This is a genomic window from Aromatoleum toluolicum, from assembly GCF_012911005.2.
GTDB lineage: Bacteria > Pseudomonadota > Gammaproteobacteria > Burkholderiales > Rhodocyclaceae > Aromatoleum > Aromatoleum toluolicum.
This window is the reverse complement of the sequence record NZ_WTVS01000049.1, coordinates 1-43,775: the sequence shown is the minus strand read 5'-3', so window position 1 is coordinate 43,775 and position 43,775 is coordinate 1. Positions and strand designations below refer to the sequence as shown.

General features: G+C 66.8%; 45 protein-coding genes and 1 riboswitch. Of the genes, 25 read left to right on the top strand and 20 right to left on the bottom strand.

From position 1 onward, the window contains the following. Positions 1–85: 85 nt before the first annotated feature. From GPA27_RS20025 to GPA27_RS20015, 3 genes are all read right to left on the bottom strand, one after another. Positions 86–1,471, bottom strand: coding sequence for a dicarboxylate/amino acid:cation symporter (locus GPA27_RS20025; RefSeq protein ID WP_211165128.1), 1,386 nt, complete (start codon positions 1,469–1,471; stop codon positions 86–88). 217 nt (positions 1,472–1,688) lie between these two features. Continuing rightward, positions 1,689–3,044 carry an IS1182 family transposase gene (locus GPA27_RS20020; RefSeq protein WP_169142248.1) on the bottom strand — a complete coding sequence of 452 codons (1,356 nt, stop codon included), beginning with the start codon at positions 3,042–3,044 and terminating at the stop codon, positions 1,689–1,691. Between the two features lie 119 nt (positions 3,045–3,163). Next, entirely contained in the window at positions 3,164–4,045 is an 882-nt protein-coding gene (locus GPA27_RS20015) for a DMT family transporter (RefSeq protein ID WP_169142247.1), read from the bottom strand. Positions 4,046–4,368: 323 nt separating this feature from the next. Here GPA27_RS20015 and frdA point away from each other — a divergent pair, with 323 nt between their 5' ends. From frdA to GPA27_RS19985, 6 genes are all read left to right on the top strand, one after another. After that, positions 4,369–6,189 carry a fumarate reductase (quinol) flavoprotein subunit gene (frdA, locus tag GPA27_RS20010; RefSeq protein WP_169142246.1) on the top strand — a complete coding sequence of 607 codons (1,821 nt, stop codon included), beginning with the start codon at positions 4,369–4,371 and terminating at the stop codon, positions 6,187–6,189. Beyond that, entirely contained in the window at positions 6,182–6,946 is a 765-nt protein-coding gene (locus GPA27_RS20005) for a succinate dehydrogenase/fumarate reductase iron-sulfur subunit (protein WP_373322789.1), read from the top strand. The genes frdA and GPA27_RS20005 overlap by 8 nt, the downstream gene beginning before the upstream one ends. After that, positions 6,943–7,350 carry a fumarate reductase subunit C gene (locus GPA27_RS20000; RefSeq protein WP_169142245.1) on the top strand — a complete coding sequence of 136 codons (408 nt, stop codon included), beginning with the start codon at positions 6,943–6,945 and terminating at the stop codon, positions 7,348–7,350. The genes GPA27_RS20005 and GPA27_RS20000 overlap by 4 nt, the downstream gene beginning before the upstream one ends. Beyond that, entirely contained in the window at positions 7,347–7,715 is a 369-nt protein-coding gene (gene frdD, locus GPA27_RS19995; protein WP_169142244.1) for a fumarate reductase subunit FrdD, read from the top strand. The genes GPA27_RS20000 and frdD overlap by 4 nt, the downstream gene beginning before the upstream one ends. A 119-nt stretch (positions 7,716–7,834) precedes the next feature. Further along, positions 7,835–9,136, top strand: coding sequence for an ethylbenzene dehydrogenase-related protein (locus tag GPA27_RS19990; protein ID WP_169142243.1), 1,302 nt, complete (start codon positions 7,835–7,837; stop codon positions 9,134–9,136). A gap of 103 nt (positions 9,137–9,239) precedes the next feature. Continuing rightward, positions 9,240–11,291 (top strand): cytochrome C, encoded by a 2,052-nt coding sequence (locus GPA27_RS19985; protein ID WP_246261285.1) that lies wholly within the window; start codon positions 9,240–9,242, stop codon positions 11,289–11,291. 102 nt (positions 11,292–11,393) lie between these two features. Here GPA27_RS19985 and GPA27_RS19980 read toward each other — a convergent pair whose 3' ends face one another. After that, positions 11,394–12,122, bottom strand: coding sequence for a YebC/PmpR family DNA-binding transcriptional regulator (locus GPA27_RS19980; RefSeq protein ID WP_169142242.1), 729 nt, complete (start codon positions 12,120–12,122; stop codon positions 11,394–11,396). 180 nt (positions 12,123–12,302) lie between these two features. Here GPA27_RS19980 and GPA27_RS19975 point away from each other — a divergent pair, with 180 nt between their 5' ends. From GPA27_RS19975 to GPA27_RS19960, 4 genes are all read left to right on the top strand, one after another. After that, positions 12,303–12,938 carry a hypothetical protein gene (locus GPA27_RS19975; RefSeq protein WP_169142241.1) on the top strand — a complete coding sequence of 212 codons (636 nt, stop codon included), beginning with the start codon at positions 12,303–12,305 and terminating at the stop codon, positions 12,936–12,938. Between the two features lie 64 nt (positions 12,939–13,002). After that, positions 13,003–14,538, top strand: a complete 1,536-nt coding sequence (locus GPA27_RS19970) for a helicase HerA-like domain-containing protein (protein WP_169142240.1) — start codon at positions 13,003–13,005, stop codon at positions 14,536–14,538. An 18-nt stretch (positions 14,539–14,556) separates the two neighbouring features. Then, on the top strand, positions 14,557–15,447 hold the full coding sequence (locus GPA27_RS19965; protein ID WP_169142239.1) for a DMT family transporter: 891 nt from the start codon (positions 14,557–14,559) through the stop codon (positions 15,445–15,447). Between the two features lie 73 nt (positions 15,448–15,520). Next, positions 15,521–15,817 carry a hypothetical protein gene (locus tag GPA27_RS19960; RefSeq protein WP_169142238.1) on the top strand — a complete coding sequence of 99 codons (297 nt, stop codon included), beginning with the start codon at positions 15,521–15,523 and terminating at the stop codon, positions 15,815–15,817. Positions 15,818–15,832: 15 nt separating this feature from the next. Here the strand turns inward: GPA27_RS19960 and GPA27_RS19955 are convergent, their stop codons facing one another. The 5 genes from GPA27_RS19955 to GPA27_RS19935 all read right to left on the bottom strand — a co-directional run bounded on the left by GPA27_RS19955 (position 15,833) and on the right by GPA27_RS19935 (position 20,660). After that, positions 15,833–16,630 carry a DUF2182 domain-containing protein gene (locus GPA27_RS19955; protein WP_211165127.1) on the bottom strand — a complete coding sequence of 266 codons (798 nt, stop codon included), beginning with the start codon at positions 16,628–16,630 and terminating at the stop codon, positions 15,833–15,835. 33 nt (positions 16,631–16,663) lie between these two features. Next, positions 16,664–17,266 (bottom strand): DUF1326 domain-containing protein, encoded by a 603-nt coding sequence (locus GPA27_RS19950; protein ID WP_169142237.1) that lies wholly within the window; start codon positions 17,264–17,266, stop codon positions 16,664–16,666. A 412-nt stretch (positions 17,267–17,678) separates the two neighbouring features. Beyond that, complete coding sequence (gene metF, locus GPA27_RS19945; RefSeq protein WP_169142236.1) at positions 17,679–18,512, bottom strand: methylenetetrahydrofolate reductase [NAD(P)H]; 834 nt, start codon at positions 18,510–18,512, stop codon at positions 17,679–17,681. 12 nt (positions 18,513–18,524) lie between these two features. Further along, positions 18,525–19,949 carry an adenosylhomocysteinase gene (gene ahcY, locus GPA27_RS19940; protein ID WP_169142235.1) on the bottom strand — a complete coding sequence of 475 codons (1,425 nt, stop codon included), beginning with the start codon at positions 19,947–19,949 and terminating at the stop codon, positions 18,525–18,527. 74 nt (positions 19,950–20,023) lie between these two features. Continuing rightward, positions 20,024–20,088, bottom strand: a riboswitch (S-adenosyl-L-homocysteine riboswitch). A gap of 56 nt (positions 20,089–20,144) precedes the next feature. After that, on the bottom strand, positions 20,145–20,660 hold the full coding sequence (locus GPA27_RS19935; RefSeq protein ID WP_169142234.1) for a DUF2242 domain-containing protein: 516 nt from the start codon (positions 20,658–20,660) through the stop codon (positions 20,145–20,147). Positions 20,661–21,023: 363 nt separating this feature from the next. On the opposite strand from GPA27_RS19935, the gene GPA27_RS19930 reads away from it, so the two are divergent. The 3 genes from GPA27_RS19930 to GPA27_RS19920 all read left to right on the top strand — a co-directional run bounded on the left by GPA27_RS19930 (position 21,024) and on the right by GPA27_RS19920 (position 22,225). Then, positions 21,024–21,230, top strand: a complete 207-nt coding sequence (locus GPA27_RS19930) for a cold-shock protein (RefSeq protein WP_076603485.1) — start codon at positions 21,024–21,026, stop codon at positions 21,228–21,230. A gap of 140 nt (positions 21,231–21,370) precedes the next feature. Further along, a complete protein-coding gene (infA, locus tag GPA27_RS19925) occupies positions 21,371–21,631 on the top strand; it encodes a translation initiation factor IF-1 (protein WP_050414410.1) in 261 nt (86 codons plus the stop codon). A 99-nt stretch (positions 21,632–21,730) separates the two neighbouring features. Further along, positions 21,731–22,225 carry a cytochrome P460 family protein gene (locus GPA27_RS19920; RefSeq protein ID WP_169142233.1) on the top strand — a complete coding sequence of 165 codons (495 nt, stop codon included), beginning with the start codon at positions 21,731–21,733 and terminating at the stop codon, positions 22,223–22,225. A 141-nt stretch (positions 22,226–22,366) separates the two neighbouring features. Here GPA27_RS19920 and GPA27_RS19915 read toward each other — a convergent pair whose 3' ends face one another. After that, positions 22,367–23,014 (bottom strand): response regulator transcription factor, encoded by a 648-nt coding sequence (locus GPA27_RS19915; RefSeq protein ID WP_169142252.1) that lies wholly within the window; start codon positions 23,012–23,014, stop codon positions 22,367–22,369. A 186-nt stretch (positions 23,015–23,200) separates the two neighbouring features. Here GPA27_RS19915 and GPA27_RS19910 point away from each other — a divergent pair, with 186 nt between their 5' ends. Continuing rightward, on the top strand, positions 23,201–23,488 hold the full coding sequence (locus GPA27_RS19910; RefSeq protein WP_169142232.1) for a PilZ domain-containing protein: 288 nt from the start codon (positions 23,201–23,203) through the stop codon (positions 23,486–23,488). 19 nt (positions 23,489–23,507) lie between these two features. Beyond that, positions 23,508–26,885 carry a beta strand repeat-containing protein gene (locus tag GPA27_RS19905; RefSeq protein WP_169142231.1) on the top strand — a complete coding sequence of 1,126 codons (3,378 nt, stop codon included), beginning with the start codon at positions 23,508–23,510 and terminating at the stop codon, positions 26,883–26,885. Between the two features lie 186 nt (positions 26,886–27,071). On the opposite strand, the gene metK is transcribed toward GPA27_RS19905, so the two are convergent. Beyond that, on the bottom strand, positions 27,072–28,238 hold the full coding sequence (gene metK, locus GPA27_RS19900) for a methionine adenosyltransferase (RefSeq protein WP_169142230.1): 1,167 nt from the start codon (positions 28,236–28,238) through the stop codon (positions 27,072–27,074). Between the two features lie 228 nt (positions 28,239–28,466). On the opposite strand from metK, the gene GPA27_RS19895 reads away from it, so the two are divergent. From GPA27_RS19895 to GPA27_RS19865, 7 genes are all read left to right on the top strand, one after another. Continuing rightward, on the top strand, positions 28,467–29,327 hold the full coding sequence (locus tag GPA27_RS19895; protein WP_169142229.1) for a lysophospholipid acyltransferase family protein: 861 nt from the start codon (positions 28,467–28,469) through the stop codon (positions 29,325–29,327). Next, positions 29,327–30,211, top strand: a complete 885-nt coding sequence (locus tag GPA27_RS19890) for a lysophospholipid acyltransferase family protein (protein WP_169142251.1) — start codon at positions 29,327–29,329, stop codon at positions 30,209–30,211. The genes GPA27_RS19895 and GPA27_RS19890 overlap by 1 nt, the downstream gene beginning before the upstream one ends. A gap of 196 nt (positions 30,212–30,407) precedes the next feature. Then, on the top strand, positions 30,408–31,241 hold the full coding sequence (gene dapF / locus GPA27_RS19885; protein WP_169142228.1) for a diaminopimelate epimerase: 834 nt from the start codon (positions 30,408–30,410) through the stop codon (positions 31,239–31,241). A gap of 91 nt (positions 31,242–31,332) precedes the next feature. Beyond that, the gene (locus GPA27_RS19880; protein WP_169142227.1) at positions 31,333–31,983 is read left to right on the top strand and encodes a DUF484 family protein; all 651 of its coding nucleotides are present in this window, start codon (positions 31,333–31,335) and stop codon (positions 31,981–31,983) included. Between the two features lie 2 nt (positions 31,984–31,985). Continuing rightward, complete coding sequence (locus GPA27_RS19875) at positions 31,986–32,909, top strand: tyrosine-type recombinase/integrase (protein WP_169142226.1); 924 nt, start codon at positions 31,986–31,988, stop codon at positions 32,907–32,909. Between the two features lie 194 nt (positions 32,910–33,103). Next, positions 33,104–33,610 (top strand): IclR family transcriptional regulator, encoded by a 507-nt coding sequence (locus GPA27_RS19870; protein ID WP_211165124.1) that lies wholly within the window; start codon positions 33,104–33,106, stop codon positions 33,608–33,610. Positions 33,611–33,705: 95 nt separating this feature from the next. After that, complete coding sequence (locus GPA27_RS19865; RefSeq protein WP_169142225.1) at positions 33,706–34,896, top strand: class I SAM-dependent rRNA methyltransferase; 1,191 nt, start codon at positions 33,706–33,708, stop codon at positions 34,894–34,896. A 119-nt stretch (positions 34,897–35,015) separates the two neighbouring features. On the opposite strand, the gene GPA27_RS19860 is transcribed toward GPA27_RS19865, so the two are convergent. From GPA27_RS19860 to GPA27_RS19840, 5 genes are all read right to left on the bottom strand, one after another. Then, the gene (locus GPA27_RS19860; RefSeq protein ID WP_169142224.1) at positions 35,016–35,369 is read right to left on the bottom strand and encodes a hypothetical protein; all 354 of its coding nucleotides are present in this window, start codon (positions 35,367–35,369) and stop codon (positions 35,016–35,018) included. A 9-nt stretch (positions 35,370–35,378) separates the two neighbouring features. Further along, the gene (ruvB, locus tag GPA27_RS19855; protein WP_169142223.1) at positions 35,379–36,425 is read right to left on the bottom strand and encodes a Holliday junction branch migration DNA helicase RuvB; all 1,047 of its coding nucleotides are present in this window, start codon (positions 36,423–36,425) and stop codon (positions 35,379–35,381) included. Between the two features lie 32 nt (positions 36,426–36,457). Continuing rightward, positions 36,458–37,057: a Holliday junction branch migration protein RuvA gene (gene ruvA, locus GPA27_RS19850; protein WP_169142222.1), complete on the bottom strand. Its 600-nt coding sequence runs from the start codon at positions 37,055–37,057 to the stop codon at positions 36,458–36,460. Between the two features lie 21 nt (positions 37,058–37,078). Next, the gene (gene rng, locus GPA27_RS19845; RefSeq protein ID WP_169142221.1) at positions 37,079–38,533 is read right to left on the bottom strand and encodes a ribonuclease G; all 1,455 of its coding nucleotides are present in this window, start codon (positions 38,531–38,533) and stop codon (positions 37,079–37,081) included. Between the two features lie 106 nt (positions 38,534–38,639). Continuing rightward, entirely contained in the window at positions 38,640–39,260 is a 621-nt protein-coding gene (locus GPA27_RS19840) for a Maf family protein (RefSeq protein WP_169142220.1), read from the bottom strand. A 288-nt stretch (positions 39,261–39,548) separates the two neighbouring features. On the opposite strand from GPA27_RS19840, the gene GPA27_RS19835 reads away from it, so the two are divergent. Genes GPA27_RS19835 through GPA27_RS19825 form a run of 3 tightly spaced genes read left to right on the top strand, consistent with a single transcriptional unit; the run spans position 39,549 to position 41,420 of the window. After that, positions 39,549–40,013, top strand: a complete 465-nt coding sequence (locus GPA27_RS19835) for a cupredoxin domain-containing protein (RefSeq protein WP_169142219.1) — start codon at positions 39,549–39,551, stop codon at positions 40,011–40,013. A 31-nt stretch (positions 40,014–40,044) separates the two neighbouring features. After that, positions 40,045–40,938 (top strand): ethylbenzene dehydrogenase-related protein, encoded by an 894-nt coding sequence (locus GPA27_RS19830; RefSeq protein WP_169142218.1) that lies wholly within the window; start codon positions 40,045–40,047, stop codon positions 40,936–40,938. Then, positions 40,935–41,420, top strand: a complete 486-nt coding sequence (locus tag GPA27_RS19825) for a cupredoxin domain-containing protein (RefSeq protein WP_169142217.1) — start codon at positions 40,935–40,937, stop codon at positions 41,418–41,420. Before GPA27_RS19830 ends, GPA27_RS19825 begins: the two co-directional genes overlap by 4 nt. An 8-nt stretch (positions 41,421–41,428) precedes the next feature. Here GPA27_RS19825 and rlmH read toward each other — a convergent pair whose 3' ends face one another. From rlmH to GPA27_RS19805, 4 genes are read right to left on the bottom strand one after another with little or no spacing between them, the layout of a single operon-like run. Continuing rightward, on the bottom strand, positions 41,429–41,899 hold the full coding sequence (rlmH, locus tag GPA27_RS19820) for a 23S rRNA (pseudouridine(1915)-N(3))-methyltransferase RlmH (protein ID WP_169142216.1): 471 nt from the start codon (positions 41,897–41,899) through the stop codon (positions 41,429–41,431). A 52-nt stretch (positions 41,900–41,951) separates the two neighbouring features. Next, a complete protein-coding gene (gene rsfS / locus GPA27_RS19815) occupies positions 41,952–42,320 on the bottom strand; it encodes a ribosome silencing factor (protein ID WP_169142215.1) in 369 nt (122 codons plus the stop codon). Then, positions 42,320–43,003 carry a nicotinate-nucleotide adenylyltransferase gene (gene nadD / locus GPA27_RS19810; RefSeq protein WP_169142214.1) on the bottom strand — a complete coding sequence of 228 codons (684 nt, stop codon included), beginning with the start codon at positions 43,001–43,003 and terminating at the stop codon, positions 42,320–42,322. The genes rsfS and nadD overlap by 1 nt, the downstream gene beginning before the upstream one ends. Then, positions 42,984–43,757, bottom strand: a complete 774-nt coding sequence (locus tag GPA27_RS19805) for a BPSS1780 family membrane protein (protein ID WP_169142213.1) — start codon at positions 43,755–43,757, stop codon at positions 42,984–42,986. Before GPA27_RS19805 ends, nadD begins: the two co-directional genes overlap by 20 nt. Positions 43,758–43,775: the final 18 nt, after the last annotated feature.

The following is a 43,775-nucleotide window of genomic DNA, read 5'->3' as shown; positions in this document are numbered from 1 at the left end:
GGGGCCGCCCCCGCGCGACAAAAAAATCGGCCCGCCAGCATCTGCTGGCGGGCCGATTTGCTTCCTGCTGCCTTAGGCGGCGTGCTTACGCGCGCGCGGGCACCGCGTGTTGCGGCATCTCGTCAGCCTCTTCCACCTGCGCGACCGCCGGGCGCACGTCCATGTGTGCGTCCTGTTGGTCGAGCACGGCCTCGGGGTCGTTGGCCTCCTCGAGGGTCTCGTTGTTGAGGTGGCTGTTGAGCACCTTCATGTCGACGTCCTTGCACCACTTCGCGACGACCACGGTCGCCACGCTGTTGCCGATCAGGTTGGTCAGCGCACGCGCTTCCGACATGAAGCGGTCGATGCCGAGGATCAGCGCGAGGCCCGCCACCGGCACGCCACCGACGGCCGACAGCGTCGCCGCGAGCACGATGAAGCCGCTGCCGGTGATGCCTGCGGCGCCCTTCGAGGTCAGCAGCAGCACCGCGAGCAGGGTCAGCTGCTGCGTGAGGTCGAGCGGGGTGTTGGTCGCCTGGGCGATGAACACGGCCGCCATGGTCAGGTAGATCGAGGTACCGTCGAGGTTGAACGAGTAGCCCGTCGGGACCACCAGGCCGACCGTCGACTTCTTGCAGCCGAGGTTCTCCATCTTCGCCATCAGGCGCGGCAGGGCCGATTCCGACGACGAGGTGCCCAGCACGATCAGCAGCTCTTCCTTGATGTAGCGGATCAGCTTGACCACCGAGAAGCCATGCGCTTTCGCGATCGTCCCCAGCACGCCGAAGATGAACACGATGCAGGTCAGGTAGAAGGTCGCCATCAGCATGCCCAGCTGCGCCAGCGCGCCGACGCCGTGCTTGCCGATCGTGAAGGCCATCGCACCGAAGGCGCCGATCGGGGCGACCTTCATGATGTAGCCGACGATGCCGAACAGCACGTGCGAGAACTTCTCGATGAAGTCGAACACCAGCGTGCCGCGGCCGCCGAACTTGTGCAGTGCGAAGCCGAACAGCACCGAGAACAGCAGCACCTGCAGGATCTCGCCCTTGGCGAAGGCGTCGACGACGGTCGTCGGGATCACGTGCAGCAGGAAGTCCGTCGTGCTCTGCATCTTCGACGGGTCGGTATAGGCGGCGATCGCTTTCGTATCCAGCGTCGTCACGTCGATGTTCATGCCGGCGCCCGGCTTGACGACGTTGACGATCACAAGGCCGACGATCAGCGCGATCGTGCTGACGATCTCGAAATACAGCAGCGCGAAGCCGCCGGTCTTGCCGACCTTCTTCATGTCCTCCATGCCGGCGATGCCGACGACGACGGTACAGAAGATGATCGGGGCGATGATCATCTTGATCAGCTTGATGAAGCCGTCACCCAGCGGTTTCATCGCGGCGCCGGTCTGCGGGTAGAAATGCCCCAGCAGCACGCCGATCACGATCGCGACGATGACCTGGAAGTACAGCGACGTATAAAACGGTTTCTTGGCCAAACCCATCTCCTCGGTTATTTACTGCGTGGCCGCGATTATTTCGATCGAGGACGATCATGTGCAGTGTGAACTTCCGCATTGTGGATATCACCTAGCAGTCCGTCGGACTACGCCACCCACGGTGGCGTAGTGTTCGCGATGCGAAATGTGAATTGGGCTTGAAGGCTGTTTTCAGCGAGATTTCTGCGAGAGAGCGCACGATTCCCCGCCAGTTTCCTTACTGCGGACGCAATACGGCCATGCGCTTCAGATTCCAGGCGAGGCAAACGAGGGTCCATTCGTTCGTCACGTTTTCGAGGCCGCGCAGCAGAAACTGCCGGAAGCCCATCACCGACTTGATGATGCCGAACACCGGCTCGACGGTTTGTTTGCGCAGCGCATAAGCCGCGCGTCCGGCACGTGTCTTCAAGCGGTGCTTCATCGTCTCAACCGCCGAGGCACCCTCGGCCAGCGGTTCGGGTTCGCTGAAACGTTCCCGCCAATCCGGGTGATGCGCATCGCGCCTGACTGCGATCAGCGGTTCGATCTTCGCGGCGATGCACGCAGTGACGTTCTTCTCGCTGTAGTAGCCGGTGTCCGCGAGCCAGGTCGCCGGCTGGTTCAATCCCTCAGGATTGGACTGGACCTTCGCCAGCATCGGCTCGATCTGTTCCTTGTCGTTGGTTGCCTGGGTTACGTGAGTGGCGAGGATCAGCATCGATTCGGTATCGACCACCGCCTGCGCGTTGTAGCTTTGCTCGAATCCGCCGCCCGGCACCGGCATGATTCGTGACTCTTCGTCGGTCAGGTTGATCTGCTCGCCGGCGCACGGCCCGGCTGGCGGCGGTTTCGGCCCTTTGCCCTTGGGCTTCTTGCCCGTTTCGGCTTCCTTCTTTGCGCGCGCGGCGAGCTTCGCCTGGTGCTCGGCCTGTTCGCGCGCGAAGCGCTCGGCCGCTCGAGCCTCGATCTTGGCCTTCGCGGCCGCGATCGCCGCCAGCCGGTCCTCACGACGACGAATCTCGTCGGGCAGCTTCACCCCGTCCGGCAGCGAGGATTGATCGGCCGCCTCGGCCAGCTTCATGAGTTCCTGCACTTCGGCCTTGAGCTGCGCCTCGATCTTCTCGGCGTGACCATAGGACAGCGCACTGTGCCGGCTCGCATTGGCGTGGATCTTGGTCCCGTCCAGACTCACCGTGCCAAAGCGCGAGAGCTGGTTCTCGCGCGCCACCTGCAGGACCTGGACAAAGGCGGCTTCGAACTCCCCGCCGAAACGTTTCCTGAAGGACGCCAGCGTGTCGTGATCGGGATGCCGGTTGCAGGCGATGTAACGGAACGCCAGCGAGTCATACGTCGCCCGCTCGATCTTGCGGCTCGAGAAGGTCCCGGTGGCGTAGCCGTAGATCAGCAGCGCAAGCAGCGTTGCCGGATGATAGGCGTCGCTGCCTCGTCCGGCGTAGGCCCGCTCGATCGCCGTCAGATCCAGCTGCTCGACGACCTCCACCACGTAACGCGCCAGATGCGCTTCTGGCAACCACTCCTGCACCGACGGTGGCAGCAGAAAATCAGTGTCCCGGTCTATCGGCTGGAAAGCCATTTCCGAAAATCCCGTCAGTTCGCCCCGCTAGGATTATCGCCTATCCCGCTCAAAGTCCGACGGACTGCTAGACGGCGCAGGGGCATGCGGCCGAAGGCGAATGCGGGAGGAAGGAGGCGTCAGGCCTTGCGCGCGAGCCACACGCCCAGCACGGCGACGGCCATGCCGGCGAGCGCGAGGCCGGAGAGGGTCTCGCCGAACAGCAGCCAGGCCATCAGCGCCGTCGTCGGCGGCGTCAGGTAGAACAGGCTGGCGACGTTCACGGCGCTGCCGCTGCGGATCAGCAGGTTGAGCAGGCTGATCGCGCCGAGCGAGAGCACCAGCACGAGCCACAGCAGGGCGAAGACGAATTGCCCGCTCCAGTCGACGTGCATCGTCTCGGTGCGGCTGGCAATGAAGGCGGTGACGATCAGGCTGGGGATGAACTGCACGACCGAACCGGTGCGCAGGTCGAAGCTCGGGCAGAAGCGCTTCTGGTACAGCGTGCCGACGGTGATGCCGGCCAGCGCCGCAAGGGCCGGCGCCAGCTTCCAGCCCAGCTCCGCCGCCGACACGCCGACCGCGACCTTGTTGCTCACCACCAGCGTGACGCCGACGAAGCCCAGCACGAGCCCGCCCCATTGGCGTCGCGTGACCCGCTCGCCCAGCAGCCAGCCGGCGCCGAGCGCGGTCAGCAGCGGTTGCATGCCGACCACCAGGGCGGAGACCCCGGCGGGCAGGCCGCGGTCGATCGACATGAACACCCCGCCGAGATAAGTCGCCTGCACCAGCAGGCCGGCCACCGCGATGTGCATCACCTGACGCCAGTCGCGCGGCCAGGGCGCGCGCATGGCGAACGCCAGGGCGCCCATCAGCGTGATGACCAGTACGTAGCGGGTGCTCAGGAAGGTCAGGGGCTCGGCGAAGGGCAGGCCGAATTTCGCGCCGATGAAGCCGGTGCTCCACAGCAGGACGAAGAGGAGCGGGGCTGCGGAGGTCAGGCGGGGGTGGAGGATGGCCATGGCGTGTCGGGAACGTGCGTGTGCGGGCCCGGCAGGGCGGAAGCAGCCCATCTTACCTGCACGTTGATGCGTGCGTGTCGTCGCCGAATCGTCGTCCGATGAATTTTCTCGCAGGTCTGGCGATTCGAGACCTCGTCCGCATTGTGGGCGTGCGGGCCGAGAGTTACACTGGATTGCAACAACGTCATAGTCCGGTTGGTGACGTTGGTATATAAGAAGAATATTGTCGTCTCCACGCCCGAAAGGCGGATAGCTTTCCCTTCGGACGCAGGAGTCTTCCGGGGCTCGCGCATTGCCGGGCCCGCCGAAAGGGGGAAAGCGTCATGGATGTCTGGAAGGCAGACGTCGCCATCGTCGGTGCAGGCGGAGCCGGCCTGCGCGCCGCGATCGCGGCCGCCGAGTCCGACCCGTCGCTGAAGATCGCGCTGGTCTCCAAGGTCTACCCGATGCGCAGCCACACGGTGGCCGCAGAGGGCGGCTCCGCCGGCGTCGTGCAGGCCCACGACAGCCTCGAGCACCACTTCCACGACACGGTCGCCGGCGGCGACTGGCTGTGCGAGCAGGACGTGGTCGAGGACTTCGTCGCGCGCAGCACCGAGGAGATGGTGCAGCTCGAGCACTGGGGCTGTCCGTGGAGCCGCAAGGCGGACGGCCACATCAACGTGCGCGCCTTCGGCGGCATGAAGATCGAGCGCACGTGGTTCGCCGCCGACAAGACCGGCTTCCACATGCTGCACACCCTGTTCCAGACCTCGATCAAGTACCCGTCGATCCGGCGCTTCGACGAGCATTTCTGCCTCGACCTGGTCGTCGAGGACGGTCGCGTGCAGGGCGTCGTGGTCGTCGACATCGCCTCGCGCCGCTTCACGCTGATCCAGGCCAACGCAGTGATCCTCGCCACCGGCGGCGCCGGGCGCGTGTTCCGCGAGAACACCAACGGCGGCATCGTCACTGGCGACGGCATGGCGCTCGCCTACCGCCACGGCGTGCCGCTGCGCGACATGGAGTTCGTCCAGTACCACCCCACCTGCATGCCCGGCACCGGCCTGCTGTTCACCGAGGCCTGCCGCGGCGAGGGCGGCTTCCTGCTGAACCGCGACGGCTACCGCTACCTGCAGGACTACGGCCTCGGGCCGGCCGAACCGACACCGCGCAACAAGGCGATGGAGCTCGGGCCGCGCGACCGCCTCAGTCAGGCCTTCTGGTACGAGCAGCAGAAGGGGCGCACGATAGACGGTCCGCACGGGGCGGTCGTGCATCTGGATCTGCGCCACCTCGGCGAAGCCAAGCTGCGCGAGCGCTTGCCGCAGATCTACGAGCTCGCCGAGGAATTCCTCGGCGTCGATCCGGCGAAGACACCGATCCCGGTGCGGCCCGCGGTGCATTACACGATGGGCGGCATCCTCGTCGATGGGCGCTGTGCCGCGCCGCTGCCCGGCTTGTACGCCGCCGGCGAATGTTCCAGCGTCGGCATCCACGGTGCCAACCGCCTCGGCTCCAACTCGCTCGCCGAACTGTGCGTGTTCGGCAAGACGGCCGGCGTCGAGGCCGCCGCCTTCGCGAAATCGGTGGCGCACGGTCGCGCAGACGTGCTGCTGAAACAGGCCGGGGCGTCGCAGCAGCGCGCGCTCGCGCTCGTGACCGACACGTCCGGCACGGAGCGCATCGCCACCCTGCGCAAGGAGATGGCGCAGAGCATGGAGGACGGTTGCGGCATCTACCGGCAGGCCGACACCATGCAGGCGACTTGCGACAAGCTCGCCGAACTGCGCGAGCGCTATCGCCGGGTCAGGGTCGAGGACACGTCGAGCGTGTGGAACACCGAATGGCTGCTCGCGATCGAGCTCGGCTACCAGCTCGAAGTCGCGCAGGCGATGGCGTGGTCCGCGCTCGAGCGTCGCGAGTCGCGTGGCGCGCACCAGCGCCTCGATGGCTACGGCGAGCGCGACGACGTCAATTTCCTCAGGCATTCGCTGGCGTATCACGCCGGCGCCGACGCGCCGCGCATCGGTTACGGCGACGTGAAGATTACCCGCTCTGCGCCGGGCACGCGTGCCTACGGCGCCGCCGGCGAGCAGGCCGAGAAGGCGGAACAGGAGCGGGCCGCACAGCCCGGTCCGGCAGGGGAGGCGCACCGTGGCTGATACGAGTGATACCGGCAAGCGCATGCGCATCGAGGTCCTGCGCTATCGCCCCGAACAGGACGCGGAGCCCTTCCTGCAAGGCTACGACGTGCCCTACAGCGACGACATGTCGGTGCTGCAGGGGCTGCAGTACATCAAGGACTGGCTCGACGGCACGCTGAGCTTCCGCTGGTCGTGCCGCATGGCGATCTGCGGCAGTTGCGGGATGATGATAGACGGCGAGCCGCGCCTCGCGTGCAAGACCTTCCTGCGCGATTTTCCTGCCGGCAGCGTGCGCGTCGAGGCGCTCGCGCACTTCCCGATCGAGCGCGATCTCGTGATCCGCATGGACGACTTCCTCGCCAAGCTCGAAAGCATCAAGCCCTACATCATCCCGAAGGAAGCACGCAGCCTCGCGCAGGGCGAGTACCTGCAGACGCCCGCCGAACTCGACGTATACGAGCAGTTCAGTTCCTGCATCAACTGCCTGCTGTGCTACGCCGCGTGCCCCCAGTACGGTCTCAATCCCGACTTCGTCGGACCGGGCATCATGGCGCTCCTGCACCGCTACAACGCCGATTCGCGCGACGGCGGCGCGTCAGCGCGCATGGAGGTCGCCGGGTCGGAAGCGGGGGTGTTCAACTGCACCGCGGTCGGCTACTGCTCCGAGGTGTGTCCGAAGCACGTCGATCCCGCCAACGCGGTCAACCAGAACAAGACGCGCGCGGCCGGGGACTATTTCCTGCGACTCGTCACCGGAAAGGGAGGCGCCAAGTGAATACGCCCGATCCGCGTCGCCCCTACGTGCGCCCGATGGCCGGCTGGTGGCGCCGCAATCCCTTCTTCGTCGAATACATGGTGCATGAGGCGACCGCACTCTTCGTCGCCGCCTATGCCCTCGTGCTGCTGGTCGGGCTGCTGCGGCTCGCGCAAGGCGAAGCGGCATGGAACGGGTGGCTGGACGCGCTGCGCAGCCCCGTGGCGCTGGTATTCCACGTCGTGCTGCTGGCCGCCTTTGTTTACCACTGCTGGACCTGGTTCCGCATCATGCCCAAGACCATGCCGCCCCTCGTCATCCGCGGCAAGCGCGTCGCTCCGGGCGTGATCACGGCCTGCGGCGTGGCTGCGACGGTGGTCTGCAGTCTCGTGGTGCTGGTTGTGGCGTGGGGGGCGACGCGATGAAACCGATTCCCAGACGCTCCAATGCGCCCGTCTTCTGGGGGCTGTTCGGTGCCGGCGGCATGCTTGCCGCGCTCTTCGGCCCGGTGCTCGTGTTCATGACCGGCATCGCGGTGCCGCTGGGCTTCATCCTTCCCTCCGATGCGATGAGCTGGGCGCACATGCAGGCCTTCGCGCAGCATTGGGCGGGCAAGGGGCTGCTGTTCGTCGTCGTCGCATTGTTCATGTGGCACGCCATGCACCGCATCCTCCACAGCCTGCACGACCTCGGCGTGCACGCGGGCGCCGCGCTGAAGATCGCGTGCTATGGCCTTGCCCTGCTGGTATCGATCGTCGCGGCGTGGGTGTTGCTGGCGCTCGGATTCTGAAAGGAACCTCCGCAGAGAGGGCGGTGCATGTCTTCGCACTGCGCGGGCCTCGGCTCGCAATCGCGATGGACCCGATCTGTCGGGCCGTCTTGTCATCTCGGAAAACAGGGGAACGCAAAATGAAAAAAACGGCATTGCTCGTGAGTCTGGCGGTTCTGGGCATCGGTGCGGCGCACGCCGCCGATCCGGCAAAAATCAACTGGGGTAAGATCCCTGCGGTGACCGTGCCGCTGTTCTTCCCCGGCCAGTCGTCCTACGAATGGCTGCGCAGCGAGGCGCACGAAGGGGCCGTCAAGGAGGTCGTGCGCGGCGATTCCTGTACCTCGTGTCACGACGAGGAAGACGCCGAGAAGGACATCGGCGAGGAGATCGTCAAGGGCGGCCGGCTCGAGCCCCGCCCGGTGAAGGGCAAGTCCGGCTACAAGGCCCTGAAGGTGCAGGCCGCGTACGACGCGAAGAATGCCTACCTGCGATTCCAGTGGAAGACCGACAACGCCTATCCGGGCAGCGAGCACCAGTACCTGCGCTTCGACGGCAAGGAGTGGAAGGTGTTCGGCTATCCGAAGCTCGACAAGCCGGTGCAGGACGGACAGGAAATGGGCATCTACGAAGACCGCATGTCGATCATGATCGACGACGGCAAGGTGCTGGGCTTCGCGAACCAGGGCTGCTGGCTCACCTGCCACGACGGCCAGCGCGACATGGCCAAGCAATTCACCAAGGACGAGGTCGCCGGCAACGCGCTGCTGCAGGCGATCAAGAAGCGCGACGTGCGCAAGTACCTGCCCGACACCCGTACCGACCCGTCCGACTGGAAGACCGGCAAGAGCGTCGAGGACATCGCCAAGATCAAGGCGGCGGGCGGCTTCGTGGACCTGATCCAGTGGCGCGCGCACCGCAGCAACCCGGTCGGCATGACCGACGACGGCTACGTGCTGGAATTCCGCCTCAGCGATTCCGGCAAGGACATGTTCGGCGGCAATGCGGATGCGAAGACGCATCAGCCGAAGTTCATGTGGGACGCCAGCAAGGTCGGCTACAAGTCGATCACCGTCGACCAGCTGCGCAAGGGCGACCACTATCTCATCCGCGAGCAGAACGCCGTGCCCTTCGATCCGAACGCCGGCTGGAAGGAAGGCGACATGATCCCCGACTACATCGTCAGTCGCGCCGACGCCAAGGGGTCGGCCGCCGACAACAACGCCATCGCGAGCTGGAAGGACGGCATGTGGGCGGTCGTCATGGTCCGTCCGCTCGGTCTCGCCAATGACGACGATAAAGCCCTGAAGGCCGGAGGTGTATACAATGTCGGCTTCGCTGTGCATGATGACAACATCACTACGCGCGGCCACCAGGTGTCGTTCGTCAAGACGATCGGGTTCGGCTCCAAGGCCGACATCAAGGCGGTGAAGTTGCCGTAACGCAGCCTCTGCGGCCGACGCCCCCTGCAAGCCGGGGGGCCGTGCAGCTAATCGGCGCCGCGCACGTCGCGGCGTTTTCATGGACCCTTGCGGAAGCTCGCCCATGCGCCTGAAACGATTCGCTTTCCGTGTCCCTTTCAGTGTCCCGTTCCGTGTCGCATGCCGTCTCGATTTGCGTGCGGCGACGACCGCCGTCCTGGCCCTCCTGCTCGTCGGTCTCGGCGGGCCCGCCGTCGCCGCCGCCCCCGGGCTGGACAACGCGAAGTGCCTGAGTTGTCACGGCGCCGGCAGGGCCGCGATAGCGGTGCCCGGCGCAGACGGCGAATCCCGCGAACTCCATGCCGTGCCGGCCGATGCATTCGCGAGCGGCGCGCACGCGAAGATGGACTGTGTCGCGTGTCACACCGAGATCAGCGACAACGCCGAGACCGACAACGCCCACCGCAGGGATCCGGCGCAGAAGGTGAAGGATTGCGCGTCCTGTCACGAAGAACTGTGGGAGCGTGCCAAGCAGCAGGGGGCCGCAAAGGACAAGCCGCGCCTCGGCGTGGTCGTCGACAACATCGCCGCGTACAAGGAGTCCTTCCACGCACGCAAGAACGCCGACGACCCCACACGGCCGAACGCGAGCTGTGACGAATGTCACAGCAGCCATAGTTTCAATGTCCCGCCCAAGGACTCGCCGCAGTATGCCGAGTGGCGCCTGGGGGTGCCCGAGACCTGTGGCAAGAGCTGCCACGAGGAATCGCTCGAAACCTTCACCGAATCGATCCACGGCGAGGCGATCTTCCAGAAGAAGGACGCCAAGGCGGCCGTGTGCAGCGACTGTCACAGCGCCCACGCCGTCGGCAACACCTCGCTCGCCCCGTTCAAGCTTGCCGTGACGGCCGAATGCGGCAACTGTCACGAGGAAAATTTCAAGTCCTACAAGGCGACCTACCACGGCCAGATCAACACACTGGGCTACGCCTATACCGCCAAGTGTTTCGACTGCCATGGCAGCCACGACGTGCTGGCGGTCAAGAACCCGGACGCCAAGGTGCATCCGGACAACCGGATGAAGACCTGCAAGGAATGCCACAACGGCAAGAAGGACCTGCCCGAGGCGCCGCCGGGTTTCGCCAGCTACCAGCCGCACGGCCACACGGGCGACTTCGAGCGCTACCCGCAGATGTGGCTCGCGAACCAGCTGATGGTGCAGCTGCTGGTCGGCACCTTCGGCTTCTTCTGGCTGCACACGCTGCTGTGGTTCTGGCGCGAACTGCGCGACCGCCAGCAGGGCAAGGTGCGCCCGCACGTGCGCGCCGACGCACCGGGCCTGGCTGGTGACAGTCACGCGGGCAAGCACTTCCGCCGCTTTAGCGCGACCTGGCGCGCTGCGCACCTCATCTTCGCGCTAAGCCTGATGATCCTGACGCTGACGGGCCTGCCGCTCTTCTATCCGGACGCCCCCTGGGCCGCGCCGCTCATGAAGGGGCTGGGTGGACCGCAGGTCGCGGGGACGATCCATCGCATCAACGCGGTGATCTTCGCTGCCGTGTTCTTCTGGCACCTCGCCTACGTCGCCCTGCGGCTCGCGCGCGACTGGAAGGAGTTCCGCATCTTCGGCCCCACCTCGCTGGTGCCGGGCCTGCAGGACGGCAAGGACTTCCTCGCGATGCTGAAGTGGTTCTTCGGCAAGGGCGAGCGTCCCGTGTTCGACCGCTGGACCTACTGGGAGAAGTTCGACTACTGGGCGCCGTTCTGGGGGGTGACCATCATCGGCGTGAGCGGACTGCTGATGTGGGCCTCGACAATCACGGCCACCTTCCTGCCGGGCTGGGTGTTCAACGTCGCGGCGATCTTCCACAGCGAGGAAGCCTTCCTGGCGGTGGTGTTCCTGTTCACCGTGCATTTCTTCAACAACCACTTCCGTCCCGACAAGTTCCCGCTGGAAGTCGTGATGTTCACGGGCTCGATGTCGGTCGAGGAGTACCGCCGCGAGCACGCGCTGGAATACGAGCGCCTGATGAAGAGCGGCGAGCTGGAGAAGTACATCGTGGATGCGCCCTCGCGCCCGATGGCGCTGGGGTCGAAGATCCTCGGCTTCACGCTGATCGCCGCCGGACTGACGCTGCTGACGCTGGTCGCGATCGGTTTCTTCGGCTCGCACTGACGGCAGGCGGGGGCCGCAAAGCAACAGGGCCGGATGTCCGGCCCTGTTCGTTTCGTCGCGCCGCCGCGTCAGTGCGTGCAGCGGCGCGAAAAGCCGCGGGGCTTATTCCTCGTCGATCACCGCCGACGTATACACGTTCTGCACGTCGTCGAGCGAGTCGAGCACATCGAGCAGCTTCTGCATGCGCACCGCCTCGTCGCCTTCGAGTTCGGTCTCGTTCAGCGGCTTCATCGTGACTTCGCCGAATTCGGCCTTGAAGCCGGCTTTCTCGAGCGCTTCCTTCACGGTGGAGAACTCGTACGGTGCCGTGACGACTTCGATTGAGCCGTCGTCGTTGGGGATCACGTCCTCGGCACCGGCTTCGAGCGCGGCTTCCATCAGCGCGTCCTCGTTCGTGCCCGGGGCGAACATCAGCTGGCCACAGTGCTTGAACTGGAACGCCACGCAGCCGTCGGTGCCCATGTTGCCGCCGTACTTGGAGAAGGCGTGGCGCACGTCGGCGACGGTGCGGGTCTTGTTGTCGGTGAGACAGTCGACCATCACCGCGGCGCCGGCGATGCCGTAGCCTTCGTAACGCGCTTCCTCGTAGCTCACGCCTTCGAGTTCGCCGGTGCCGCGCTTGATCGCGCGGTCGATGTTCTCGCCCGGCATGTTCTGCGTCTTCGCGTTATCGACGGCGAGGCGCAGGCGCGGGTTGAAGTTCGGGTCGCCCCCGCCCATGCGCGCGGCGACGGTGATTTCCTTGATCAGCTTGGTGAAGACCTTGCCCCGCTTCGCGTCCTGACGGCCCTTGCGGTGCTGGATGTTGGCCCATTTGGAATGACCAGCCATAAAAAACCTCGAATCCTGCCGGGTGGCGTTGAAAGAACTGAACCGCGCGCATTATACAGGGGTGCCGCACCCATCTTCACTGCCGCCGATCCGCCCACAAGTCGGCCGGCTCTGGTAGATTCCCGTCATTATTTTGCGACTGCGCATGCCGGAGGACCGGCGTGGCGAATGGGGGAGACGATGCGGCGTAGGCTCTTGCTGGGCGCGGTACTCGCGCAATTGTGCGTGGGGGGCGGGGCGCAGGCCCAGGAGCGGACGAGCTACCACGGCTGCACCGACGCCGACGGCCGCACCGTGGCCGCAGTGAGCGATCCCGCACTCGATCGCGTGGTCGCGAGCCGTCCGGGGGGCGCCCCCGAGCTCCGCTACAACGAGGCGGTGCTGCCGCGCCTGACGGCGGAGTCGCGCCTGTTCCTGTTCGCACACGAATGCGCCCGCCACAACCTCGGTTTGCCGGTCGATGGCGCTCGCACGGCGGCCGATGCGCGGCGCGCGGACTGCCACGGGCTCGACTCGCTGCTGCGTTCCGGGCTGCTCGATGCGGCGCGCATCGACGCGCTCGAACGCGACCTGCAGTTTTCCGCCGACGAGTGGGAGCGCATCCCGGGGCCGCCGCGGACTTTCGCGCTGCGCGCGTGCACGGCAGACAGCGCGGCCAAGGGCCTGCTCACGCGGCCGACGCCGGCACAGCCCGAATGGAATGCCTGTGTGCGCGGCTGCGGGGAGCGGCTGCGGGCCTGTGCCCCGCACAGCGTCGCGTGCGACGACGCCTACGAGCGCTGCGTGACCCTGTGCGATTTCCGCTCGCCGCCGTGACGGACGCCCGTCGCGCCGCTGCTACACTGAATCCGACACAAACGAACAAGAGAGGCATTCCGACATGGCCGAGCCGCTGCTGATTGCAAAGAACGCCCACAAGGACATCACCCTGCTGCCCCGCCTCGCCAACCGCCACGGCCTGATCACCGGGGCGACCGGTACCGGCAAGACCGTGACGTTGCAGAAGATGGCCGAGGCCTTCGCGTCGATCGGCGTGCCGGTGTTCGTGGCCGACGTGAAGGGCGACCTGTCGGGCGCCGGCGCGGCCGGCGTCGCGTCCGACAAGCTCATGCAGCGCCTCGCCGCGCTGGGCATCACCGAATACGCGCCGCGTGCGAACGCGGTGGTGTTCTGGGACGTGTTCGGCGAACTCGGGCATCCCGTGCGCGCGACGATCTCCGACATGGGGCCGCTGCTCATCGCGCGCCTGCTGAACCTCAACGAGACGCAGGCGGGCGTGCTGCAGCTGGTGTTCAAGATCGCCGACGACAACGGCCTGCTGCTCCTCGACCTGAAGGACCTGCGCGCGATGATCCAGTACGTGGGCGACAACGCGAAGTCGTTCACGACGGAGTACGGCAACGTCTCGGCCGCCTCGATCGGCGCTATCCAGCGCGGCCTGCTCGCGCTCGAACAGGAAGGCGGCGACAGCTTCTTCGGCGAGCCGATGCTGGACCTCGCCGACCTGATCCAGACCGACAACGAGGGCCGCGGCGTGATCAACATCCTCGCCGCGGAAAAGCTCTACCACTCGCCCAAGCTGTATTCGACCTTCCTGCTGTGGATGCTGGCGGAGCTGTTCGAACAGCTCCCCGAAGTCGGCGACCTGGACAAGCCCAAGCTCGTGTTCTTCTTCGACGAGGCGCATCTGCTGTTCAACGACGCGCCCAAGGCATTGGTCGAGAAGGTCGAGCAGGTCGTGCGCCTGATCCGCTCGAAGGGTGTCGGCGTGTACTTCGTGACGCAGAACCCGCTCGACGTGCCCGAGACGGTGCTCGGTCAGCTCGGCAACCGCGTGCAGCACGCGCTGCGCGCCTTCACGCCGCGCGACCAGAAGGCGGTGAAGGCCGCCGCCGACACGATGCGCGCGAACCCGTCCTTCGACGCGGCGACCGCGATCACCGAACTGGGCGTGGGCGAGGCGCTGGTGTCCTTCCTCGACGACAAGGGACGCCCGGAGGTCGTCGAGCGCGCCTCCGTGATCGCGCCCGCGTCGCGCCTCGGCCCGCTGACGGCTGACGAGCGCAAGGCCGCGATCCAGGGCTCGGTGCTGTACGGCCATTACGAGAAGCTGCTCGATCGCGAGTCGGCCTACGAGATGCTGCGCGCGCAGGCGGGGGGCGCCGCGGCCGGGGCTTCCGGCGGGGCTTCTGCCGGTGCGCCTGCAGGGCAGGGGGCTGGCGCGGGGCAGGACGGCGGCGGCGCCTTGGGCGGCATGGGCGACATCCTGTTCGGTTCGACCGGACCGCGCGGCGGCAAGCGCGAGGGTCTGGTCGAGATCGCCGCGAAGACCGTCGTGCGCACGATCGGCAGTTCGGTCGGGCGCGAGATCGTGCGCGGGCTGCTCGGTTCGCTGCTGGGCGGACGCCGCCGATGAGGCGCCGAAACTGAGCGGATGAGCCTCGCCTCGAATCGCGCCGGGCTGCTGTTTGCGACGCTCGGTGCGATCGGATTCTCGTTCAAGGCGATCTTCGTCAAGCTCGCGTACCGCTACGGCGTGGACGCGGAGACCCTGCTCGCGCTGCGCATGGGCCTGTCGCTGCCCTTCTTCGTCGTGATGGGCCTGGTCGCCGACGCGCGCGCCGCGCACCGCCTGGACGGGCGCGAGTGGCTGTGGATGGTCGCGCTGGGTTTTTCCGGCTACTACCTTTCGAGCTACCTCGATTTCCTCGGCCTGCGCTACATCACCGCCGCGCTCGAGCGCCTGATCCTGTTCCTGTATCCAACGCTCGTGATCCTCCTGTCGGCGCTCTTCCTCGCAAAGCCGATCGGCCGGCGCACGCTGGCGGCGTTGGCGCTGTGCTATTGCGGCATCGGGCTGGCGGTGGGGCACGACCTGCGCATCGCCGGCGAGGCGCGGGACGTGGCAATCGGCGGTGCGCTGGTGTTCGCGAGCGCGCTGTCCTATGCGCTGTACCTGATGGGCAACGGTCAGGTCGTCGGCCGGCTCGGTGCGATGCGCGTGACCGCGTTCGCGACGAGCGTCGCGTGCGTGCTGTGCATCGGCCAGTTCTTCGTGCTGCGGCCGGTGTCCGCGCTCGATCTGCCGTGGCAGGTGTACGCGCTCGGCGCCGCGATGGCGTTGCTGTCGACGGTCGCGCCGGTGTGGCTGGTGTCGGAGGCGATCCGCCGCCTCGGTGCCGGGCCGGTGTCGCTGATGGGCACGCTGGGCCCGGTCGTGACGATCTTCCTCGGTTGGCTGCTGCTCGACGAGGCGCTTGGCGTCGCGCAGCTCGCCGGCGCCGCCCTCGTGATCGCCGGCGTGCTGGTGATGGCGCGGCGCTGACGGCAGGTTCGCGGCAACTCGCGGCGAACAGCGGCGGTCCAAGCGGATGTCACCATCCGCGCGAGGTTTCGCCATGACGCCAGAATCCGTCGAGTCACTGATCGCCGAGATCGAAGCCGAGGATCACATCGATTTCGGCGACCTCGCCATCGGCGAGCACGAGGCACGCAGCCTGATGGCGCGCCATTTCTGCGACATCGACCACAAGCTCGCCGACCACGGCATGAGTGCGGAGGCCCGGCTGGAGGTCATGGCCGCGATCGCGGCGCACACGATGGTCGAGAATCTCGTGCTGCACTTGGGGCGTCTGCGCGGCGCCATGGCGAAGCGCGACTTCCACGCCTGGATGCACCGTCACGGCATGGGGTGAGCGGTCGTCCGCCGTTCAGCCAAGGAGCTGCGGGAGGGCGATCGCGCCGCCCCACAGCAGCAGCGCGGCACCCAGCGGCGCGCTGAGGCGGCGGCCCCAGCTGAGGTTCTTCTCGATCGCCATCACGGCGCCGAGCGCGAGCATCCAGCCCATGCTGCCGGTGCCGACTGCGAACATCAGCAGCATCAGCGCCCAGCAGCAGCCGACGCAGAACAGGCCGTGGTGTGCGCCGATCGCCAGCGACTGGAGCGCGGGGCTGCCGCCGCGCCAGTGCTGGATGACGAAACCGACCGGCGCACGACAACGCTCGAGGCAGCGGTGCTTGAGGTCCGAGAACTGGAAGGCGCCCGCCAGCAGCAGCGGCGCGGCGCCGAACACCCAAGGGTTGGCCTGCAGCCACGCGAGGCGCTCGAAGGCCTCGTGCAGCCCGAAATCGAAGAGATGCATCACCACGCCGGCGACGAGCCACACGCCGAGGTAGCTGACGATCACGAGCGCGAGCAGGCGGCGGCGGTCGTCGCGCAGCGCGGTCATGCGGCGGAAGGCGTCGAGCAGCGGCAGGGTCGTCGGCAGCATCATCGCGATCGTCATCAGCAGCCAGCCGCCGACGTACAGGGCCGACTGCGCCAGCACCGCATCGACCGTCGCGGCGTGCGCGAGGCCGCCGAGTTCGGCATGGTTGAGGTAGCGGCCGTAGGGCGATCGCTCCCACAGCCACAAGGCGGCCCATGCCGCGAGCACGAGCGCTCCCAGCGTGACGGCGAACGTGTCGCGCCGGGAGATCGCGCGCAGCGGAGCTTGCGCCGCGGCCATGGACTGTGTCTGCCTGTCGGGTGTTGCCGGTGTCTAGGCCTGGAAGCAGAACGCGCCTTGCACCGAGTTGTAGCCGCTCAGGTTGACGTTGATGCCGAGCGGCTCCGACTGTGCACGGTAGAGCGGCGCGCGGCCGATGTAGGCGGGCGAGCCCGGAATCGTCGAGAAGATCGTGTCGCTCATCACGGTCGCCCGGCCGTCGGGCCCGCGCGCGCATTCGAGGTCGGCTGCGACGGTGTTGCCGATGCGCAGCCGCCCGGAGCCTTCCTTGACGTCGAACTCGATCCCGACGCGTTCCACGCCGACCACCTCGCCGACCAGTTGCGCTAGGTCCGCGACCGGCCCGCCGAGCTTGCCGGTGAACACCGCCAGCAACGCTTCTTCCTGTTCTTTGCTGGCGTGCTCGTCGACGAACGCGAGGGCGCGCCAGTTGCCCTTCAGCACGTTGCCGGGAATGTGCGCCAGCATGCCGAAGGTGAGCCCCGACACATCGGTGCCGCCGACCTCGCCCTTGTCGATGTGCCACGCGAGCGTGCCGTCGCAGGTGCCGCCATCGGGATCGTCACCGATCCAACACGGACAGATCGCCTTGCAGGTACACACTTCCAGAAGTCGTCCTTCGATCCGGTAGGCCATGTCTGTTCTCCTTCTTGACTGGTTGGCCAGCGGGCGGGTCGGGTGCAGACAGTCCCGTCGACCGGAAAAGGCGGTCGGCGGAGGGCGCGGATACCGCCCCGTCGGGGTAGTGAGATTGCGTCTCACTCTACATATATAGTCGTCGCTGGAGCCTCGTCAATGACGTCCGGCAGCCTAGGCTGGGCGCTGCCGTGCATTGCCCCGAGCCTTCCGGCGCCGGCCCGGCGCACGGAGATGCTCGGCGCGCTGTTCGGAAACCTCGGTACCTACGGCGAGTCGCTGGTTTCGGTGCAGGGAACCGTTCAGCCAGTCCGGGCAGCAGGACATCGAACGGGGTGGGCGAACGCTCGAGCTGAGGCGCGCCGCGCGAACACGGGCACCCCCGCCCACGCAGCGGGGGGTGCCCGTCGTTTCAGACGAGCTTGAGGCGCTCGCAGATGGCCGTCGTGAGGCTGGCCTGGTTCATGCTGTAGAAGTGCAGGCCGGGCGCGCCGTTCGCGAGCAGGCGCTCGCACAGCGCGGTCACCACGTCGAGGCCGAATGCGCGGATCGACTCCGTGTCGTCGCCGTAGGACTCGAACTTGCGGCGCATCCAGCGCGGGATCTCGGCGCCGCATGCGTCGGAGAAGCGCGCGAGCTTGTGGAAACTCGCGATCGGCATGACCCCGGGCACGATGGGCGTGTCCAGCCCCATTGCGCGCACCGCATCGACGTAGTGCAGGTAGGCCTCCGCATTGTAGAAATATTGCGTGATCGCCGAGTCCGCGCCGGCCTCGACCTTGCGCTTGAATGCCCGCAGATCGTCCTGCGGGCTCCGCGCCTGCGGGTGCCATTCCGGGTAGGCCGCGACCTCGATGCGGAAGCGGTCGCCGGTCTCGGCGCGGATGAATTCCACCAGCTCGTTCGCGTAACGGAACTCGCCGGGGTCGCCCACGCCGGAGGGCAGGTCGCCGCGCAACGCGACGATGCGGCGGATACCGGCGGCCGTGTAGTCGTCGAGGATCTCGCGGATGCCGGCGCGCGTCGAGCCGATGCACGACAGGTGCGGTGCGGCTTCGAAGCCCTGCGCGGCGATCTCCTTGACCGTCGCGAAGGTGCGCTCGCGCGTCGAGCCGCCGGCGCCGTAGGTCACCGAGAAGAACGCCGGCGTCAGGCGTGCGAGCTTGTCGCGCGTCGCGCGCAGCTTGTCGTCGCCCTCGGGCGTCTGGGGCGGGAAGAACTCGATCGAAACTTCAGGTTTGGCCATGGCGCGCTCCGATCAGTAGCGGTAGTGGGTGGCCTTGTACGGGCCCTGCTTGGACACGCCGATGTAGGCAGCCTGCGCGTCGGTGAGCTCGGTGAGCTGCGCGTTGAGCTTCTTCAGCTGCAGGCGCGCGACCTTCTCGTCGAGGTGCTTGGGCAGCGTGTACACGCCGACGGGGTAGTCCGCGGTGCGCGTGTACAGCTCGATCTGCGCGATCGTCTGGTTCGCGAACGACGAGCTCATCACGTAGGACGGATGGCCGGTGGCGCAGCCGAGGTTCACGAGGCGACCCTTGGCGAGCAGGATGATGCGCTTGCCGTCCGGAAAGATCACATGGTCGACCTGCGGCTTGATCTCTTCCCACTGGTACTTCTCGATCGACGCGACGTCGATCTCGTTGTCGAAGTGGCCGATGTTGCACACGATGGCCTGGTCCTTCATCTTCGCCATGTGATCGTGCGTGATCACGTGGTAGTTGCCGGTGCAGGTGACGAAGATGTCGGCCTTGTCCGCCGCGTATTCCATCGTCACGACGCGGTAGCCTTCCATCGCGGCCTGCAGCGCGCAGATCGGGTCGATCTCGGTGACCCACACCTGGGCGGAGAGCGCGCGCAGCGCCTGCGCCGAGCCCTTGCCGACGTCGCCATAGCCGGCGACCACCGCGACCTTGCCCGCGATCATCACGTCGGTCGCGCGCTTGATGCCGTCGACGAGCGACTCGCGGCAGCCGTACAGGTTGTCGAACTTGGACTTGGTGACCGAGTCGTTGACGTTGATCGCCGGGAATTTCAGTTCGCCGCGCTCATGCATCTGGTACAGGCGATGCACGCCGGTCGTGGTCTCCTCGGTGACGCCCTTCACCTGCGCGAGGCGGGTCGAGTACCAGGTCGGGTCCTGCGCGAGTTTGGCGCGGATCGCGGCGAAGAGGATGGACTCCTCTTCCGAGCCCGGCTTCGCCAGCACCGAGATGTCCTTCTCGGCGCGCGCGCCCAGATGCAGCAGCAGCGTCGCGTCGCCGCCGTCGTCGAGGATCATGTTTGAATAGATCTTTTCACCGCCCGCCGCCGGCCACTCGAAGATGCGGTGCGTGTAGTCCCAGTAGTCGGCGAGCGACTCGCCCTTCACCGCGAAGACCGGGATGCCTTCGGCCGCGATCGCGGCGGCGGCATGGTCCTGGGTCGAGAAGATGTTGCACGAGGCCCAGCGCACTGCGGCGCCGAGCGCGGTCAGCGTCTCGATCAGCACCGCGGTCTGGATCGTCATGTGCAGCGAGCCGGTGATGCGCGCGCCCTTGAGCGGCTGCGCGGCCGCGAATTCCTCGCGGATCGCCATCAGGCCGGGCATCTCGGTTTCCGCGATGCGGATTTCCTTGCGGCCCCAGTCGGCGAGCTTGAGGTCGGCAACGACGCAGTCGGTGAAGTTTTCAGCCACAGTGTTCATGTGAACTCCTGAACGTGTGGCCGGGAAGGGGTGCTGCGGGTGAGCTCACCTCGTCACCCCGTGCCCGGCACGGGTTAAGGTGAGCGCAGTTCCGGATAGCCGAGCCTGGGACGAAAGTCTCGCAGCGCTCCTCGGCAAGGGCGGATTATAGCGTAGGAGTTCCCGGATGCCGCAAGGCGCCGGCGGCAACGTGGATCAGCTGCCCTGCAGCGAGTCGATCAGGCCGAAGAGGCGCTTGTAGAAGTCCGGGTCGGAAATCGTTTCCTCGCCGACCTTGATCAGCGCCTCCTTGTCGGCGGTCCACGGCAGCGAGATCGAGCCGATGCCCGCGACGCCGACGCCGGCGCTGGTCGCTGCGGACTTCAGCTCGTAGCGCGTCTGCAGCGCGTTCGCGTAGATCGCGGTGCCGACGTTGCTCGGCAGGCACACCAGCGTGATGTTGAGCGTCATGCCGTAGTCGGTCTTCGGCAGGAAGTACTTCTCGCCGCGGATGCGCGTCGCGTTGGATGCGTCGACCTGGTAGCCCTGGCTCAGCAGCGCGCGCTTGCCGACCTCGCAGGCCGCGTCGGGGTCGCGCGTGCTCCACGTGACGAAGGGCGATTCGGCGGCGAAGGTCTCGCTGCGATAGGCGGGCGGCGGCGCGGACGCGCAGCCGGCGAGCAGCAGCCCGGACAGCAACAGCACATGGGCGCGACGCGCGAGATGCAACATGGGGGGAAATCCGGAGTGGAGGTGCAAGACCGGATATTAGAGCATCCGGGCGCGTCGCGGTTCAGCACCCCGGCCGTGTCGAGGCCCTGCGCCCGGCGTTGCGGCGCGAGTGAGCGCGTGCGTTGTATCGGCTTCCGTCGGCAAGGCGGAGGCGCTTTTCGTGGTGCCGCGAGGATGTAAGTAAATTTATTTGTTGCAATGTGGGCCAATGCAGTCCACAGTGCGCAGCAGCGATTTTCAAGTAGCACAGTTGTTGTTTGGTCCGGTATCTGCTGTTGCGGTATTCCTCACCTCTTCACCCTGCCGTCTTGACATTCGCCCTCGCCTTAGGGCAATTCAATTTATTTTCAGGAAATACAAGACATGGCAAACGGTACTGTGAAGTGGTTCAATGACTCCAAGGGCTTCGGTTTCATCACCCCGGAAAGCGGCGGCGACGATCTGTTCGCGCATTTCTCCGCGATTCAGGGTTCGGGTTTCAAGACCCTGGCCGAAGGTCAGCGCGTCACTTTCGACGTGACGACCGGCCCCAAGGGCCAGCAGGCGTCGAACATCCGCGCGGCTGACTAAGCCCGCGCCGGCGCGGCAGCAGTGCCGCGCCTCCGGTCCCAGGCGGGGCCGGTAACCGGAATCCGTTCCGGAACGCATCCCCGAAAGGCCTGGCACAAGCCCGGCCTTTTCTTTTTTCGCCTTTCCCAGGAGAAGACGTCATCGCCAAGGAAGAACTGATCGAAATGGGTGGAGTGGTAGTCGAAGTGCTGCCTGATGCCCGATTCCGTGTGACGCTGGACAATGGTCACAATCTCGTTGCGTACTCTGCCGGCAAGATGCGCAAGCACCACATCCGCATCCTGTGCGGAGACAAGGTTTCGCTGGAACTGTCGCCCTACGACCTGAGCAAGGGGCGCATCACCTTCCGCCACATCGAAGGCCGCGGTCCGGTGAGCCCGCAGCAGCGGCGCCGCCGCTGATTTTTTCCCCTGCCTGGAACAATTCCCGTCCGTCGGATGTTTGACTGAGACGTGGGCCGCTCTGGCGACCACGGCTTTCTCCGACAGCGAGGATTTTCCATGAGCAGACGATTTCCATTGCTGGCCGGCGCCCTGCTTTGCGCCGCAGCCTCCGCATCCGCGGTCGAACCCGCCCCCAACGGCATCACCCTGCCGGACGGCTACCGCGAGTGGCAGGTGCTCGCGGTCCACCACCGCTCCGACAACAACACGCTGCGCGCGGTGCTCGGCAACGACGCGGCCGCGAAGGCGGCGCGCGAGGGGCGGACCAATCCGTGGCCCGACGGTGCGATCCTCGGCAAGCTGGTGTGGAAGGCGGTCAAGCACGACCGCTGGGACACGGCACTCGCGCCGGGCGATTTCGTCCATGCCGAATTCATGGTCAAGGACAGCGCGAAATACGCCGCGACCGGTGGCTGGGGCTTTGCGCGCTGGCTCGGCAAGGCACAGAAGCCTTACGGCGCGGACGCGAACTTCGTGCAGGAGTGTTTCGGCTGCCACCAGCCGGTGAAGGACAGGGACTTCGTGTTCACGCATCCGGCCGAACTGCCTTAAGGCACGGCGGCCAATTAGATGGCTTGCGGGCGTAGGGGTTATCCGCGCGCGGTTCATCACGCGTCCGCAGGCGTCTCGAAGCATGCAATTGCCGGCAGCGAACGATATGAGAATCGGCCCGAACGCCACGGGGCAGTCCGTTCAGCTGGCCGCAAGGCCATGCCGATGGGCATAGGCATGCAACTCCAGCCGGTTGACCAACCCCAGCTTGGCGTAAATCGACGTCAGGTGATTGCGCAGGGTGTTTTCGCTGATGTGCAGGCGTTCGGCGATCTGGAGCGGTGTTGCTGAGGCGTCACGTGCCACTTCCGCCACAGTCAGGCGCTCCTTGCGCGTCAACAGCCCGATCCTCGCCGTCTCCGGGCCCGGTTGCGACTCCGCTTTCTTCCTGCGCGCCAGCTCCAGGAATATGCGCCCCGCGGCCATCCGGTCGACCCAGACTTCACCGCCGTGAACGCACTCGATTGCCTTCAGCAGCGTCTCCACCGGCTCCGTCTTGCGCACAATCCCGCATGCCCCCGCCAGCACCGCCGCGTCGTGCAGGGCCACATCGTGCTCGGAAGTCAAGGCCAGGATCCGGCTGCGCGTGCAGGTATGTATCCCTGCCACCGCCGCCAAGCCAGCCTCCCCGTCGATGTCCACGATCACCACATCGTGGGTACCCGCATTCAGCAGCGCCGTTGCCTCCGCCACACTCTTCGCCACGCCCCCAGGGCGCATCAACGGCGCGCGCCCTGCCACAAGCTGTTCGAGCCCCCACGCCACGAGCGGGAACTCGCTCATCACCATGACGCAAATGGGCGTAGCGGCCTCCCTGAGATTCACGACCGCACCTCGATTCTTGGGTTGTTATTTTTGAGAGCCCAATTCTAGGACCATTCTCCTATTTTTGGGGCTGTCGGCCAGTTAAGAATGACTAGAAAATTGGGCGCTTTCTCTCGTGCCCCCCAAGCGCCATGCGCCTAGATTACGCGTATGGAAAATGAACTTCGCTCCGAAGTCCGAGAACGGATCGCGCTCCCGATCAGTGCAGAGGACGGTGTTGGCGGTGCCACCCGCGACATCAGCGCCTCGGGCCTGTTCTTCGAGCTCAACAGCGACGCGCCTCTTGGCAGCGAAATCGACTTCACCGTCGAACTGACCCTTGCCGACCGCACGTTCGAGCTGAAGGGGCACGGGGACATCGTGCGGATCGAAAAACACGCCGGCCGCACCGGCTTGGCAGTACGCATCCAGGCCTCGCGACTCGTGGCCGGCAACTAACACCGCAAAGGGGACAATCATGGCCGACACCTATCTCACCGGCACCGGCAGTAGCGACAATCTGAACGGCGGTAGCGGTGCCGACACCCTGTATGGCGGCAGCGGCAATGACACGCTGAGCGGTGGCGCGGGTGCCGATCTGCTCGACGGCGGCGCCGACAACGACAAGCTCGTCGGGGGATCGGGCAACGATACACTGCTTGGCGGAACGGGAAACGATACCCTGGTCGGTGGCAGCGGCAATGACATTCTCGATGGCCAAGCGGGCAGCGATTCGCTCAACGGGGATTCGGGCAACGACACCCTGATCTTCACGCTCAACGACGGCGGCATCAAGGCGGTGGATATCTATACCGGCGGCTCCGGTGTGGACACCCTGCGGCTTGAAATGACCACGCAGCAGTACCTGGCTAACGCTCTTGGCATTCAAGCGGAGCTGGCGCGCTTCATTCAACACATGTCGACCGTCGCGCGTGACCCTGTCACGGGGGAAGTCGCCAATGGGGCAGCCCAAGACTTTACCTTCAAATTCACGGATGGCAGCACCCTCAAGGTTCAGATGACGGAAAAGCTGGAGGTCAAGATCGGACTAACCGTCATTGATCTGCACAAGCCCTTCACCCTGTCTGGAACAACCGCCGCAACGGGAGTGGACGGTCACGAGGACGAACCCTACACCGTGACGATGAATCAACTGCTGGACGGCTTCCATGACCTTGACGGCGACACGCTGAACGTTTCGGGTCTGACGAGCAGCAACGGAACGGTCACTGACAACCATGATGGCACCTACACCATCACACCGAGCCAGAACTACAATGGCCCGGTCACCCTCAGCTACAACGTTGTCGATGGCAACGGTGGCAGCACGGCTGCGTCTCTTAAGTACAATTTGGCAGTCGTCGATGATGCAGCCAGCGGCACGCTCGGCGTGAGCGGCACGGCCGCGGAAGGCGCCACGCTCAGCGCGGACATCGCCGGTCTCGCCGACGTCGATGGCGGCATCCAGGACGTGGCCTACCAGTGGCAGATCAGCACCAACGGTGTGGACTTCACCGACATCGCCGGCGCCACCGGCGCCGATCTGGTCATCCCCGATGACCAGAGCTATGTCGACCAGTACGTGCGCCTGAACGCCACCACCACGGATGCCTACGGCGGCACCACCGGCTTCACCAGCGATGCGCAGCAGGTGGCCAACGTCGAGGACGAGGCCAGCGGCACGCTCGGCGTGAGCGGCACGGCCGCGGAAGGCGCCACGCTCAGCGCGGACATCGCCGGTCTCGCCGACGTCGATGGCGGCATCCAGGACGTGGCCTACCAGTGGCAGATCAGCGCCAACGGTGTGGACTTCACCGACATCGCCGGCGCCACCGGCGCCGATCTGGTCATCCCCGATGACCAGAGCTATGTCGACCAGTACGTGCGCCTGAACGCCACCACCACGGATGCCTACGGCGGCACCACCGGTTTCACCAGCGATGCGCAGCAGGTGGCCAACGTCAACGATGCCCCGATTCTTATCGCTACGGCCTCTCCGTCCTTGTCCAATGTCGCCGAGGATGCCGGCGCGCCGTCAGGCACCGTTGGAACGCTGGTTTCGACACTGGTCAACCTCAATCCGCCACCTGGGGGGCTCGACAACGTGACAGATGCGGACGGCAGCGTCACCGGGATTGCGGTCTCTGGTGCAAATTCAAGCAACGGCACGTGGTGGTATTCAACCAACAATGGTGGAACTTGGACGCAGATAGGTGCCGTGGCGGACACCTCAGCACTGCTGCTTGCGGCCGATGCGAACACGCGCATCTACTTCCAGGGCAATTCGAACTACAACGGCACGATCACTGATTCGCTCACGTTCCGCGCCTGGGATCAGACCAGCGGCACGGCCGGCACAAAGGTGGACACTTCGACCAATGGCGGATCAAGTGCATTTTCGAGTGCGACCGACACGGCGGCCATCACGGTCACCGCGGACAACGACGCCCCGGCCGCAGCTGCTGACAAACTGATTGTCACAACCAACACGATTGCCACCCTCTCTGCCAGTGTGCTCTTGGGCAACGACAAGGATATTGATGGTGCGGCACTCTTCATCACGGGCGTGGGGGGCGCCAGCGGCATTTCCAGCCTGACCTTGAATCCCGACGGCACGATCAGCTTCACGACCGGCAACACTGCTGGCAGCTTCCAGTACACCGTAGCAGACGGGGCCGGGGGGAGTACTACCGCGACGGTGACCATTGATGTGCGCTCTGTTTCTAACGGGAACACCGCAGACACCGTCGACCTTTCGTTGGTCGGCAACTATCAGGCGTCGTACATTGACGGAAAAAATGGCGCCGACTCCCTTACCGGCGCCATGGGCGGCGATATCCTGATCGGCGGTGCGGGCAATAGCGCGGACACTCTCATCGGTAGCGACGGAAACGATCTGCTCGTCGGTGGCGACGGCAACGACGCTCTGTCCGGCGGGGCGGGCAATGACATTCTTCGTGGCGGGCTAGGCAACGGGGATTCAATGGATGGTGGCAGCGGTAGCGAAGACCTGCTCGATTATTCCAACGGCACCTCTGCTATCAATTTCACCTTGGTGCAAAGCTCCAATTCGATGTTGATCGCCAATGGCACCGGCGGCCTCGGCAATAACGACACATACGCCAACATGGAGGGCGTGATCGGAACGGGCAACTCCGACACGATCACCGGCAGTTCGTCCAACGACATCATCCGCGGCGGCGGCGGCAACGATACGCTCGACGGTGCCGGTGGGAACGACCTGCTCGATTTCTCAGATGCGACGGGATCGATCAGTTTTGCGCTGGTTCAAGGTTCTTCGGCTACGCCTTTCAGCGCGACGGGGCTTGGGACCGACTCCTATAAGAACTTCGAGGGCATCATCGGCACCGCGTTCGCCGATACGCTCACCGGGTCAAGTTCGGCGGACGAGCTTCGCGGGGGTGGTGGAAATGACACGATTGCCGGCGGTGACGGCAACGATCGCCTCGTCGGTGGGGATGGAGCCGACATCCTCACGGGCGGCAGCGGCAGCGACACCTTTGTATTCAACACCGCGCCGAATGCAGTGGAGACGATCACCGACTTTAACGCGTCCGGAGTCGCCGGTAGCGGGGACATGCTCGAACTCGCTTTGAGTGCCTTTTCGGCGCTCTCAAGCGGTTCAACGTTGGCGGCCTCCGCATTCGCAACAAGTAACGGTAGCGGAGCCGGAGACACGGTCGACAGCAGCGTTCACGTCATCTACGACAACGCCACCGGACAGCTTTACTACGATGACAACGGCGGCGACGCGGCGGGGCGGACGCTCTTTGCAACCATTAACCTGTCCAACCCGTCCGACGTCTTCGACAACAATGACATCCTAGTCCTCTGACGGGTGGGGATATGAAAGACCGGCCGCCGGCTTAAGCAGCATGCAAGCCGCCGACGGCCGAATTTCGATGATTGTTTCTCGTTGCCGCGCAACTCCGCAGTCCCGTGTCGCAACGGTAAGAACTGGGCGAGTCGGATGCCACGGCGGAACGCCGGGACGGCCTGGCAGCCGTCCCGGCCCGCAGGCTTACAGCCCGGCGTCGGCGCGCAGTGCGGCGGCCTTGTCGGTGTTCTCCCACGCGAACTCCGGCTCGTCACGGCCGAAGTGGCCGTAGGCGGCGGTCTTGCCGTAGATCGGGCGCAGCAGGTTGAGGCCCTGGATGATCGCCTTCGGGCGCAGGTCGAAGTGGCGCTGGATCAGCTCGACGATCTTCTCGTCGGCGATCCTGCCCGTGCCGAAGGTCTCGACCATCATCGACACCGGCTTGGCGACGCCGATCGCGTACGCGACCTGCACCTCGCAGCGCTCGGCGAGTCCGGCCGCGACGATGTTCTTCGCGACCCAGCGGCCGGCGTAGGCGGCCGAGCGGTCGACCTTCGACGGATCCTTGCCCGAGAACGCGCCGCCACCGTGGTGGGCTGCGCCGCCGTAGGTGTCGACGATGATCTTGCGCCCGGTGAGGCCGCAGTCGCCGTGCGGGCCGCCGATGACGAAGCGGCCGGTCGGGTTGATCAGGTAGCGCACCTCGCCCTGCATCAATTCCTTCGGCAGAACCGGCTTGATGATCTCCTCGATCACGGCCTCGGCGATCTGCGCATGCGAGACCTCCGGGCTGTGCTGCGTGGACACCACGACGGTGTCGATCGCGACCGGCTTGCCGTCGACGTATTTCACCGTCAGCTGGCTCTTCGCGTCCGGGCGCAGCCACGGCAGGCGGCCGTCCTTGCGCAGCTCGGCCTGGCGCTGCATCACGCGGTGCGCGTAGTAGATCGGCAGCGGCATCAGGCTGGGCGTCTCGCTGCACGCGTAGCCGAACATCAGACCCTGGTCGCCGGCGCCCTGATCGAGGTCCAGGCCTTCGCCTTCATTCACGCCCTGTGCGATGTCCGCGGACTGGCGGTTGATCGCGGCGAGCACCGCGCAGCTCTTGTAGTCGAAACCGATGTCGGAGTTGTCGTAGCCGATGCGGCGGATGACTTCCTGCGCGATCTCGCGGTAGTTCGGGTGGGCGGTGGTGGTGATCTCGCCCGAGATCACGACGAGACCGGTCGACACCAGCGTCTCGCACGCGACGCGCGCCTTCGGGTCTTCGGCGAGGATCGCGTCGAGGACGCCGTCGGAGACCTGGTCGGCGACCTTGTCCGGATGACCTTCCGAGACCGATTCCGAGGTGAAGAGGAATTCCCTGCTCATGCACTGCTCCTGAAAACAAAAATCCCCAGAGATTTCCGGCGTGGCCGGCTCCGGGGATTTCGTCGAGCAGGCGACGCTTTAGCAGTATTTGTTTGCCTCGACCGCTCAGGTACGTTCGGGCGCCGCCCTGCAAGTTGTCGTATTAACTCGGCGGCTAGGCGATAATTATAGTCTTTGGACCCGGCCGGTCAATCGCGGACTTCCTGCCCGTGGCCCGGCCCTTCGCCCGTGATCGTCAATATACTCTTCCGGATTCTCGCGCGACTGCCGCTCGCGTGGCTCCACCGCCTCGGCGGCTGGGCCGGCTGGCTCACGTGGCGCTTCTCGCCGTCCTACGCGCGCAGGCTCGAGGCCAATCTCGCGAACGCGCTCGGGCGCGCCGATCCGGCGCTGCTGAAGGCGGCCATCGCCGAGGCCGGCCGCCAGGCGCTCGAACTGCCCTTCGTGTGGCTGCGTCCGCAGGACGAGGTGCTGGCGCGCGTCGTGCGCGTCGAAGGGCGCGAGCTGATCGAGCGCGCCCGCGCCGAGGGGGCCAGCGTGCTGTTCCTGACGCCGCATCTGGGCTGCTTCGAGATGTGCGCGCAGTACTGTTCCACGCACGGCCCGATCACGGTGCTGTTCCGCGAGCCGCGCAAGGCTGCGCTCGGTCCGCTGATGGAGGCGGGGCGCGCGCGCGGCGAGATCCGCGTCGCGCCGGCCGACGTGTCGGGCGTGCGGCGGCTGGTGAAGGCGCTCAGGAGCGGCGAGATGGTCGGCATGCTGCCCGACCAGGCGCCGGGGCAGGGCGAGGGCGTGTGGGCGCCCTTCTTCGGCAAGCCGGCGTGGACGATGACGCTCGCGGCGCGCCTGTCCGAGGTGAAGGGCGTGAAGGCGCTGATGATCTGGACCGAGCGCCTGCCGCGCGGCGAGGGCTACGTCGTGCGCATTTCCGAGCCGGTCGAGCCGATCGCCGGAACACTGGAGGAGCGCTGCGTCGCGATCAACCGCGAGATCGAGCGCCTGATCCTCGCCGGCCCGGCGCAGTACCTGTGGGGCTACAACCGTTACAAGCGCCCGTCGGGCGTGCCGGCGCCGGAGGGCGAACGATGATGGCGCGCGTCGCGAGCTGGATCGCCGTCGCGCTCTTCTGGCTGCTGCACTGGCTGCCGCTGGGCGTGCAGGCGCGCATCGGCGCGGCAGTGGGCGAGCTGCTGTACCGCTTCGCGGGCCGGCGCCGCCATATCGTCAACGTGAACCTGCGCCTGTGCTTTCCCGCGATGGACGAGGCGGAGCGCGCGCGCATCGCGCGGGCGCACTTCCATGCGCTGGGTCGCAGCATGCTCGAGCGCGGCCTGTTGTGGTGGGCGAACGAGGAGCGCCTGAAGGGCATGATCCGGCTCGAAGGGCGCGAGCACGTCGATGTCCTGATCGCCGCGGGGCGTCCGGTGCTGCTGCTGGCGCCGCATTTCCTCGGTCTCGACATGGGCGGCGCGCGCTTCGCGATGGAGTTCGATAGCGTCAGCGTCTACGCGCGCCAGAACAACCCGGTGTTCGACCGCTGGCTGTTCCACGGGCGCAGCCGCTTCGGCGACCAGCTGCTGCTGTCGCGCCAGGACGGCGTGCGCGGCACGGTGAAGGCGATGAAGGCGGGGCGCCCGTTCTACTACCTGCCGGACATGGACTACGGGCGCGAGGATTCGATCTTCGTGCCCTTCTTCGGCGTGCCGGCGGCGACGATCACCGGCCTGTCGCGCCTGTCGCGCCTCGCGCGCGCGGCCGTCGTGCCCTGCGTGACCGAGATGCTGCCGGACGGCCAGGGCTACGTGACGCGGCTGGGCGAACCGTGGGCGGACTTCCCGACCGCGGACGTCGAGGCCGACACGCTGCGCATGAACCAGTGGATCGAGTCGGTCGTGCGCACGATGCCGGAGCAGTATTACTGGGTGCATCGCCGCTTCAAGACGCGCCCGCCGGGGGAGAAACGGCCGTACTGAGGGGCTTGGAGGCGGGCGGGGGCGGACCGGTCGCCTGAATCTGCCCGACCGCCGCGTGGCGGGATACGCTGCGCTGCTCCCGCCCTACGAGAGCCCGTGCAATGGCCAGCATGTCGCTGGACTCCCCCGGGAGGCTGCGCGAGAATTCCACAGTTCGGCTCGCGCCGATTCGAATCTTCTGAGCGGAACATTTTCCATGCATCTGCGCTTCGCCAAAATGCACGGCCTCGGCAACGACTTCGTCGTCATCGATGCCGTGCGCCAGCACGTCGAACTCACGCCCGAGCGTGTCCGCTTCCTCGCCGACCGCCATTTCGGCGTCGGCTGCGACCAGTTGCTGGTTGTCGAGCCGGCCGGGCAGGCCGGCGTGGATTTCCGCTATCGCATCTTCAACGCCGACGGCGGCGAGGTCGAGCAGTGCGGCAACGGTGCGCGCTGCTTCGTGCGTTTCGTGCATGAGCAGGGACTCACCGCCAAGCGCGAGATCCGTGTCGAGACGAAGTCCGGCGTGATCGCGCCGCGCCTCGAGGACAGCGGCCTGGTCACCGTCGACATGGGCGTGCCGGTGTTCGAGCCCGCGCGCGTGCCCTTCGTCTCGGACTCGGACACTGTCGTGCAGCCGCTCGACGTCGCCGGCACGACGGTCGCGATCACCGCGGTGTCGATGGGTAACCCGCACGCGGTGCAGGTCGTCGCCGACGTCGATGCCGCGCCGGTGGCGGTGCAGGGGCCGCTGATCGAGAACCATCCGCGCTTCCCCGCCCGCGTAAATGCCGGCTTCATGGAGGTGGTGGATGAGCACCGCATCCGCCTGCGCGTGTACGAGCGCGGTGCGGGCGAGACGCTCGCCTGCGGCACGGGCGCGTGCGCCGCGGTGGTCGCGGGTATCCGGCGCGAGCTGCTGGCGTCGCCGGTGCGCGTGGAGACGCGCGGCGGCGAACTGGAGATCGCGTGGGCGGGCGTCGGCGAGCCGGTGCTGATGACCGGGCCGGCCGTGACGGTATTCGCAGGCGAGATCGAACTCGCATGATCGGGCCGGGCGGCGCCGTGCAATCCACGCGCCGGCCCGGTTGCCAATGAACACGCGCGGACGCGAACCGTCCGCAGGGAGCGGTCTTTCCATGAATGCAGCCGACGTCGCACGATATCTCAAGGAACATCCGGATTTCCTCGCCGAGCACGGCGAACTCTTCACCCAGCTGACCGTCCCGCATCCGCACGGCGGACAGGCGATCTCGCTCGCCGAGCGCCAGCTGCACGCGCTGCGCGACAAGATCCGGCTCCTCGAAGGCAAGCTCGCCGAGCTGATCCGCTTCGGCGAGGAGAACGACGAGATCGGCGAGAAGGTGCATCGCCTGACGCTCGCGCTGCTCGAGGCCGAGGATTACGAAACGCTGCGGCACGCGCTGTTCGAGAACCTGCGCGACGATTTCTCCGTGCCCAGCATTGCGCTGCGCGTGTGGAACTCGGTGCTGACCCGCGAGGGCGAGGATTTCGCGCCCGTCAGCGAGGCGATGCGCTTCTTCGCCGGCGACATGCGCCATCCCTTTTGCGGTGCGCCGGTCAATCTCGAAGTGCTGGAATGGTTCGGCGACGCCTCGGCGCATGTGCGTTCGGTCGCGCTGATCCCGCTGCGCCGCGACGCGCAGACGTTCGGCCTGCTCGCCCTCGGCAGTCAGGAGAGCGAGCGCTTCTACCCCGAGATGGGCACGCTCTACGTCTCGCGCATCGGCGACATCGTCGCTTCGGCGCTGCGCCGGCAGCTCGGCTGAGCATGACCGGCGGCGACGACCCTGCCGTTGTCGCGCAACCGCCGCCCGAGTGGCTGGCGGCCTATCTCGGCTATCTCGCGACCCAGCGGCGCGCCGCCGCGCTGACGCTGGAGAACTACCGGCGCGATCTCGAGCGCCTGCAGCGGCTTGCCGACGGGCGTGCGCCGCCGACCCTGACTTCCCACGACATCCGCCGATTCGTCGCGCGCATGCATGGCGAAGGCCTGGGCGGACGTTCGATCGCGCGCGTGCTGTCGGCGTGGCGCGGGCTGTTCCGCTGGTTCATCCGCCAGCTCGGCGAGATGGAAGTGAATCCCGCCGAAGGGGTGCGTCCGCCGAAGTCGCCGCAGCCGCTGCCGAAGGCGCTGTCGCCCGACCAGGCGCAGGCGCTGCTCGACGCCGATGCCGAGGACGGGCTGGACGTGCGCGATCATGCGATGTTCGAGCTGATGTATTCGTCCGGGCTACGTCTTGCTGAACTTGCGGCGCTCGACGTCGGCCCCGCGCTCGATCTCGCCGAACGCATGGTCACCGTGCGGGGAAAGCGTAACAAGATGCGTGCCGTGCCGGTCGGCACGCAGGCCGTCGCCGCCCTCGCGGCGTGGCTCGCGCAGCGCGACGCACTGGCCCGGGGCGACGAGCCCGCACTCTTCGTCACGCGCAGTGGCACGCGCATGAGTTCGGGAGCGATCCGCTCGCGCTTGACGCGCTGGGCGCAGCTGCGCGGCCTCGGCGTCCACGTGCATCCGCACATGCTGCGCCACAGTTTCGCGAGCCATGTGCTGCAGTCGAGCGGCGATCTCCGGGCGGTGCAGGAACTGCTCGGCCATGCGAGCATCCGCAGCACGCAGGTCTATACCCATCTTGATTTTCAGCATCTAGCAAAAGTCTATGATGCCGCGCATCCGCGCGCGCGTCGCCGTTGATCCGCCTCTCGTCGGAAATATTTGGTTAAAAATTCAGGGTTGTGAAATCCTGCCTACACCGGGAAGCGAAAATCCCGGCTGCGGGGCGGGTCTGCGCTATGCTCGACGCAAGAAGTCCCCAATAAAACCACGGCGTTCCACCCCGACAAGTCTGCCTCACGCCCCCAGTTGCGGGCGTTGGGAGAAAGGCAGCCATGCACCGTACGACAAAGAAACCAGAGGCCGACAGCCCCAATGGCGGAGAGCGGGGCTATGCGGTGGCAGAGGGCTCCTGTCCCTCACCCCTGCGTACTGCGGCGATCCTGCTGGCCCGCTACCAGATACGCAGCCTGAGGCGCCTGTTCGAAGAGTTCGAGCGCGACATCCTGTTGCCGCTGCTGCTCGGCGAAATCGCTTTGCATAACATCGGCGCACTCGAGAACAGCGGCGAGGCCATTCTGAGTCTCGATGGCGACAAGTTCGCCGCCGTCATGCGCCCGTGCAATGCCTATTCGATCGCCGCGGCGACCGGCCTGCCGCGCGAGACGGTGCGGCGCAAGATCGTGCGCCTCGTCGAGCTCGGCTGGATCACGCGTCGCGGCAACGGACACCTGTTCCTGACCGCGCGTGCGATCGAGCATTTCGGCCAGCTTCTGGGCTCGCGCGACCTGCCGGAATTGCTCGATACCGCCGACCGCATCCGCAAGCGCATGCAGAACTGAAGCCGGTCGGGGCCGCTGCGCCGTCGCTCGTTCGCTGGCGACGCGCGGCGCGTGGCTATACACTCACGCGCCTGAATCCTACCGCGGTCTGCGCCATGTCCAAGCTCGTACTCAATCCCGGCAAGGAGCGTTCGCTCCTGCGCCGCCACCCGTGGGTGTTCGCCGGTTCCGTGGCCCGCCTGGAGGGCCGCGCGCGACCCGGCGATACCGTCGAGGTCGTCGCGGACGACGGCCGCCCGCTCGGTCGCGCCGCGTGGTCGCCCGAGTCGCAGATCCGCGCGCGCATGTGGACCTTTGCGCCGGACGTGTCGATCGACCACGTCTTCTTCAAGCGGCGCATCGCCGAGTCGGTCGCCCGCCGCGCGACCCATCCGCTGCTCGCGAACGAGAGCGGCGTGCGCCTGATCCACGGTGAGTCCGACGGCCTGCCGGGCGTGATCGCGGATCGCTTCGGCGACGTGGTGGTCGTGCAGCTCACCAGCGCCGGCGCCGAAAAGTGGCGCGACGCGATCGTCGCCGGGCTGGTGCAGGCGACGGGCTGCAAGGCGGTGTACGAGCGTTCCGACTCCGACGTGCGCAAGCTCGAAGGGCTGGGGCCGCAGACCGGCTGCGTGTACGGCGAGCTGCCACAGGAGGCGCTGACCATCGTCGAGAACGGCGTGCGCATGGAAGTCGACGTCGTCGCCGGGCACAAGACCGGTTTCTACCTTGACCAGCGTGACAACCGCCGCCTCACCGGGCTGCTCGCTGCCGGGCGCAGCGTGCTCAACTGCTTCTGCTACACCGGCGGCTTCTCGCTGCAGGCGCTCGCGGGCGGTGCGACGTCGGTATTGTCGATCGATTCCTCGGGGCCGGCGCTGGAGGTCGCGCGCCGCAACGTCGCGTGCAACCCGCAGCTCGACGCGGAACGTGCGGAGTGGATGGAGGCCGACGTGTTCGCCGCGCTGCGCACGCTCAAGGCCGAGGCGCGGACTTTCGATCTCATCGTGCTCGATCCGCCCAAGTTCGCGCCGTCCGCCGCGCATGCGGACCGTGCCGCGCGTGCCTACAAGGACATCAACCTCTTCGGCTTCCGCCTGCTCAACCCGGGCGGCATCCTGATGACTTACTCGTGCTCGGGCGGCATCGGGCTGGAGCTCTTCCAGAAGATCGTCGCCGGCGCGGCGAGCGACTCCGGCGTCGACGCGCGCATCCTGCACCGGCTGTCGGCTGCGGCGGATCACCCGATCGGGCTCGCGGTGCCGGAAGGGGAATACCTCAAGGGGCTGGCGGTTCAGGTCGGGTGATCGACGTCCGCACCGGGCTTGCCGCCGTAGGGCGGGAGGAGCACAGCGTATCCCGCCATGCAGGCGTATCGGGGCCTCAAGGGGCCAGGTGGCGGGATGCGCCTTTGGCTACTCCCGCCCTACATCGGATCGGCGGTGGCGCCCGGGGGGCGCCAGTCAGGATTCGGCCCGCGTTCGCCGAGGCTGAAGGCTGCGCTGACGAGGCCCAGCGCGATCAGGATCAGCAGGAAATAGCGGACCTGCCATCCGCGCGTCGCCGCGCCGCGCACGCCGCGCGCCGCGCGTGCGATCACCATCGCACCGAGGGTCGCGATGGTCAGCAGGCCCGCGCCCAGCAGCTGCGCGGAGAGTCCGTCGAGGAACACCCCCTGCGAGGGGTCGAAGCGGTCTGGCCAGAAGAAGGCCGGCCCCCGCAGCAGCCACGCGCCGCCGAGCAGGCACAGCGTCATCGTGAAGGCGATGAAGGTGCGCATCGCCCGCGTTCAGGCGCCGAACAGGTCGCCGTCGCGTGACGGGCGTGCGAGCCCGAAGTGTTCCCAGATGGCGGCGGTGGCGATGCGCCCGCGCGGCGTGCGCTGCAGGTAGCCCTGCTGGATAAGGTAGGGCTCGAGCACGTCCTCGATGGTGTCGGACGACTCGCCGATCGCGGCGGCGAGGTTGTCGAGGCCGACCGGGCCGCCGGCGAACTTCTCCAGCATCGCGCCGAGCAGCTTGCGGTCCATCAGGTCCAGGCCGAGGTGGTCGACGTCGAGCATGCGCAGTGCCGCATCCGCGACTTTGGCAGTGATGTCGCCGTCCGCCTTCACCTGCGCGTAGTCGCGCACGCGGCGCAGCAGGCGGTTGGCGATGCGCGGGGTGCCGCGCGAGCGGCGTGCGATCTCGAAGGCGCCGCTGTCGTCGATCGTCACGTCGAGCAGGTGCGCAGAGCGGCTGACGATGAAGGCGAGCTCGTCCGGCGTGTAGAACTCCAGTCGCGACACGATGCCGAAGCGGTCGCGCAACGGGTTCGTCAGCATGCCCGCGCGCGTCGTCGCGCCGACCAGCGTGAAGGGCGGCAGGTCGAGCTTCACCGAGCGCGCCGCCGGGCCTTCGCCGATCATGATGTCGATCTGGAAGTCCTCGAGCGCGGGGTACAGGATCTCCTCGACGACCGGCGACAGGCGGTGGATCTCGTCGATGAAGAGCACGTCGTGCGGTTCGAGGTTGGTCAGCAGCGCCGCGAGGTCGCCGGCCCGTTCCAGCACCGGGCCGGAGGTCGAGCGCAGATTCACGCCCATCTCGGCTGCGACAATGTGCGCGAGCGTGGTCTTGCCCAGGCCCGGCGGGCCGAACAGCAGCACGTGGTCGAGCGCGTCGCCGCGCTGGCGCGCCGCGGCGATGAAGATCTCGAGCTGTTCGCGGATCTTCGCCTGACCGACGTATTCGGCGAGCCGCTTCGGGCGCAGCGCGCGTTCGACGACGTCTTCCTGGCGGTCGGCGGTCTGTGCGGAGATGATGCGCGGGGCGTGCAGCTTGTCGGTTTCGATCATGGCGGAAGTTTAGCGCAGCGCGGGCCGCCGGCTCAGGCCTTCGACAGGCTCTTGAGTGCCAGGCGGATGCCGTCGGAGACGCCGCTGTCCTCGGGCACCGCCTTCATCGCGCCGAGCGCTTCCTTCTCGTTGTACCCGAGCGCGAGCAGCGCATTGAGGATGTCGCTGCGGTTGTCGGCGGGCAGGGGGGCGGCGCCGGCGGGCGCAGTCGCGCCGAGCGTCGGCAGCACCTTGCCGAGCTTGTCACGCAGTTCCAGCAGCAGGCGTTCGGCGGTCTTCTTGCCGATGCCCGGAATCTTCACGAGGCGACCGGATTCCTGCAGCGCGACGGCCTGTGCGAGGTCGGTCACCGACAGGCCGGACAGCACTGCCAGCGCGGTGCGCGCGCCGATGCCGGAGACCTTCAGCAGCTGGCGGAAGGCCGCACGCTCGTCGGCGCCGGCGAAGCCGTAGAGGAAGTGGCCGTCCTCGCGTACCGCGAGATGCGTGAACAGCGTCACCGCCTGGCCGGTCGCGGGCAGGCCGTAGAAGGTGCTCATCGGCACGTCGATCTCGTAGCCGACGCCATGCACGTCGACGACGATCTGGGGCGGGTTCTTTTCCAGCAGGATGCCGGCGATGCGTCCGATCATGGTGGCGGGAGTCCGGGAGTGTTACAGCAGCACGATGTCGAACTGTTCCTGCGAGTAGCTCGCCTCCGGGTGCAGCGAGATCTTCTTGCCGATGAAGTCTGACAGCATCGCGAGCGATTGTGATTCCTCGTCGAGGAAGAGGTCGATCACGTTGGGGGCCGCAAGCACGCGGAACTCGCGCGCGTTGAACTGGCGCGCCTCGCGCAGCAGCTCGCGCAGGATCTCGTAGCACACGGTGCGTGCGGTCTTGACCTCGCCGCGGCCGCCGCAGGTCGGGCAGGGCTCGCACAGCAGGTGGGCGAGCGATTCTCGCGTGCGCTTGCGCGTCATCTCGACGAGGCCCAGCGCGGTGAAGCCGTTCACCGTCATCTTGGTGTGGTCGCGCGCGAGCGCCTTGCGGAATTCGTCGAGCACCATGTCGCGGTGCTCGGGGTTTTCCATGTCGATGAAGTCGATGATGATGATGCCGCCGAGGTTCCTGAGGCGCAGCTGGCGCGCGATGGTCTGCGCCGCTTCGAGGTTGGTCTTGAAGATCGTGTCGTCGAAGTTGCGCGCGCCGACGAAGCCGCCGGTGTTCACGTCCACGGTCGTCATTGCCTCGGTCTGGTCGATGATCAGGTAGCCGCCGGATTTCAGGCTGACGCGCCGCGCGAGCGCCTTCTGGATTTCCTCCTCGATGCTGTGCAGGTCGAACAGTGGCCGCTCGCCACCGTAGTGTTCGAGCAGCGGCAGCACCTTGGGGCTGTACTCGGAGGCGAAGGCGGTGAGCTTCTGGAAGTTCTCGCGCGAGTCGACCAGGATGCGCGTCGTGTCGTCATTGACGAGGTCGCGCAGCACGCGCTGGCCGAGGCCCAGATCCTCGTACAGCACGCTCGGCGGGAAGCGGCCGGTTGCGCTGTTGCGGATCTCGCCCCATAGCTTGCGCAGGTAGGCGATGTCCGCGGCGAGCTCCTCGTCCGAGGCCGATTCGGCCATCGTGCGCACGATGAAGCCGCCGGCCTCGTCCTCGGGCACCAGCCGCGTGAGCCGCTCGCGCAGCGCCTCGCGCTCGGCCTCGTCCTCGATGCGCTGCGAGATGCCGATGTGCTTTTCCTGGGGCAGGTAAACGAGCAGCCGGCCGGCGATGCTGATCTGCGTCGACAGGCGCGCGCCCTTGGTGCCGATCGGATCCTTCAGCACCTGCACGGTGAGGTTCTGGCCCTCGACGAGGATGCGTTCGATCGGCTTGCCGGTGTCGCCGTTGTGGCGGTCGCTCCAGATGTCCGCGACATGCAGGAAGGCCGTGCGTTCGAGGCCGATGTCGATGAAGGCCGACTGCATGCCCGGCAGTACGCGCACGACCTTGCCGAGGTAGATGTTGCCGACGATGCCGCGGCTGGCAGTGCGCTCGACGTGCAGCTCCTGCACTACACCCTGTTCGACGATCGCTACGCGCGTCTCCTGCGGCGTGAAGTTGATAAGGAATTCGATGCTCATGGGATGGCTGCCAATGGGAAATGCGCAAGCGCAGACGTGAGGCACCGATTGCGCATTGCCCATCGAGGGCGCGGCCCGGAAAACCCCGGGCAGGGACCTGCCGAGCTTACAGGGGATAGCCGAAGGCGTCGAGGAGCTGTGCGGTCTCGAACAGCGGCAGGCCCATGATCCCGGTGTAGCTGCCGCGGATCTCCTCGATGAAGACAGCGGCGCGCCCCTGGATGCCGTAGGCGCCAGCCTTGTCCATCGGCTCCCCGGTCGCGATGTAGTGGCGGATCTCGTTGTCGGTGAGGTCGCGAAAGCGCACCTCGCTGGCATTGATGCAGCTGCGCGTGCGCGCGCCGTCGCTGATCGCCACCGCGGTCAGCACGCGATGCGTGCGGCCCGAAAGGCGGCGCAGGATCGCGGCGGCATCGACCGCGTCGGCCGGCTTGCCGATGATGTCGCCGTCGAGCTCCAGCGTCGTGTCCGCCGACAGCACCGGGTGCTGCGGCAGCGTGCGCCATTGCAGGCGCCGGCATCCGGCCTGGGCCTTGGTCAGCGCGACGCGCTCGACGTAGTGTTCGACGTTCTCGTCCACCAGCGGTGTCTCGTCGACGTCGGCGTCCGCGCCACGCTCCGTGCCGCGGAACACCAGCAGGTCGAAATGCACGCCGATCTGGCGCAGGAGCTCTCGCCGGCGCGGGCTGCGCGACGCGAGATAGATTCGGGCTTGGAGGTTGCTCATGGCGGTCGGGTGGTCGGGTGCGGAATACCGGCGGTTATTGGGGCGAATTCTACCCTCCTTGCGGCGCGGCGACCCGTGCACGCGCGTGCGTTGCCGCGATTGCACGCGGAGGGGGTGGTCCGTTGTGTTCGTCTGTCATCGTGGTCATTGCATTTAGTTGATACAATTTCCTGGTCATCAAATGCCTGCGTGCTTGCGACTCACGTCGTCGATGCACGCAGTCCGATCCGGCATCGTCCAACCGGGCCGGCGCCGATGCGTCGCCCGCTTACCCTGGAGCAAGTCCGCATGCGCATGTCCATTATCACTCTCGTCGCCGGGGCAATCCTTTCCGCTTCGTTCACGGCAGGCGCCGCCGAGCCGGTCGCCGATGCCGCGGCAATCGTGAAGGCGGCCAACTGGGACGCGATGGAAACGATCACGGTAGAACTCACCGAGCACAGCTTCACGCCGCAGGACCTCAAGCTCAAGGCCGGCCAGCCGTACCGTCTGGTGATCAAGAACGTGGGCCAGAAGGACCACTATTACACCGCGGCGGAGTTCTTCAAGTCGGTCGCGTGGCGCAAGGTGCAGACGCCCAAGCCGCACGGCGGCGAGATCAAGGCGCCGTACTTCACGGCCGTCGAGGCCTACAAGAATGGCGGCGCGGTCGAGCTGTTCTTCGTCACCGTGAACAAGGGCGTGTTCGACGTCATCTGCACGATCGAGGACCACAAGGATCAGGGCATGGACGGCAAGATCGTCGTCGAATAAGTCCGCCTCCACCACCCAGCCGAGCCGCCCGATGAAGCTCCTTGCCTCGCTCCTCTTGCTGCTGCCGTTCGCGGTACAGTCCCAGACCCCGGCACCGCAGGTCATTGCGGTGGCGAACCTCGCCACGGCCCCGAAGGTGGATGGCGAACTGGGCGAATGGGGCGGTAGCGGCTGGATCAAAGTGCCGGTCAAGCCCGCGCTGGAACGCGAGGAGCGCGCGAAATACGGCCTCGATCCGGCCGGCGAGCGTAATGTGGCCGGCAGCCTGACGGTCGAGCTGAAGGCCGGCGTTGCGGCGGGACGCTTCTATCTTGCCGTGCGCTATCCCGACGATGCCGCCGACACCGTGCACAAGGAATGGAGCTGGCGCGGCGACAAGTACCAGCGCGAGAACCAGCTCGAGGACATGTTCGCGGTGCGCTTCCACCTTGCCGGCGACTTCGATCGCACGATGCTGTCGACCAAGGAGTACAAGGTCGACGTCTGGCTGTGGTCGGCGGCGCGGACTAATGCGGGCGGCATCGCAGAGGACATGACGCACCACGTCACGACGAAGTTGCAGGAATCGGCCGCCGAGTACCAGGTGAAGGACGGCCCGGTGATCTACATCACGAAGCGCCGCGACGAAGGCGTCGCGCCCTACGAGATGCTGCCACGGCCGAAGGAAAACAAGGGTGAGCGCTTGGCGTCGTTTGCCGCCGCGAACGCCTCGGGCAGCGTCGCGGATGTCGCCGCCAAGGGCGTGTGGAAGGCCGGGCGCTGGAGCCTCGAATTCTCCCGCGCCCTCGACTCCGGCCATGCGGATGACGTCGCACTCAAGCCCGGCGCCCGGATCACCGGGCAGATCGCCGTGTTCAACAAGGCCAGTGCCGAGCACAAGAGCGTGTCCGAGCCGCTGGTGTTCGACTTCGGCGCGGTGAAATGAGCGTGCGGCATGCGCTGGCGGGCGCGCTGCGCGCGACGCTGCTCGCTTTCCTGCTCGCGTTCGCTGCGGGGGCGGCGTGGGCCGAGGACGAGCCGGTCGTGCGCATGCATCCGGCGCTCGCCGGCATCGACTGGACGGAAGTGAGCGAAGTCGAGGTCGCGCTCAAGGATCACAGCTACGAGCCTGACGAGATCCGCCTCAAGGTCGGCCAGCCGTACAAGCTGGTGCTGCGCAACGTCGGCGCGGTGGCGCACGACATGGTTGGCGGATCGCTTTTCGACGAAAAGGTGATCGCGCTGCGCATGGTGAATTCCAGCGTCGGGCGCGTCATCGCCGACTACGTGAATTCCGTCTACGTGCGCTCGCACAACACCATCGAGCTCTGGCTCGTGCCGCTCATGCCGGGCGAGTATTCCTTCTTCTGCAGCCTGCCCGGGCATCGCGACGACGGCATGGAAGGTATCGTCCGCATCGTCCCGTAGGCCGCCGCTCACTCCCGGTGGTAGGGGTGATTCTTCAGCACCGTCCACCCGCGATACAGGGCTTCGGCGAGCAGCGGGCGCACCAGCGCGTGCGGAAGCGTGAGGCTCGACAGGCGGATCCGCTCGTGCGCGCTCGACTTCAGCGTCGGCGACAGCCCATCGGGGCCGCCGACGATCAGCGCGACGTCGGCCCCGTCCGCCTGCCAGGCTTCCAGTCGGCGCGACAGCTCGACGGTGGTGAGGTCGCTGCCGCGTTCGTCGAGGATCACGCGGCGACAGCGCGGCGGCAGGGCCGCCTCGATGCGCGCCGCTTCGGCCGTCATCATCGCCTCGACGGTCTTGCCGGTGGTGCGCGGCTCGGCCTTCACCTCGACGAGCTGCAGCGGCAGCTCGCGCGGCATGCGGCGCGCGAATTCGTCGAAGCCGGCCTCTACCCACGCGGGCATGCGCGTGCCGACGGCGACGATCAGCAGTTTCATGGATGAGTGTGCAGGACGCGCGGCCAGCCCGTAGCCGGCCGCTGGAGGCGTGTCACTGCGCCGCGACGCCTGCCGCCGCGCGACCGCGCCGCAGGGTCGAGGGGGCGGCCCACAGTTCCTCGAGGTTGTAGTAGCTGCGGATCGCCGGCTGCATGATGTGCACGACGATGTCGCCAAGGTCGACGAGCACCCATTCCCCGGTTTCCTCGCCTTCCACGCTGACGACCGGGGCGCCGGCTTCGCGCACCTTTTCCTGCACATTGCGCGCCAGCGCCCGCGTCTGGCGGTTGGAGTCGCCGGTGGCGATGACGATGCGGTCGAACAGCGAGGTCAGTCGGGTGGTGTCGATGACTTCGATGTCCTTGGCCTTGATGTCTTCGAGGGCGGCGACGACGGTCTTTTCGAGTGTGCGGGTGTCCATCAGGTTCTGCGGTAAAGGTGGTGCAGCCCAATATAGTCGAGAACTGAATCGGGCAGCAAATAGCGGGCACTCTGCCCGCCGTGGATGAGGTCGCGGATCAGCGACGCGGAAATCGCCAGCGGCGTCATGTCGAAGGGAACGACCCGCCCGGCAGGGCTCCGGTGCAGGACGGCGGGGTCCGTGTCGATGCGACCCGCGCACGCCGCGTCGAGTTCCGGCGACAGCGTGCCGGGCCAGCGCCGGTCGTGCGGGGCGAACCCCGGGCGGTTGGCGACGGCGATATGGGCGAGGCCGAAGAGTTCCTGCCAGCGGTGCCAGCCCGGCAGGCCGTTGAAGGCGTCGGCACCGAGGATCAGCACCAGCGGGCGCTCCGCGCCGTGCAGTGCGCGCAGGCGCTCCAGCGTCAGCATCGTGTAGCTCTTGCTCGGCGCGAACACTTCGCCGTCGTCGACGACGAGGCCGGGATTGCCGGCGCTCGCCAGCCGTACCATCGCCAGGCGGTCGGTGGCGGGGGACTGCGGCACGTCGCGGTGCGGCGGCTGGCCGGCGGGGATCAGGGCGACCTGCGCGAGCCCGAGCGCCTCGCGGGCCTCCTCGGCGAGGCGCAGGTGGCCATAGTGGATCGGGTCGAAGGTGCCGCCCAGCACCCCCAGTGCGCCCGCGTCAGGCTTGCTCGGGGGCATTGTCCGGTTCGCCGAAGATGTCGCGCGCGTTGGCGTAGAAGCTGGCGAAGACGATGGGGACCAGCAGCAGCGGCAGCGGTACCGAGAGCAGCGTCGCGAGCGTCGGCGACACCATCCCGACGATGCCGAGCACGATGCCCGGCAGGATCGCGCCGAACAGCGCCAGCGCGATCGAGTAGGCGAGGAACGGGCGCCAGTTGCGCAGGCACGCAAAGAAGCTGAAGAACATTGCCTTGGGGGCCGACACCTTCCACCAGCCTGCGAGGAGCGGCGCGAACCAGTAGGCCATCATCACCGGCGTCGACAGCGAGATCGCGATCAGCAGCGCCATCGTGAAGCCGGTGCTGGTGGCGATCTCCGGCTCGAGCTTGCCGCCGCTGGTCATGATCCCGAACAGGGTGCCGCCGTCGGCGACGGCGGTGAGCGCCAGCACCAGCAGGCTGCCGGCAAGGTAGAGGCCGCCGATCGCGACCAGCGCGGGGAGATTCTGCTGGAAGCCGGAGAACAGCACGTCCGGCCCCGCCTTGCGGCCGGCGTCGATGGCCCGGCAGGTGTTGAGCACGCCCAGCGACAGGACGGGCATCAGCAGCGACGCGAGGACCTGCCCGATGAACGGCGCGACGCTGACGAGGATCAGCAGCAGCAGGTAGCCGAAGGACGCGAAGGTGAGCAGCGCGGGGTTGCGTCGCCACAGTTGCAGGCCTTCGCCGAGCCACGCGAAGCCGCGCTGGGCCGGAAGTTGTCGTGCTTGCATGCGCTTACTCGGCAGGGG

Coding starts and splice junctions, on each gene's coding strand:
- GPA27_RS19970 (WP_169142240.1), top strand. CDS start 13,003: ATGGCCGAGCCGCTGCTGATTGCAAAGAACGCCCACAAGGACATCACC.
- GPA27_RS19880 (WP_169142227.1), top strand. CDS start 31,333: ATGAATGCAGCCGACGTCGCACGATATCTCAAGGAACATCCGGATTTC.
- GPA27_RS19860 (WP_169142224.1), bottom strand. CDS start 35,369: ATGCGCACCTTCATCGCCTTCACGATGACGCTGTGCCTGCTCGGCGGC.
- GPA27_RS19985 (WP_246261285.1), top strand. CDS start 9,240: ATGCGCCTGAAACGATTCGCTTTCCGTGTCCCTTTCAGTGTCCCGTTC.
- GPA27_RS19835 (WP_169142219.1), top strand. CDS start 39,549: ATGCGCATGTCCATTATCACTCTCGTCGCCGGGGCAATCCTTTCCGCT.
- rlmH (WP_169142216.1), bottom strand. CDS start 41,899: ATGAAACTGCTGATCGTCGCCGTCGGCACGCGCATGCCCGCGTGGGTA.
- ruvB (WP_169142223.1), bottom strand. CDS start 36,425: ATGATCGAAACCGACAAGCTGCACGCCCCGCGCATCATCTCCGCACAG.
- GPA27_RS19980 (WP_169142242.1), bottom strand. CDS start 12,122: ATGGCTGGTCATTCCAAATGGGCCAACATCCAGCACCGCAAGGGCCGT.
- GPA27_RS19935 (WP_169142234.1), bottom strand. CDS start 20,660: ATGTTGCATCTCGCGCGTCGCGCCCATGTGCTGTTGCTGTCCGGGCTG.
- GPA27_RS19960 (WP_169142238.1), top strand. CDS start 15,521: ATGACGCCAGAATCCGTCGAGTCACTGATCGCCGAGATCGAAGCCGAG.
- GPA27_RS19825 (WP_169142217.1), top strand. CDS start 40,935: ATGAGCGTGCGGCATGCGCTGGCGGGCGCGCTGCGCGCGACGCTGCTC.
- GPA27_RS19870 (WP_211165124.1), top strand. CDS start 33,104: ATGCACCGTACGACAAAGAAACCAGAGGCCGACAGCCCCAATGGCGGA.
- GPA27_RS19965 (WP_169142239.1), top strand. CDS start 14,557: ATGAGCCTCGCCTCGAATCGCGCCGGGCTGCTGTTTGCGACGCTCGGT.
- GPA27_RS19950 (WP_169142237.1), bottom strand. CDS start 17,266: ATGGCCTACCGGATCGAAGGACGACTTCTGGAAGTGTGTACCTGCAAG.
- GPA27_RS19840 (WP_169142220.1), bottom strand. CDS start 39,260: ATGAGCAACCTCCAAGCCCGAATCTATCTCGCGTCGCGCAGCCCGCGC.
- dapF (WP_169142228.1), top strand. CDS start 30,408: ATGCATCTGCGCTTCGCCAAAATGCACGGCCTCGGCAACGACTTCGTC.
- GPA27_RS19930 (WP_076603485.1), top strand. CDS start 21,024: ATGGCAAACGGTACTGTGAAGTGGTTCAATGACTCCAAGGGCTTCGGT.
- GPA27_RS19990 (WP_169142243.1), top strand. CDS start 7,835: ATGAAAAAAACGGCATTGCTCGTGAGTCTGGCGGTTCTGGGCATCGGT.
- metF (WP_169142236.1), bottom strand. CDS start 18,512: ATGGCCAAACCTGAAGTTTCGATCGAGTTCTTCCCGCCCCAGACGCCC.
- frdD (WP_169142244.1), top strand. CDS start 7,347: ATGAAACCGATTCCCAGACGCTCCAATGCGCCCGTCTTCTGGGGGCTG.
- GPA27_RS20020 (WP_169142248.1), bottom strand. CDS start 3,044: ATGGCTTTCCAGCCGATAGACCGGGACACTGATTTTCTGCTGCCACCG.
- GPA27_RS19955 (WP_211165127.1), bottom strand. CDS start 16,630: ATGGCCGCGGCGCAAGCTCCGCTGCGCGCGATCTCCCGGCGCGACACG.
- GPA27_RS19830 (WP_169142218.1), top strand. CDS start 40,045: ATGAAGCTCCTTGCCTCGCTCCTCTTGCTGCTGCCGTTCGCGGTACAG.
- GPA27_RS19920 (WP_169142233.1), top strand. CDS start 21,731: ATGAGCAGACGATTTCCATTGCTGGCCGGCGCCCTGCTTTGCGCCGCA.
- rng (WP_169142221.1), bottom strand. CDS start 38,533: ATGAGCATCGAATTCCTTATCAACTTCACGCCGCAGGAGACGCGCGTA.
- metK (WP_169142230.1), bottom strand. CDS start 28,238: ATGAGCAGGGAATTCCTCTTCACCTCGGAATCGGTCTCGGAAGGTCAT.
- nadD (WP_169142214.1), bottom strand. CDS start 43,003: ATGCCCCCGAGCAAGCCTGACGCGGGCGCACTGGGGGTGCTGGGCGGC.
- GPA27_RS19805 (WP_169142213.1), bottom strand. CDS start 43,757: ATGCAAGCACGACAACTTCCGGCCCAGCGCGGCTTCGCGTGGCTCGGC.
- GPA27_RS19865 (WP_169142225.1), top strand. CDS start 33,706: ATGTCCAAGCTCGTACTCAATCCCGGCAAGGAGCGTTCGCTCCTGCGC.
- ahcY (WP_169142235.1), bottom strand. CDS start 19,949: ATGAACACTGTGGCTGAAAACTTCACCGACTGCGTCGTTGCCGACCTC.
- ruvA (WP_169142222.1), bottom strand. CDS start 37,057: ATGATCGGACGCATCGCCGGCATCCTGCTGGAAAAGAACCCGCCCCAG.
- GPA27_RS19905 (WP_169142231.1), top strand. CDS start 23,508: ATGGCCGACACCTATCTCACCGGCACCGGCAGTAGCGACAATCTGAAC.
- GPA27_RS19975 (WP_169142241.1), top strand. CDS start 12,303: ATGCGGCGTAGGCTCTTGCTGGGCGCGGTACTCGCGCAATTGTGCGTG.
- GPA27_RS19890 (WP_169142251.1), top strand. CDS start 29,327: ATGGCGCGCGTCGCGAGCTGGATCGCCGTCGCGCTCTTCTGGCTGCTG.
- GPA27_RS19910 (WP_169142232.1), top strand. CDS start 23,201: ATGGAAAATGAACTTCGCTCCGAAGTCCGAGAACGGATCGCGCTCCCG.
- GPA27_RS19875 (WP_169142226.1), top strand. CDS start 31,986: ATGACCGGCGGCGACGACCCTGCCGTTGTCGCGCAACCGCCGCCCGAG.
- rsfS (WP_169142215.1), bottom strand. CDS start 42,320: ATGGACACCCGCACACTCGAAAAGACCGTCGTCGCCGCCCTCGAAGAC.
- GPA27_RS19915 (WP_169142252.1), bottom strand. CDS start 23,014: ATGGTGATGAGCGAGTTCCCGCTCGTGGCGTGGGGGCTCGAACAGCTT.
- GPA27_RS20015 (WP_169142247.1), bottom strand. CDS start 4,045: ATGGCCATCCTCCACCCCCGCCTGACCTCCGCAGCCCCGCTCCTCTTC.
- frdA (WP_169142246.1), top strand. CDS start 4,369: ATGGATGTCTGGAAGGCAGACGTCGCCATCGTCGGTGCAGGCGGAGCC.